At 61.3% G+C, this 57,671-nt stretch carries 50 protein-coding genes (1 of these 50 running past the window's edge); 27 read left to right on the forward strand and 23 right to left on the reverse strand.

Translation table 11 applies throughout. The features are described 5' to 3' along the window. The first annotated feature begins 182 nt into the window (after window positions 1-182). From MTX36_RS22125 to MTX36_RS22140, 4 genes are all read left to right on the forward strand, one after another. A complete protein-coding gene (locus tag MTX36_RS22125) occupies window positions 183-962 on the forward strand; it encodes a DUF916 domain-containing protein (RefSeq protein WP_243621803.1) in 780 nt (259 codons plus the stop codon). Between the two features lie 189 nt (window positions 963-1,151). Continuing rightward, window positions 1,152-1,703, forward strand: a complete 552-nt coding sequence (locus MTX36_RS22130; RefSeq protein WP_243621804.1) for a hypothetical protein — start codon at window positions 1,152-1,154, stop codon at window positions 1,701-1,703. Window positions 1,704-1,808: 105 nt separating this feature from the next. Next, the gene (locus MTX36_RS22135) at window positions 1,809-2,852 is read left to right on the forward strand and encodes a DUF916 domain-containing protein (RefSeq protein ID WP_243621805.1); all 1,044 of its coding nucleotides are present in this window, start codon (window positions 1,809-1,811) and stop codon (window positions 2,850-2,852) included. Beyond that, window positions 2,849-3,559, forward strand: coding sequence for a hypothetical protein (locus tag MTX36_RS22140; protein ID WP_243621806.1), 711 nt, complete (start codon window positions 2,849-2,851; stop codon window positions 3,557-3,559). Before MTX36_RS22135 ends, MTX36_RS22140 begins: the two co-directional genes overlap by 4 nt. Before the next feature lie 18 nt (window positions 3,560-3,577). Here the strand turns inward: MTX36_RS22140 and MTX36_RS22145 are convergent, their stop codons facing one another. From MTX36_RS22145 to tkt, 6 genes are all read right to left on the reverse strand, one after another. Then, window positions 3,578-4,498 carry an SDR family oxidoreductase gene (locus tag MTX36_RS22145; protein ID WP_243621807.1) on the reverse strand — a complete coding sequence of 307 codons (921 nt, stop codon included), beginning with the start codon at window positions 4,496-4,498 and terminating at the stop codon, window positions 3,578-3,580. 304 nt (window positions 4,499-4,802) lie between these two features. After that, on the reverse strand, window positions 4,803-5,543 hold the full coding sequence (gene pgl / locus MTX36_RS22150; RefSeq protein WP_243621808.1) for a 6-phosphogluconolactonase: 741 nt from the start codon (window positions 5,541-5,543) through the stop codon (window positions 4,803-4,805). Further along, window positions 5,536-6,444 carry a glucose-6-phosphate dehydrogenase assembly protein OpcA gene (gene opcA / locus MTX36_RS22155; protein ID WP_243621809.1) on the reverse strand — a complete coding sequence of 303 codons (909 nt, stop codon included), beginning with the start codon at window positions 6,442-6,444 and terminating at the stop codon, window positions 5,536-5,538. The genes pgl and opcA overlap by 8 nt, the downstream gene beginning before the upstream one ends. Further along, entirely contained in the window at window positions 6,444-7,988 is a 1,545-nt protein-coding gene (gene zwf, locus MTX36_RS22160) for a glucose-6-phosphate dehydrogenase (protein WP_243621810.1), read from the reverse strand. Before zwf ends, opcA begins: the two co-directional genes overlap by 1 nt. A gap of 4 nt (window positions 7,989-7,992) precedes the next feature. Further along, on the reverse strand, window positions 7,993-9,117 hold the full coding sequence (tal, locus tag MTX36_RS22165) for a transaldolase (RefSeq protein WP_243621811.1): 1,125 nt from the start codon (window positions 9,115-9,117) through the stop codon (window positions 7,993-7,995). Between the two features lie 5 nt (window positions 9,118-9,122). Then, window positions 9,123-11,225, reverse strand: coding sequence for a transketolase (tkt, locus tag MTX36_RS22170; protein WP_243621812.1), 2,103 nt, complete (start codon window positions 11,223-11,225; stop codon window positions 9,123-9,125). A gap of 218 nt (window positions 11,226-11,443) precedes the next feature. Between tkt and MTX36_RS22175 the strand changes: the two genes are divergently transcribed. Further along, a complete protein-coding gene (locus MTX36_RS22175; RefSeq protein WP_243621813.1) occupies window positions 11,444-12,427 on the forward strand; it encodes a heme o synthase in 984 nt (327 codons plus the stop codon). Window positions 12,428-12,485: 58 nt separating this feature from the next. Here the strand turns inward: MTX36_RS22175 and MTX36_RS22180 are convergent, their stop codons facing one another. Continuing rightward, a complete protein-coding gene (locus tag MTX36_RS22180) occupies window positions 12,486-13,451 on the reverse strand; it encodes a quinone oxidoreductase (protein ID WP_243621814.1) in 966 nt (321 codons plus the stop codon). Window positions 13,452-13,522: 71 nt separating this feature from the next. Here MTX36_RS22180 and MTX36_RS22185 point away from each other — a divergent pair, with 71 nt between their 5' ends. After that, window positions 13,523-13,891 carry a hypothetical protein gene (locus tag MTX36_RS22185; protein ID WP_243621815.1) on the forward strand — a complete coding sequence of 123 codons (369 nt, stop codon included), beginning with the start codon at window positions 13,523-13,525 and terminating at the stop codon, window positions 13,889-13,891. A gap of 67 nt (window positions 13,892-13,958) precedes the next feature. On the opposite strand, the gene MTX36_RS22190 is transcribed toward MTX36_RS22185, so the two are convergent. Next, entirely contained in the window at window positions 13,959-14,945 is a 987-nt protein-coding gene (locus tag MTX36_RS22190) for a heme A synthase (RefSeq protein ID WP_243621816.1), read from the reverse strand. A gap of 204 nt (window positions 14,946-15,149) precedes the next feature. After that, the gene (locus tag MTX36_RS22195) at window positions 15,150-16,265 is read right to left on the reverse strand and encodes a glycosyltransferase (protein WP_243621817.1); all 1,116 of its coding nucleotides are present in this window, start codon (window positions 16,263-16,265) and stop codon (window positions 15,150-15,152) included. 251 nt (window positions 16,266-16,516) lie between these two features. Here MTX36_RS22195 and MTX36_RS22200 point away from each other — a divergent pair, with 251 nt between their 5' ends. After that, on the forward strand, window positions 16,517-17,683 hold the full coding sequence (locus MTX36_RS22200; protein ID WP_243621818.1) for a glycosyltransferase family 1 protein: 1,167 nt from the start codon (window positions 16,517-16,519) through the stop codon (window positions 17,681-17,683). Then, the gene (locus tag MTX36_RS22205; RefSeq protein ID WP_243621819.1) at window positions 17,676-19,298 is read left to right on the forward strand and encodes a glycosyl hydrolase family 28-related protein; all 1,623 of its coding nucleotides are present in this window, start codon (window positions 17,676-17,678) and stop codon (window positions 19,296-19,298) included. The genes MTX36_RS22200 and MTX36_RS22205 overlap by 8 nt, the downstream gene beginning before the upstream one ends. A gap of 26 nt (window positions 19,299-19,324) precedes the next feature. On the opposite strand, the gene MTX36_RS22210 is transcribed toward MTX36_RS22205, so the two are convergent. Together MTX36_RS22210 and MTX36_RS22215 are read right to left on the reverse strand one after the other, a co-directional pair. Beyond that, window positions 19,325-20,788: a polysaccharide biosynthesis tyrosine autokinase gene (locus MTX36_RS22210; protein ID WP_243621820.1), complete on the reverse strand. Its 1,464-nt coding sequence runs from the start codon at window positions 20,786-20,788 to the stop codon at window positions 19,325-19,327. After that, the gene (locus MTX36_RS22215; protein WP_243621821.1) at window positions 20,785-21,921 is read right to left on the reverse strand and encodes a hypothetical protein; all 1,137 of its coding nucleotides are present in this window, start codon (window positions 21,919-21,921) and stop codon (window positions 20,785-20,787) included. Before MTX36_RS22215 ends, MTX36_RS22210 begins: the two co-directional genes overlap by 4 nt. Window positions 21,922-22,486: 565 nt before the next feature. Here MTX36_RS22215 and MTX36_RS22220 point away from each other — a divergent pair. Then, window positions 22,487-23,653, forward strand: coding sequence for a hypothetical protein (locus MTX36_RS22220; protein WP_243621822.1), 1,167 nt, complete (start codon window positions 22,487-22,489; stop codon window positions 23,651-23,653). Between the two features lie 14 nt (window positions 23,654-23,667). Here the strand turns inward: MTX36_RS22220 and MTX36_RS22225 are convergent, their stop codons facing one another. The 6 genes from MTX36_RS22225 to mptB all read right to left on the reverse strand — a co-directional run bounded on the left by MTX36_RS22225 (window position 23,668) and on the right by mptB (window position 30,250). Beyond that, window positions 23,668-25,152, reverse strand: a complete 1,485-nt coding sequence (locus tag MTX36_RS22225) for a sugar transferase (RefSeq protein ID WP_374230517.1) — start codon at window positions 25,150-25,152, stop codon at window positions 23,668-23,670. A 153-nt stretch (window positions 25,153-25,305) separates the two neighbouring features. Beyond that, window positions 25,306-26,004, reverse strand: a complete 699-nt coding sequence (locus MTX36_RS22230; protein WP_243621824.1) for a GAF domain-containing protein — start codon at window positions 26,002-26,004, stop codon at window positions 25,306-25,308. A gap of 479 nt (window positions 26,005-26,483) precedes the next feature. After that, a complete protein-coding gene (locus tag MTX36_RS22235) occupies window positions 26,484-26,690 on the reverse strand; it encodes a hypothetical protein (RefSeq protein WP_243621825.1) in 207 nt (68 codons plus the stop codon). 28 nt (window positions 26,691-26,718) lie between these two features. Next, window positions 26,719-27,561: an ABC transporter permease gene (locus MTX36_RS22240; protein ID WP_243621826.1), complete on the reverse strand. Its 843-nt coding sequence runs from the start codon at window positions 27,559-27,561 to the stop codon at window positions 26,719-26,721. Continuing rightward, window positions 27,558-28,499: an ABC transporter ATP-binding protein gene (locus MTX36_RS22245; protein ID WP_243621827.1), complete on the reverse strand. Its 942-nt coding sequence runs from the start codon at window positions 28,497-28,499 to the stop codon at window positions 27,558-27,560. Before MTX36_RS22245 ends, MTX36_RS22240 begins: the two co-directional genes overlap by 4 nt. Then, complete coding sequence (mptB, locus tag MTX36_RS22250) at window positions 28,496-30,250, reverse strand: polyprenol phosphomannose-dependent alpha 1,6 mannosyltransferase MptB (RefSeq protein ID WP_374230518.1); 1,755 nt, start codon at window positions 30,248-30,250, stop codon at window positions 28,496-28,498. The genes MTX36_RS22245 and mptB overlap by 4 nt, the downstream gene beginning before the upstream one ends. A gap of 222 nt (window positions 30,251-30,472) precedes the next feature. Between mptB and MTX36_RS22255 the strand changes: the two genes are divergently transcribed. The 8 genes from MTX36_RS22255 (at window position 30,473) to MTX36_RS22290 (ending at window position 40,424) form a co-directional block, all read left to right on the forward strand. Next, window positions 30,473-31,126 (forward strand): metalloregulator ArsR/SmtB family transcription factor, encoded by a 654-nt coding sequence (locus MTX36_RS22255; protein ID WP_243621873.1) that lies wholly within the window; start codon window positions 30,473-30,475, stop codon window positions 31,124-31,126. 132 nt (window positions 31,127-31,258) lie between these two features. Beyond that, complete coding sequence (sufB, locus tag MTX36_RS22260; protein ID WP_243621828.1) at window positions 31,259-32,719, forward strand: Fe-S cluster assembly protein SufB; 1,461 nt, start codon at window positions 31,259-31,261, stop codon at window positions 32,717-32,719. Next, the gene (gene sufD / locus MTX36_RS22265; RefSeq protein ID WP_243621829.1) at window positions 32,719-33,939 is read left to right on the forward strand and encodes a Fe-S cluster assembly protein SufD; all 1,221 of its coding nucleotides are present in this window, start codon (window positions 32,719-32,721) and stop codon (window positions 33,937-33,939) included. The genes sufB and sufD overlap by 1 nt, the downstream gene beginning before the upstream one ends. 33 nt (window positions 33,940-33,972) lie before the next feature. Then, window positions 33,973-34,776 carry a Fe-S cluster assembly ATPase SufC gene (gene sufC / locus MTX36_RS22270; RefSeq protein ID WP_243621830.1) on the forward strand — a complete coding sequence of 268 codons (804 nt, stop codon included), beginning with the start codon at window positions 33,973-33,975 and terminating at the stop codon, window positions 34,774-34,776. A 5-nt stretch (window positions 34,777-34,781) separates the two neighbouring features. Next, window positions 34,782-36,047, forward strand: a complete 1,266-nt coding sequence (locus MTX36_RS22275; protein WP_243621831.1) for a cysteine desulfurase — start codon at window positions 34,782-34,784, stop codon at window positions 36,045-36,047. Window positions 36,048-36,050: 3 nt separating this feature from the next. Further along, window positions 36,051-36,527: a Fe-S cluster assembly sulfur transfer protein SufU gene (gene sufU, locus MTX36_RS22280; protein WP_243621832.1), complete on the forward strand. Its 477-nt coding sequence runs from the start codon at window positions 36,051-36,053 to the stop codon at window positions 36,525-36,527. After that, window positions 36,527-36,949, forward strand: coding sequence for a metal-sulfur cluster assembly factor (locus tag MTX36_RS22285; protein ID WP_094272826.1), 423 nt, complete (start codon window positions 36,527-36,529; stop codon window positions 36,947-36,949). Before sufU ends, MTX36_RS22285 begins: the two co-directional genes overlap by 1 nt. A 163-nt stretch (window positions 36,950-37,112) precedes the next feature. Continuing rightward, entirely contained in the window at window positions 37,113-40,424 is a 3,312-nt protein-coding gene (locus MTX36_RS22290; RefSeq protein WP_243621833.1) for a condensation domain-containing protein, read from the forward strand. On the opposite strand, the gene MTX36_RS22295 is transcribed toward MTX36_RS22290, so the two are convergent. Beyond that, window positions 40,393-41,214, reverse strand: coding sequence for a Ku protein (locus MTX36_RS22295; RefSeq protein ID WP_243621874.1), 822 nt, complete (start codon window positions 41,212-41,214; stop codon window positions 40,393-40,395). The two genes, MTX36_RS22290 and MTX36_RS22295, sit on opposite strands and share 32 nt — an antisense overlap. Before the next feature lie 72 nt (window positions 41,215-41,286). Here MTX36_RS22295 and MTX36_RS22300 point away from each other — a divergent pair, with 72 nt between their 5' ends. Continuing rightward, window positions 41,287-42,255, forward strand: a complete 969-nt coding sequence (locus MTX36_RS22300; protein ID WP_243621834.1) for an alpha/beta hydrolase family protein — start codon at window positions 41,287-41,289, stop codon at window positions 42,253-42,255. A gap of 25 nt (window positions 42,256-42,280) precedes the next feature. On the opposite strand, the gene MTX36_RS22305 is transcribed toward MTX36_RS22300, so the two are convergent. Next, the gene (locus tag MTX36_RS22305; RefSeq protein WP_243621835.1) at window positions 42,281-42,628 is read right to left on the reverse strand and encodes a DoxX family protein; all 348 of its coding nucleotides are present in this window, start codon (window positions 42,626-42,628) and stop codon (window positions 42,281-42,283) included. Window positions 42,629-42,719: 91 nt separating this feature from the next. Here MTX36_RS22305 and MTX36_RS22310 point away from each other — a divergent pair, with 91 nt between their 5' ends. Further along, complete coding sequence (locus MTX36_RS22310) at window positions 42,720-43,226, forward strand: MarR family winged helix-turn-helix transcriptional regulator (protein ID WP_243621836.1); 507 nt, start codon at window positions 42,720-42,722, stop codon at window positions 43,224-43,226. Here the strand turns inward: MTX36_RS22310 and MTX36_RS22315 are convergent. Next, window positions 43,129-44,292, reverse strand: coding sequence for a lycopene cyclase family protein (locus MTX36_RS22315; protein ID WP_243621837.1), 1,164 nt, complete (start codon window positions 44,290-44,292; stop codon window positions 43,129-43,131). The genes MTX36_RS22310 and MTX36_RS22315 overlap by 98 nt on opposite strands. Before the next feature lie 156 nt (window positions 44,293-44,448). Here MTX36_RS22315 and MTX36_RS22320 point away from each other — a divergent pair, with 156 nt between their 5' ends. The 3 genes from MTX36_RS22320 (at window position 44,449) to MTX36_RS22330 (ending at window position 47,123) form a co-directional block, all read left to right on the forward strand. Continuing rightward, complete coding sequence (locus MTX36_RS22320; RefSeq protein WP_094272831.1) at window positions 44,449-46,080, forward strand: ABC-F family ATP-binding cassette domain-containing protein; 1,632 nt, start codon at window positions 44,449-44,451, stop codon at window positions 46,078-46,080. 153 nt (window positions 46,081-46,233) lie between these two features. Further along, window positions 46,234-46,374 (forward strand): hypothetical protein, encoded by a 141-nt coding sequence (locus tag MTX36_RS22325; protein ID WP_243621838.1) that lies wholly within the window; start codon window positions 46,234-46,236, stop codon window positions 46,372-46,374. A gap of 26 nt (window positions 46,375-46,400) precedes the next feature. Continuing rightward, window positions 46,401-47,123: a hypothetical protein gene (locus tag MTX36_RS22330; protein ID WP_243621839.1), complete on the forward strand. Its 723-nt coding sequence runs from the start codon at window positions 46,401-46,403 to the stop codon at window positions 47,121-47,123. Window positions 47,124-47,457: 334 nt separating this feature from the next. On the opposite strand, the gene MTX36_RS22335 is transcribed toward MTX36_RS22330, so the two are convergent. Next, window positions 47,458-47,616, reverse strand: coding sequence for a hypothetical protein (locus tag MTX36_RS22335; protein WP_243621840.1), 159 nt, complete (start codon window positions 47,614-47,616; stop codon window positions 47,458-47,460). 633 nt (window positions 47,617-48,249) lie between these two features. Here MTX36_RS22335 and MTX36_RS22340 point away from each other — a divergent pair. Then, window positions 48,250-48,765 (forward strand): putative immunity protein, encoded by a 516-nt coding sequence (locus MTX36_RS22340; RefSeq protein WP_243621841.1) that lies wholly within the window; start codon window positions 48,250-48,252, stop codon window positions 48,763-48,765. A 66-nt stretch (window positions 48,766-48,831) separates the two neighbouring features. On the opposite strand, the gene MTX36_RS22345 is transcribed toward MTX36_RS22340, so the two are convergent. Continuing rightward, window positions 48,832-49,398 carry a TetR/AcrR family transcriptional regulator gene (locus MTX36_RS22345; protein WP_094275002.1) on the reverse strand — a complete coding sequence of 189 codons (567 nt, stop codon included), beginning with the start codon at window positions 49,396-49,398 and terminating at the stop codon, window positions 48,832-48,834. Window positions 49,399-49,553: 155 nt separating this feature from the next. Beyond that, window positions 49,554-52,355, reverse strand: coding sequence for an aconitate hydratase AcnA (gene acnA, locus MTX36_RS22350; protein ID WP_243621842.1), 2,802 nt, complete (start codon window positions 52,353-52,355; stop codon window positions 49,554-49,556). Between the two features lie 478 nt (window positions 52,356-52,833). On the opposite strand from acnA, the gene MTX36_RS22355 reads away from it, so the two are divergent. The 4 genes from MTX36_RS22355 to MTX36_RS22370 all read left to right on the forward strand — a co-directional run. Then, window positions 52,834-53,415 carry a DUF6676 family protein gene (locus MTX36_RS22355; protein WP_243621843.1) on the forward strand — a complete coding sequence of 194 codons (582 nt, stop codon included), beginning with the start codon at window positions 52,834-52,836 and terminating at the stop codon, window positions 53,413-53,415. A 412-nt stretch (window positions 53,416-53,827) separates the two neighbouring features. Then, window positions 53,828-55,414: an NlpC/P60 family protein gene (locus MTX36_RS22360; RefSeq protein WP_374230519.1), complete on the forward strand. Its 1,587-nt coding sequence runs from the start codon at window positions 53,828-53,830 to the stop codon at window positions 55,412-55,414. A 153-nt stretch (window positions 55,415-55,567) separates the two neighbouring features. Further along, on the forward strand, window positions 55,568-56,749 hold the full coding sequence (locus tag MTX36_RS22365; protein ID WP_374230520.1) for an AAA family ATPase: 1,182 nt from the start codon (window positions 55,568-55,570) through the stop codon (window positions 56,747-56,749). Beyond that, window positions 56,746-57,671, forward strand: the 5' portion of a protein-coding gene (locus tag MTX36_RS22370) for a DUF58 domain-containing protein (protein WP_243621844.1). Its footprint extends 49 nt past the window's final position; the window shows 926 of its 975 coding nt (coding positions 1-926); its start codon is at window positions 56,746-56,748; the stop codon falls past the right edge of the window. The genes MTX36_RS22365 and MTX36_RS22370 overlap by 4 nt, the downstream gene beginning before the upstream one ends.

Below are 57,671 nucleotides of genomic sequence, written 5' to 3' on the forward strand. Positions count from 1 at the left end.
CACCAGATTGGTGCTCCTTGTTTCTGGAATTTTTCAACTGTCGCAAGTCGAATTATCCCAGGTAAGGGCACCAATCTTTGTTGGTGACACGGGTTTACCGCGTATTACCGTGAAAGCCCGAGGTTAGCGCGCCCGCTGCGGCAGTTGCGCTGCCGGTGCAGCCAACTGCCGGCATTGCGAACATGTTTAGCATCGGTTTGATCGCCGCGCCCGGACAGCCTTATATCGTTGCGACCCCCAACCCGGGAGATACGGTCACCCGGCAGGTGCGGGTAACTAACAACACAGGTGCAGCCCAGGATATTTCCGTGTACGCCGGTCCCGCCACTATGGACGACGGAAAGTTCAACGTGGAAAACGCGGGAGAGACAAACGCGCTCTCCACCTGGACCAGCGTTGACAAGCCCACTGTCTCCCTGGCGAACGGCGCCGCGAAGGACGTGACGGTCACCATCAAGGTTCCGTCCACAGCGCCGTCCGCAGCTTTGTACGGATCGATCTGGGCGGCGATCGGCAATACTCGGGTGGGCGTGCGCATGGACGTGACGGTGGGAGGCACCAACGGACCGGCGGCCAATTTCCTGGTCACCGACCTCATTCCGCAGCGCCAGTCGGATGGCACTGCCGTGATCGCCGCCTCGGTGACCAATACCGGTAACCATTCCGTAGACATGACGGGCACGCTGCATCTGACCGACGGACCGGGCGGCCAGTGGCTTGACGTGGTGCCGGCTCAGCCGACCACCCTCGCCGCGGGGGGCCGCGGAACTGTGGTGTTCGTGATCCCGAACAGTGCAACGCTGCCCAACGGTCCGTGGACGGCAGATACCCGCTTGAAGAATGGGTATTTCACCCATGGCCTCAAAAAGAACATCACGTTTCCGAATGCGGACTCGCCCGCTACAGGATCGCTCGGATCGCTCGGATCCGGGTCGCTGGGGTCGCTGGGATTTGGTTCGTAACTCCGACTTGACGCCGGGCTTTCCCACGACGTCGCGCGATTCGTTTCGTTGTGAAATTAGTAAGTACTAGTTGCCCGCACATGGCCGCTCGGGTCGGCCGTAGGGGCGCGAAGATGAAGATCATGGCGACCCGAGCGCTCCACATCAGGCCTCCGGAGTTCTCCGGAATCGCCTAAGAGAAGAGGAAACATGCGTAAGACTCTCATCGCCGCGGCGGCCATTGCCGCCACCGCCGGCTTGCTGATCCCGGGCGCCGTCGCGAATGCTGCTACTGACAACCAGGTTGTCGACTTCACCGTGACAGCGGCAGCAGGTGGCGGCCTCTCGGTGAGTATCGGCGGACCGGTGAGCACCCTCGCGCTTCAATCGCTGGGTACCACGGCGAAGGGTAGCCTGACCCTGTTCGGTATCGGAGACTCCCGCGGTGGCGCGACTGGTTGGAACGCTTCCCTCGCACTTGAAGACTTCGTCAATGTGTCGAATCCAGCCATGAAGATCCCGGCCACCAATGCGACCTATACGCCGAACAGCGTGCTCGGGCTGATCGGCGGAGGCTCTGCCCCCGTCGTGAGTACTCAGCTCAAGAACACCCCCACGGTTGTCATCACGCGCTCGAACCGTATTCCGGGAGCGTGGCTGGAAGCGGCGACAGTGCCCAATGTGAATGCTCTGTCCGTCGACATTCCGGCGTCCGTCGCACTGGGACAGTACAAGGCCACCCTGACGCTGTCCGCGGTCTAGTTTCAGGACTGTCGTACTTGCCGTCGCAGTAATAGTCAGCGACGGCCAGAATCAACTGTTCGGGGCGCCGATCGTGGCGCCCCGAACAGCTATGGAAGGTGATTTATGCGTGCATTACTCGCTCTGATGGCCGCCGCCGTGCTGATCGTCGGCGCTCCCGCCGTGGCGCTTGCTGACCCAGGTCAGGGCGACGGTAGCGGTGCGTCATCGGGTTCGGTCACGATTTCCCTTCTCGACGTGGCTAGCAGTCTCAAAGACGACCCGCGCGCGAATATCTACATCACCGACAATGTGCCTCCCGGCAAGACGATCACGCATCAAGTTCGTGTCACCAACAACACCGGAGCGCCGGCCTCCCTGGACGTGTACGCCGGGTCTGCCAAGATCGTCGACAGTGCATTCACTCCGGAGAATCGCGGCGTGGATACGGCGTTGACCTCCTGGATTGCCCTCGACAAGTCGGAACTGCAACTCGATGACGGTCAGTCCGAGGACGTCACGGTTGCCATCGCTGTGCCCGCCGATGCTCCGGAGGTGGAACAGTTCGGTGTGATTTGGGCGTCTACCCAGCCGGCGTCCGCACCTGGTGATCAAGTCCAGGTTGTCTCCCGAGTCGGAGTCCGTGTTTACCTGTCTGTTGGTGAAGGGAACGGCCCACCATCAGATTTCACGATCGCCAGTCTCACCCCGCAGCGTGATGCCGACGGCAACGCAACGGTGGTTGCGAACGTCGAAAACACCGGTGGGCGGGCAATCGATGTGTCCGGCACGCTGGACCTCACCGACGGGCCGGGTGGGCTCACGGCAAACACTGTGAGCGCGAAGACGACAACAATCGTGCCCGGTGATGGCGGCGAGGTTGTCTTTGCCTTGCCGAACAGTGCCTCGCTCCCTGCCGGGCCTTGGCAGGGAGTTGTGAAACTCGAGAGCGGCTTCAACAAGCATGATTCATCAGTAGAAATTACGTTCCCGGACAAGGGAATTGGTGATTCCGTCAGCGAATCCAGCTCGATGCCGTGGGGTGCGATCCTTGGCGTCATTGCGGCACTTGTCCTGGTTGTCGCCGCCGCATTCTTCGTGATCCGTCGCCGCCGCACCGCAGCTCATGCTGCTCACAGCGACAGTTCGCAAGGGGCAGAGCTGCCGTGATGCATTCCCACTCCGCACGCCGTTCCGTTTCACTATTGGTTGGTCTCGCCGCCGCTGGGGCACTGGTACTTGCCAGTGCCCCAGCGGCGGTGGCCGAGCCAACGGCGTCGACCACCACCGCGACATCCACTCCGATCGAATCGGAATCGGAAACGACAACCCCCAGCGCAACATCGGCGACAACAACGCCGAAGGCCACCCGCACTCGCGTGCCGACACCCGATTCCGATGAGCCCACAACGAGCGCCGACGAAGACCCCACGGCCACCGTGTCACCGACCACGAGCGCGACACCAGTCCAAGGCGTCGACAAGCATGAGGTCACCGGCGGACTCACAGTGTCGACGGGTCCGCTGGTGTTGAATGCGGTACCGAAGCCGGGCGGTGTCGTGAGCGGACAGATGACGGTCCAGGTGGAGGACACGCGGCCCCTGTCCACAGGGTGGAATGTCGATGTCAAGACCACGGACGCGCATGGCAGCGGCGGTGGCAGTTTTACGCCCGGCCCAGATTCCTACTATCGCGCGTCCGACACCGCATGCAGTTCCTCGAGTGGAACAATGCCGCTGACAGTGCAGGCCACGACCGTGGCGACGTCCACACAGAGCTGCCCCGATGCACGCTGGACATCGGACGTGGGGGTCGCAATTCCCGCCGATGTGGCACCGGACAACTACTCCATGACCATCACACACTCGGTGTACTGACCGGATTTCCCGGCGATGTCAGGCGGTTCGCCAGAAATCGGGCCGTGTGCCGTCGATATCGGTGAAACCGTATTCGACGCCTAGTTCGCCGGAACTGGCCGAGCACTGGTTCCACCGGGCGCGTTCCGGATCTGCGGCGAGGGCTGCAACCGCTCGACCCACAAACCGAGGGGATTCCGACCGCGCAAAATCTGGGGGAGCTGTGGGTCCTTCGCGCTCTGGATCGAGTGCATTTCGCCAATTCGATTCTGCGACACCGAAGTTGTCGAGCATCATCTCCGACCTCAACCATCCGGGTGTGAGAGCTACTGCGGTACCACCGAATGGTGCGAGTTCGTGACCCTGCGAGTACGCGAGTCGGTTCACCGACACTTTTGCCAAGTCGTAGAACACGGATATTCGATAGTTTGACGCGTTGTATTCGGTAGTGCCGTCGGTCATTTCGACCACCAGGCCGCCTGGTCGGTCGATCATCAGAGGCAAGAGATGGTGCGACGTGATGATGTGGGTGTCCAGGGCCAGGCGCAGGATCTGAAATCCTCGGTCCAGATCGTGCTCCCAGACCGGTGTGTTCCACTCGTCGGGCCCGCCCTTGAGTAGTTCTGCACCCCAGATGTCATTGACGAGAATGTCGATGTGGCCGAAATCGGCGCGTAATCGTTCCGCCAGGTGCGACACCTGAGCGCTCTTGAGGTGATCGACGGCAATCGGGATTCCGACGCCGCCCAACTCGTTGACCAGCGTCGCAGTCTCTTCGATGGTTTCGCTACGTGGATAGTCGGACTGAAGTATGCCCGTGGAACTACTCCGGCCGGTACAGATGACTGTTGCGCCCGCTTCCCCCAAGGCTGCGGCAATTCCGCGGCCCGCGCCTCGGGTTGCTCCGGCTACAACTGCTACGCGCCCGCGCAGGGCATCTGCATTCAGTGACCACGTCATCGGTTGATTCTTCTCGCAGTAGCCGATTCGTTTCAAGGCCTCGTGCGGTTCGAGGAACCGAAAGGGCCGACGGCGCGTCAAAGTTTATGACTACTGAAAGAACGTGGACCGGGGGGAACATGAATCGTTGTGTGGGGCACAGTGCCCACTGGAGAAATGGTGTCTCGTCGATGAGTTCGGTTGTGTCGCGGCGAAACTCGGGGAGACTAGCGGCATTTCGATCAGCTGAAATCTGCCGCGCCGCGGACGTTCCGCCGATCCGGGAGTCGCCCGAGGACGACTCCCAGTCGGTGTGAATCGAAGATCAGGACAACTGCGATGAAGCGTCCGAATCGAGGAACCAGCGAGTGGCTACCAAACCGGTGGCACCGGCGCAGGGCCAGTCCACCGCTGCGGCGCCGCCGACAGCGGCTGCAACAGCCTCGGCTTTTGCTGCGCCCGAGACCAGCAGCCACACCTCTTTTGCGCGCTGAACAGCGGGCAAGGTCAGGGTGACGCGAACCGGCGGGGGCTTGGGGGAGTCTGTGACCGCGACAACAAATCGAGATTGTTCGCGAACGGCATCGGTATCGGGAAACAGTGAGTTGATGTGCCCTTCGCCGCCCATGCCAAGGAGATGGACATCGAACGTCGGAACCTGATTTCCGTGTGCCTGCGCACCCAGCAATTGCTCGTATGCCGTTGCTGCGCCCTGCGGATCGCCCTCGTAGATACCATCTGATGCTGGCATTGGATGAACACGTTCCGGATCGACCGGAACGTGATCGAGGAGAGCTTCCCGGGCCTGAACTTCATTGCGCTCAGGATCGCCGGCGGGAAGGAAACGCTCGTCGCCCCAGTACAGGTCGATCTGCGCCCAGTCGATGTCGCCGGGAGCTTTGCGCAACTTCTCGAGCAATGCGATGCCGGTACCGCCGCCGGTCAGGACGATGGAAGCGAAGCCTCGAGCCTTCTGGGCGTCGACGATCGTTGCCACCAGACGCGCTGCAGCTGCATCGACGAGCTGTCCTGCGTCCGAAAACTTCTCGACGACAACATCACTCATAGGTAACCTTCTCCAAACCGGCCAAAGCCTCTTCGTAGATTTCGTCGGGATCGAGTCGGCGCAATTCCTCGGCCAGGCAATCGCGGGTTTCGCGGCGACCCAACGAGACGAGTGCATCCGGCTGACCTGTGCGGATCAGGGTCGCCGTCGTGCCTTCCTGAGGCCTGCTGATCGAGATGCTTCGTGTTTCGAGCTTCATCTCGACACACAGTTCGCCCGTGCGGCGGTACACCGGACCGTCGATCTTGGCAGCCAACCAGCCGGCCAAGATATCGAGTGCCGGTTCGGTTTTCAGGCCGGATACCACTGCCGAGACGATCTTCTCGTGCGGCGGTTGATCGAGTGCCGACGCCAGAAGTGCACGCCAGTACGTCACGCGACTCCACGCCAGGTCGGTATCACCCGCGGTGTACGACGCGAGTCGAGCCTTGATGGTGGCGGTGGGATCGGGTGCGCCGGTGGCGTCGGTGATACGACGGATCGCAAGCTTGCCCACCGGATCCTTGGCGGGAATCTCGGGAGCCTCGAGAGGCCACCACGCGACGACCGGTGTGTCGGGGAGCAGGAATGGGATGACAACGCTGCTCTCGTGATCCGCGAGCGGACCGTAGAGACGCAACACCACAACTTCCGAGGCACCGGCGTCGCCGCCGACGCGAATCTGCGCGTCGAGACGGGGTTCACTCTGCTCGTCGCCGCGCAGGAGCACGATGACGCGGCACGGGTGCTCGCGGCTTGCTTCGTTGGCGGCTTCGATCGCTTCTTCGGCGTTGCCGGTGTCACGGGTGCAGACGACAAGCGTCAACACACGACCCAACGTGACCGCGCCGCCGGTCTTACGCAGCTCGACCAGTTTTTTGCTGACCTGAACCGTTGTGGTGGACGGCAAATCGAGAATCACTAGGGTCGTCTCCATTCGCGTCCGGTGCGGTTCATCATCTCGTCGGCTGAGGGTGGTCCCCACGTGCCGGCCTCGTAGGGTTCCGGCTTACCGCCGGCGGCCCAATGTTCGAGGACGGGATCGAGGATCTCCCAAGACAATTCGACTTCGGCGTTCACCGGGAACAGTGACGGCTCACCGAGCAGAACATCGAGGATGAGTCGCTCGTACGCCTCCGGAGAGGACTCGGTGAAGGCCTGGCCGTAGGAGAAGTCCATGTTGACGTCGCGGACTTCCATGCTCGATCCCGGAACCTTGGAACCGAACCGCATGGTGACGCCCTCGTCAGGCTGCACGCGGATGACCAGTGCGTTCTGACCGAGATCCTCGGTCATGGTCTTGTCGAACGGCAGGTGCGGCGCACGCTTGAATACCACCGCGATCTCCGTGACACGACGCCCCAAACGCTTACCGGTGCGCAGGTAGAACGGAACACCGGCCCAACGGCGGGTATCCACTTCGAGGGTGATGGCCGCAAACGTCTCCGTGGTGGAATCGGCTGCGAATCCGTCCTCCTCGAGGAGTCCGATGACGGGCAGACCGCCCTGCCAGCCGCCCGCGTACTGACCGCGGGCCGTGGTCTCGTCGAGTGGCTCGGCGAGACGGGTGGCGGAAAGAACCTTAATCTTTTCGGCCTGCAGGTTGAGCGGCTCGAAACTGATCGGCTCTTCCATTGCGGTGAACGCCAACAGTTGAAGCAGATGGTTCTGGATGACGTCGCGAGCAGCGCCGATGCCGTCGTAGTAACCCGCGCGGCCGCCGAGACCGATGTCCTCGGCCATGGTGATCTGCACGTGGTCGACGTAGTGCGCGTTCCAGATCGGATCGAACAATTGGTTTGCGAAACGCAGAGCCAGGATGTTCTGAACGGTTTCCTTACCGAGGTAGTGGTCGATACGGAAGACCGTGTCCTCGGGGAACACTTTGTTCACGACTGCGTTCAGTTCACGAGCACTCTCGAGATCGTGACCGAACGGCTTCTCGATGACGACGCGTCGCCACTGACCCTCTTCGGCCTGGGCGAGCCCGGATGCCGACAACTGCTCGAGAACCTGTGGGAAGTCGTCCGGGGGAATCGCCAGGTAGAAGCCGTGATTGCCGCCGATGCCACGCTCGGAATCGAGCGTCGCCAACGTGTTGGTCAGGTTCGTGAAACCTTCGGCGTCGTCGAAGTTGCCCTTGACGAAACGGATGCCGTCGGCCAGGCGTTCCCACACACTTTGACGGAACTTGGTGCGGGCACCGTCCTTGACTGCGTCCAGCACTACCTGGGCGAAGTCTTCGTCAGTCCAGTCACGCCGGGCGAACCCGACCAGAGCGAATCCGGGCGGCAGCAGTCCTCTGTTGGCAAGGTCGTAAATTGCCGGCATCAGCTTGCGTCTGGCCAAGTCGCCGGTGACCCCGAAAATCACCAGGGCGCAAGGCCCGGCGATATGCGGAAGACGTTTGTCCGTGCTGTCTCTGAGGGGATTGACCCAATCTGCTGCCGCCGCGGAATCGCTCACCGGCTCAGCTCTTCTGGGTTGCTACGCGGAGCTGCTCGGCCGTGGCCTCGAGCAGTTCGTTCCAGGACACCTCGAACTTGTCGACGCCCTCGGTCTCGAGAACGTTGAACACGTCCGTGAGATCGATGCCGACGGCCACAAGCTGATCGAAGATCGCCTGAGAAGCTGCAGCCGTGCCGGAGATGGTGTCGCCCGTGACGTCGCCGTGGTCGGCGAGCGCGTCGAGCGTCTTCTCCGGCATGGTGTTGACCGTGTTGGGTGCAACCAGTTCCGTGACGTAGAGCGTGTCCGGGTAGGCGGTGTTCTTGACGCCGGTGGACGCCCACAGGGGACGCTGCGCCTTGGCACCGTCAGCAAGGAGAGCGTGGAATCGCGGCGCGACCTCGAAAACCTGCTGGTACGCGTTGTACGCCAGACGGGCATTGGCCAGAGCGGCCTTGCCACGAAGCTCGAGAGCGTCCGGCGTGCCGATGGCATTCAGGCGGTTGTCGATCTCGGAATCCACGCGGGAGACGAAGAACGATGCGACAGACTCGATGGACGAGATGTCGCGGCCGGCAGCCTTGGCTGTTTCCAGACCGTCGAGGTATGCGCCCATGACGGCTTCGTAACGCTCGACCGAGAAGATCAAGGTGACGTTGACGCTGATGCCCTCGCCGATCACCTTGGCGATGGCGGGAATGCCGGCCAGCGTCGCGGGAATCTTGATGAGAACGTTCGGACGGTCCACGATCTTGTGCAGTTCGATTGCCTGCGCAACAGTCGCATCGGTGTCGTGTGCCAGACGAGGATCTACCTCGATGGACACACGGCCGTCAACGCCGTTGGAGGCCTCGAACTGCGGTGTCAGGATGTCGCACGCTGCGCGGACGTCGTCAGTGGTGACTGCCGTAATGGTGGCGTCGACATCGGCGCCGCTCTGGGCGAGTTCACGAACCTGAGCGTCGTAATCCGAGCCCTTGGAGAGAGCGGCCTGGAAGATCGACGGGTTGGTGGTGACACCCACGATCGACTTGGTGTCGATGAGGTTCTGCAGGTTTCCGGACTGGATTCGATCTCGCGATAGATCGTCCAGCCAGATGGAAACGCCTGCAGCGGTAAGCTTTTCGGTGTTCACGTTCTGTGTCATCGAGATCATCCCTTCACAGCTGCGAGGGAGCGCTGTGCGGCTTCGACAGTCGCGTCGGCGGTGATGCCGAACTCCCGGTACAAGGTCTTGTAATCGGCAGAAGCGCCGTAATGCTCGATCGAGACGGCCTGGCCGGCGTCGCCGAGAATGCGCCACCACGGCATCGCGATGCCGGCTTCGACAGACACGCGTGCGCGGACAGCGGGCGGAATGACCTCGTCGCGGTACGCCTGATCCTGCTCGAGGAACCAATCGAGGCAAGGAACAGAAACGACGCGAGTGGCGACGCCCTGAGCTTCGAGGGTCTCACGAGCCTCGGTAGCGAGGTGCAGCTCGGAACCGGTGGCCAGCAAGATGACCTCGGGTGCACCGTTGGCGGCATCGGCCAGCACGTACGCGCCGCGCTTGACGCCGGCGGCTGCCTTCTCCCGGGTGCCTTCGAGAACGGGGACGTCCTGGCGGGTGAGTGCTAGAGCCGTAGGACCGGTCTTGTGCTCGAGAGCTGCCTGCCAGGCGAACGAAGTCTCGTTGGCGTCACCCGGACGCACCACGGACAGGTTCGGGATAGCGCGCAGAGCAGCGAGGTGCTCGATCGGCTGATGCGTCGGGCCGTCTTCGCCCAGGCCGATGGAGTCGTGGGTCCAGACGTACGTGACCGGCGTCTTCATCAATGCAGCCAGGCGAACGGCCGGACGCATGTAATCGGAGAACACCATGAATGTTCCGCCGTACGGGCGGGTCGGGCCGTGGAGTGCGATGCCGTTGAGGATCGAGCCCATCGCATGCTCACGGATACCGAAGTGGAGCGTGCGGCCGTAAGGCTTCGCGTTCCAGTCATTGGTGGAGATGGAGTACGGGCCGAACGAATCGGCGCCCTTGATGGTGGTGTTGTTGCTGCCCGCGAGGTCAGCGGAACCGCCCCATAGCTCAGGCAGGATCGGGCCCAGCGCGTTGAGCGCAGATCCGGAAGCCTTACGGGTGGCAACACCCTTGGCGTCGGGCTCGTACGTCGGGAGAGCGTCAGCCCAGCCCGCCGGGAACTCGCCGGCGTGGAGACGATCGAAGAGTGCCTTGGCCTCGGACTCACGCGCTGCCCAGGCGTCGAACTCGACCTGCCAGCTCTTGTGTGCGTCGGCGCCGCGCGCGACAACCTCACGGGCATGAGCCAGAGCGTCGGCGTCGACGTCGAACGACTTGGACGGATCGAAGCCGAGAGCTTCCTTGACTGCCGCAACTTCCTCAGCACCCAGAGCAGAACCGTGAACGTCACCGGTGTTCATCTTCTTCGGTGCCGGGAAACCGATGATGGTGCGCAGCAAAATGATCGACGGACGATCGACGACGGACTTGGCCGCAGCAACTGCGTCGAGAATGCCGGAGACGTTCTCGCCGCCCTCGACACGCTGAACGTGCCAGCCGTATGCCTCGTAGCGCTTGCCGACATCTTCGCCGAGAGCGATGGCGGTGTCGTGCTCGATGGAAATCTTGTTGTCGTCGTAGAAGACGATCAGGTTGCCCAGTTCCTGGACACCCGCCAGCGACGACGCTTCAGACGTGACACCTTCTTCGATGTCACCGTCCGATGCGATCACGTAGATGTGATGGTCGAAAGGCGAGGCGCCGACCGGGGTCTCCGGATCGAACAGTCCACGCTCGCGGCGTGAAGCCATCGCCATGCCCACAGCGGACGCGAGGCCCTGGCCCAGCGGACCCGTCGTCATCTCGACGCCGACGGTGTGACCGAACTCCGGGTGGCCCGGAGTGAGGGCGCCCCACGTACGGAGAGCTTCGAGGTCTGCCAGTTCGAGGCCGTAGCCCGACAGGTAGAGCTGCGTGTACAGCGTCAGAGACGAGTGGCCGCACGAGAGGATGAAGCGGTCGCGCCCGACCCACTCTGCATCCGACGGGTCGTGGCGCATGACGCGCTGAAACAGGGTGTAAGCCAACGGCGCCAAGCTCATTGCGGTTCCGGGATGGCCGTTGCCGACCTTCTGAACCGCGTCAGCGGCGAGCACGCGGGCGGTATCGACAGCCTTGGTGTCCAGGTCGGTCCAGTCCGAAGGATGGACTGGTTGCGTGAGGACGTGGATCTCGTCTGTGATCGACACTGGCAGATGTCTCCTGACATTGTGTACGTGGATTGCGAGGGGTGGGGTGTCCCTCCACTGCGTCACCTAGCCTAATGGTCGCAGCTGTCCGGGTCGATTCGGTTCCACGAAGGCTGCGGTCTACCATCGTGCGTAGTAGAAAATTAGATAGTCCATCAGAAGTGTCAGCAGTGTGTCGTGAAGAGATAGTGCGGTAACGCGTGGTGCAAGGAGAGAACGTGCGGACAGGGCAGCAGCCGAGCGGACATGGCTTCGGCAGCCCCGGAGCAGCCCCGCGGGCGACCAATCAGAACTCGGTTCTAGGTCGTGCATTGGGCAAGGTTCTGGCGTACATCGCGCTTACGAAGCCGCGAGTCATCGAATTGCTGTTGGTAGCAACAATTCCGGCGATGCTCATGGCAGACCGCGGAAATGTCGACCTCTGGCTGGTGCTGAGCACCCTGTTCGGTGGATGGATGGGCGCCGCAAGTGCCAACTCCCTCAACTGCGTCGTCGACGCAGACATCGACAAGGTGATGAAGCGCACCGCCAAGCGTCCGCTGGCACGAGAAGCCGTCCCGACGCGCAATGCGCTGATCTTCGGCCTGGTTCTCGGACTGGCGTCGTTCCTGTGGCTGTGGTGGCGCGCGAACCTGCTGGCGGCCGTGCTTATCGTCATCACCATCGCGTTCTATGTGCTGATCTACACCATGGTGCTCAAGCGTCGTACCTGGCAGAACGTCATTTGGGGTGGCGCTGCGGGTTGTATGCCCGTCATGGTCGGTTGGGCCGCTGTCACCGGTTCGATCAGCTGGGAACCCATTGTTCTGTTCCTGATCATCTTCTTCTGGACGCCGCCGCACACCTGGGCCCTCGCTATGCGCTACAAAGAGGACTACAAGGCTGCCGGCGTTCCCATGCTCCCCGTCATCGCGACCGAAGAGCACGTCACCAAGCAGATCCTGTTCTACAGCTGGGCCATGGTTATCACCAGCTTCCTCTTGGTTCCCGCTGCCGGCCTGGTTTACGCCATCGTTGCTCTGCTGGCCGGTGCCTGGTTCCTGCTCATGGGGCACCAGTTGTACCGCAGCGTTCGCGGCGGCGCCGAGGTCAAGCCGTTGAAGCTGTTCCTGCAGTCCAACAACTACTTGTCCGTGCTGTTCGTCGGCCTGGCCATCGACTCGGTACTCGGGCTGCAGACGATCGGCAGCATGTTCAGCTGAATTTGCTGTGCGCCTCAATTGACCGCCCGCGGTTAATAAAGGCGCACAGCACACATGGCTAAGGGATCAGCACGATCGATCCCGTAGTCGCTCTGCTTTCCAGATCACGATGCGCCTGCGCGGCTTCGGCCAGCGGATACTCTGCGCCGACGCGAATACTCAAAGTTCCCGCTGCAATGGCGTCGAACACCTCACCGGCTCGCCATAGCATTTCTTCGCGAGTCCGGATGTAATGAGCCAATGTCGGACGCGTCAGGAACAGTGATCCCGACGCATTGAGCCGTTGCGAATCGAGCGGCGGAACAGCGCCACTGGCAGCGCCGAATAGCGCTACTGTTCCTCGAATTCGCACTGACGCCAGGCTGGCATCGAACGTTGTGGCGCCCACTCCGTCGTAGGCCACGGCCACACCCTCGCCATCCGTGAGTTCACGAACGCGGGCTGCGATGTCGTCGTCGTACCGCAGAACTTCCGACGCCCCGGCATCGCGTGAGAGTTGTTCTTTTGCATCCGAAGACACCGTCGTGATGACCCGTGCGCCGAGGGCTACTGCCATCTGCGTCAGGATCAGACCCACTCCGCCGGCACCGGCATGAACGAGGATGGTGTCGCCTGCCTGGATCGGGTACGTCGACTTCGCGAGGTAGTGCGCAGTCATCCCTTGCAAGAGTGCCGACGCGGCAACCGGGGCCGGAACACCATCCGGAACTTTGACTGCGACAGCGGACGAAACAACCACCTTTTCGGCGTAACTTCCGGTGGCCGCCGCCCACGCAACCCTGTCGCCGACGGAGAATTCGGTCACATCTGTGCCGATTGCTTCGACTACGCCGGAGCCCTCGTCGCCCGGAATGTAGGGGAGATTCCTCGGATACATGCCCATCCGGAAATAGGTGTCGATGAAATTGATGCCGATTGCTTCGGTGCGAACGAGCAGATCGATTGCACCGGGCGTGGGGTCGGGTTGTTCGGACACGGTGAGAACGTCTGGTCTGCCGGTTTCGGAAACGTAGATGGCTTGCATCTTTTCTGTTCTACACCGGTTGGGTCGATGCCTCGTGTTGCGACTCTTCTACTGCCCAGTATTGTCGAGCTATGAGCACCGATACCGAGAAGTCGGACGCCACACCGTCCGCTGCTGCGCCGGAACTTCCGAAGTCCACGGTCAAGGCAATCACCAAGTTTGTCGCTGAGCACGGTGGCTCCGCCAGCGCCGTCCTTCAGCCTGTCGGCCTTGCCGGCGTTCGCATCACGCTCGTGGGTGCCGACGGCAGCCTGGGCGACCAGGTAGTCGAGGACCTTGCCACGGCAAACGCCGTCGTCGCGTCGTTCGACACTGTCACTGTTGCCGAGTGGGAGCGTGAACTCACCAGCATCGTCACTCCGGTGGACGGTCATTTCAAGAAGATGGCCGGATGGGTCGCCAACCAGACCCGCTTCCCGAAGGCGCGCAACGAATCCTGAAAACAGAAGTGGGGCGGTCAGAAACACCTTGTCGGTGTTCTGACCGCCCCTCTCGTCTCGGTAGGTATCAGGCCGGTACAGCCGCGGGTTCGTACTGCCTCGTCTTGCCCGCTGCCCAGACAGCTGCTGTTGCAGCCGTGCACAATCCGGCGCCCGCAACGTGGAAGATGACCAGGATCGCCGGGACATCGGTGAAGTACTGAACAAGACCGATCAAACCCTGCGCAACGATCAGAACCAGTAGAACCTGCAGACGTTTCTTCACTGCACTGGACGCACCGACGGCGTAGACGCCGAACGCCAAACCAACCGAGAGTGCGAGGTAGGCGACCAACATCTGTGCGTGTAGATGGACGAGGGTGACGATCTCGATCTGGAGTCGCGGCACAATCCGGTCCAGGTTCTTGTCTCCCGCGTGGGGACCAGCGCCCGTCACGAGGGTGCCGGCCACCAACACGCCGGCCAGGGCGACACCGGACAGTGCGGCGAGCCAGCGCAGCGGCTTCGGCATGACGATCAAGGTTGTTGCGTCGTCGGGTTCCGCGATCTTGGCGTACATGACGGTGGCAATCCAGACCATCAGCATCGATGCGACCAGGTGAATGGCAACCGTCCACCAGAGCAGCCCCGTCAGGACGGTGATGCCACCCATGATTGCCTGCAGAACCGTGCCGAGTGGGATCATCCACGCATACACAAGAACCTCACGGCGACGACGCGCACGAGTCACAGCCAGCACGATTGCGGCAGCAACGATGACTACGACAAACGTGAGCAGGCGGTTGCCGAACTCGACGATTTGGTGAACAACCGCAACCTCGCCGTGGCCGACCGGAACAAAGCTGCCCGGGAAGCATTGCGGCCAGGTGGGGCAGCCCAATCCGGATGCTGTCACGCGCACAACCGCACCGGTGACAGCGATGCCGCCTTGGGTCAAGATCACGATGAACGCGATGATCTTCTGCGTCTTCAGCGAGGGGAGAGGTAGTCGATCCACCAAGCTCAAAAATCCGGAATATGCACGATTCACCACGCCACGATGGTAGTTGGCCATCAACTACAGCGTGTCGTTGGGGCCGCTCGCTTCGCGTACGGCGTGGAAGTGATCGCCAGTGCACGCAACCCGTCGCGCGATGGCTGGACCGACCCTCGCAGGCCGAGTTGCGTGCAACCGCGCCCAGTAGTCGATTGACCTCGTCATCGATAGTTTTGACGTCGCGTGCAGAACGCCGGCATGGCGTGCCCGCTCGTCCAGCTGTCAGCGGTTCCCGATCACGTCGTCGACAACTCTTGTCATGTTCTCTCCGAAGGCCTTCCGTGAGAATCGTTCGGCCCACGAACGGATCTTTCTCGAATCGAAGTCGCTCGGGTCGAAGTTCTCCATTGCTTCGGCGAGACCGCTGACCACTTTGCTGTCGTCGCCAGGAGAGACGAGTACGCCGGTCTCGCCTGGGATGACAGTGTCGAGCGCACCCCCTTCGCCCAAAGCGATCACGGGGGTCCCGGTTGCCATCGCCTCGACCGGAACGATGCCGAAGTCTTCGACACCGGGCATCACCAAGGCGCGTGCACGCCGGTAAAGGTCCAGGAGTTCATCGTGGGGGACTCGCCCGACGAAGAGAGTGTCCTCGGCAGCCAACTCCCGGCAGACGTCCATCCATCGACCATCGCCTACGACGACGAGTCGCTTACCGGCCTGCCGCGCAGCCCGTATCGCAAGGTCTGGTCGTTTGTAAGGCACCAAGCGACCGGCGAGCAGAAAGAAGTCTGCCCGATCGATTGAAAAATCAGGTGTGAAACCTTCGGTATCCACGGGTGGATGCACCACTATCGCTTCCCGGCCCCACCAGCGGTGAATTCTGTCCGCGACTTCGGTCGAGTTTGCGACGATCTGGTCGAGCCGACTTACAGCTTTCAACTCGCCCCGGCGCGCTACCCTCGCCAGTCCTGCCAGTACGGCCGCGCCGACTGCGCCGCCTGCCTCCTGTGCTCGAAAAGCGGGATCCCACGCCCAGCGAGCCGGGCTGTGAACATACGCGATAACCGGAGCGTCGGTGGCGAAGGCGGCTTGCGTGGCGAATGCGTGGTGGCTGACTACGACCGCTTCTACGTTCCCCAGTTTCATCCCGCGAAAGGCCCTGGGCAGCAGAGGCATCAGAGGAGCGTAAGACGACCTCCCCAGCAATCGGTAGGCACCGTCGGCCCACGTCGTCAGCGGCGGCGATGACAGCCCCGCCGGTATGCCGGCCTGTCGCGCAAGCGGCACGTGGACGGCGGCATTCGGCCACGTCAAGGACAGTTGTTCCACTACGTGTTCGGAACCTGCGATCTCCGTGAATCTCTCGTGCACTATCGCTACTCTGGGTTCGTTCATATCTTCTTCGACCGTCCGCGAAATGTGGCTATTATCGAGCGTTCGCCAATTTTATCCGGCGAGCCGGTAAATTGAGCATTGTGGATACTCACCTAAGGTCGCCCCTCGCTGTCAAGAATGTGAGTGGAAATTGCCGATGATCCGGCAATTTCGGTACGTTCATGCCGAAGGTACCATTTAGAATTCGAGGTTTACATTTGGCCGGAGCACCATTGTTTTCATCGAATTGACGGACCTGCGAGAATGCATTTATGCATACCACCCGTGCTGATCAGGCGAGTCACGACGACGCGTCGGTTGATCTGTTGTTCGATGCCCGGCATATTCGTCAGAGCGGCATCGGAACTTACATCAGGACCCAAATCCCGGTTCTCGAACGGGTTCTCAATGATCACCGTTTCAGTCTGGCGATACTCGCCGACCGGAATGCGATACCCGACGTCAGCGCCGAAACCCGCGTCATCTTCTCGGAACCCGCCGATGCCCGGATGTACTCAATGCAGGAACAACGTGCCTGGAAGCGTGCACTGTCTCTCACACGACCACGGGCATTATGGGTTCCGCACTACCCATTTCCTTTGGCGCTTTTGTCTCCTCGGCGTCGCAACCTCCAATTCTTCGTCACGGTGCACGACACTCTCCATATCGAAGACAACAAGCTGAGCGATCAGAATCGCGCCAAGAACGCGTACGCACGAACCATGCTGCAACTCAGCGCACGGCGAGCCAGAACGGTATTCACTCCGTCCCAAGCCACTGCCCGTTCCATGACTGCGGTTGCCCCTTCCGCCGAAGTGCTGGTGACTCCCATTCCAGTCGACGACGTGTGGTTTTCCGAACCGGTCACGGCGTTGTCCCCGATTTCGGGCCCCTACCTTCTGTATGTGGGAAACATCAAGCGGCACAAGAACTTGCCGCTGCTTCTCGACGCGTTCGCAGCGATTTCGAGTTCCGTCCCACACACGCTCGTGATAGCCGGCGGCGACGAGTCGCTCAGGACGCTCGACGATCGTGTCAACCGACTCGTGGACAGCCTCGGTGACCGCGTGCAGCTCACGGGCCGCCTTCCCTTCGACCAGTTGCGCGCCCTAGTTGCACAAGCGGATCTGCTGATCATGCCGTCGCTGTACGAAGGCGCTGGCCTCCCGCCTCTGGAGGCAATGGCATCGCACACTGCTGTGCTGTCGTCGAACATCCCTGTCTTGGTGGAAACGTGTGGTGATGGCGCAGAGTATTTCGACCCCCATGATTCAGGTGCACTGGCGGTGCTCATGAAGAAGTATTGCGGCGATGAACAAGCCAGGGCAGCATTGAGTGATCGTGGGAGCTCGCATGTCCAGCGACGCCAGTCTGAGATCTCGTCAACCGCAACTGCAGAGTCGATCTGTTCTGCACTCAGGAGCGCATCCCTTGACTGACAACGTACCTGCGCTACCGCGTCGCAGCTTCCTCACCATGCTCCCGGCAGCATTGGCGCTCACCGCCTGCGCGGTTCCTTTGCAGGAATCCACGCGCGACGTCCGCTTGCTCAGCGACGTCGGCGAAGTCCTCGACGTCCGCGATTTCGGTGCAGTGGGAGATGGGATACATGATGATTCCGTTGCCATCGGCAACGCCGTCTCCGAGTTGGAATCCGGAGGCGTCCTACGTTTTCCGTTGGGTATCTACCGCTTCGCTCAGCGTCACCCGACAGGCGATGCTGCGATTTCGATAGTGGGTATCTCAGACGTATCCATCGACTTCGACGCCGGTGCCGAGCTACTGATGGACAACCTGGACGCCGATGGTGCCGGTACGAGCCATGGCATCGTGCTGCGCGGTCCGTTGGAGCGCATATCTCTGCGCAATGTCACGGTGCGATGGGCAACTCAGCCGGCCTTGCGGTCGATGGGCGACGGTATCCGTGTTGTGGGGTACCCATCGGAAACGTCGACGGTGGCCGCTGGTTGGAGCGGCTCGCAAGGTCCAGCTGCTGGGGTGATGTTGCTCAATTGCCGAGTGGAGTCGAGCCCGCAGGCAGGCGTGATCATGATGGGCGTTTCCGACGTCACCGTCGACGGCCTGCACGTCGCGAAGACCATGGCCGACGGACTCCATTTCAACGCGTGTCGACGCGGAACCATCGCACGCTTCTCAGCACGGAATACCGGCGACGACGCTCTGGCGCTCGTGACCTATTATTCCGCGGCCGCCGGGTACGACAACGCTTCCGAGACTTTCTCTTTCCCCGCTTTGGGTGAGTGGTCGAACACCGACTTCGACGTGACCGACGTCCAGGTGTCGGGCGGCGCCGCAAACGGAGTGCGTCTTGCCGGACTGAACAGGTCGACGCTAGCTGGAGTAGCGGTCAATGGAGTGTCGAACGGCGCAGGTGTCATGGTCGACTCGGCATCGCCCAACTCGGGAGCTGGATGGCATTATGTGGCATCTCGCGGAGTGCTCCTGAATGGGCTAACGGCCACGGACTCGCGGACCGGACTGCACGTGCTCGCAAGACCGAACGGGTCGACCGGCGATACTTTCAGTCGGTTCGACCTCGATGTAATGGGGGTGTCCGTAAGTGACAGTCTCAGTTGGTCCGTTCTCGTGGAATCCATTGCGAACCCTCCGGTTGCTGGTGTTCGGCTGGGGGATTGCACAGTGACTGACACCGAAATAGCTCAAGGCGTCGGAGCTGTCGGGCTGCAGCGGACCCAGGATGTCTCACTGGGAACCGTCTCCGTCACGAGCGCTAAGTCTGGGCTCGCGTTTTCGGCAGACAACTCGGAACAGTTCGCGGTCGATCAGCTCAGCGTGCAAGTGACGGGTCCACAGCTCGGTTCGGAAGATGGACCATTCGCCGTGATTCAGGGCTCGTCCGGCACAGTGGTTGCTGCGGATTTGGTGTGGCTGCAAGCGCCCTCGTCGTGGCTACCTATTCTGATCTTCAGCGACAGCTGTGTTGATGGCTCTCCGGGGAACGCAGAGGTGAACGTAGGCACCGTGACCACCGAACCGCCGAAGGCAGAGCCGATTTACGTAGCTTGCCGATGACGAACTCGATGCCGAGCAGCGTTCTGTCAGACGTGTGTTCTGACGGAGCTGGCCTCGCGTGCTAGTAGGGGAGTAGCTGACAAGCGTGAGCGGAGCTTGCGCGCACTGCGTACCAGCGGCCTCGGAAAGTCATTGAGCACAACGCCGCAGATTCGTACATCGGCCAACGACAAACGCTCGATGGCAGCACCCAGTTCGGCGTACCTTGTGTGGTCGGATCGCGCCACCAGCAGGACACCGTCGGCCCAGCGTCCCAGCACAAGCGCGTCAGATCGGTCAGCCAACGCTGCGGTGTCGACGATGACATAGTTTGCGCGAGCAGCAAGTTCCGCGAGTCCGGTGCGCATCCGACTGCTCCCGAGTAGCTCGGACTGGCCGGCGACAGCGTGTCCGCCTGGAATGAGTGAGAGCTTCGGATGCCAACTCGCAGAGATGTATTGGTCGATTTCGCCATCGCCCAGTAGGTAATCGGTCAGTCCGGCCGGTGTACGGCCTTCCTTGTCGACACCATGGCGTCCGGAACGTGCATTCGCATCCCCGCTCACGGCAGCATCGACGAATATGACGTCGTTGCCGATCTCGGCGAGCGCGACTGCCAGGTTCACCGCGACCGCTGTCTTGCCGTCACCGCCGACTGCGCTCGACACGATGATGGTTCGGCATTCGGCTCGGCCGGGTTCGTGGTCGGCGATCAAGGTGCGAAGCCGACGGAACGCCTCGGCGGCAGGACTGTCTCGCGGGAAATCGACGACACCGGTTTCCAATGCCTTGTCGGCAGGAATGCCGGTCAGTACGGGCCCTGACAGAAATTTGCCGAGCGCAGCGGCACCCTGAACTTTTCGGCTTACCTGGGTTCGCAGGTAGGCATAGAGCAGCCCCACCAAGAGCCCTGCGATCACACCGAGTGCGATGTTGCGTACATACATCGGTCCGCCCTCAGCATCACCGGCCACAGCAGGGCTGATTACCGCCAACCGCACTGGGTCGGCGATTGCCACGTCGGACTCGTCGGGCGCAGGTATGGTGCCGTCCAGAGCTGCGACGGTGCCGGGAAGTGCCTGCGCCAGAGCGTTGGCGAGCTCCGCTGACGTATCGGCGTCGTCCGCACGCACAGTCACCGTCAGGATTGCGCTTCCGACAGTTGCGCTGGCTGTAGTCATCTTGCGCACGTCGGAGGTCGACATCTCCAATCCGGTGTTTCCAAGCGCGGTTTCGATGAGGAGGTCAGAGCTCAGCAACTTCGTGTATGCCTCAGTACGTTGACGACTTGTGCCATCGGTGTCCCCGAAATGAGGTGTCTGGTAAATCATCGCTGACGACTCATAGCTTGGCGACTGCACACTGGTCAGGATCACTCCGAGGAAACCTCCGACCAGTGCACCGGCGAGCAAAACCATCCATCGATTACGGATTGCGGCAACCGCTGAACGGAGCCATTCGTTGCCCACAGTGCCCGGCCGATATGCGGTATCGGCGAAGTTGTTGGTCAATTGATTTCACATTTCCTCTCGAAACTATGTTCTCCAGTTTTCCGGGGGAACTGCCCTCGCGCCGCAACGAACATGCAGACAAGCGTCAGGAGGACAAGGAAAACGGTAATTCCTTGGGTCAGTAGCTGAATACGCCAAACCTCGGCAAAGCAGTAAGCGACGACTCCCGCCGATCCGGCGACCACTGGACCGTATGTCTGGAACCGGCCGTAAACGTAGCCGGCAAGCGGAAACAAGAGGAGCGTGTATAGCCAACCCCAAGCTCCGAAATCTGCGTACATGTCAGCGAACGCAGAGTTGGTCGTGAAATTTGGTGCAAATGACACCGAAAACTCATAGGAGTCGGCGCCAAGTGACTCCTTGGCTCTGACCTCGTGCGCCGGGACCAGGAAGGTGGGGAGGGCGGCCGCCGCGGAGGTGACGACGCCCCCTGGCCTGTCGAAGGTTCCGCGCATGACTGCGTCCGACACTCCCATTGACACCTGAGCCGGCACGGCGAGGTAGGCGCCCGATTGATAAAGGTTCATCGCGATGGGGTTCGAGACGCCCGCGTCGCGGTAGTAGTTGCCGTTCCGGACGTAGTTGAGCGCCGTGAGCAGCGTGAACATGATCGCGATCGCGGTGATTATCTGCCAGGGACGTACCGATTTGCGGTCCGGACTCTCCGTTTGGCGGGGTACCACCGCTTGTATGACCACGTACACCACGACGGCCATCAGCAGCGACAGGCGAGATGCGACCATCGAGTTCGCCACCAGGAGGAAGCCAGCGAACAGCATGAATCCGAGGTGGAGCACCTTTTTTCGCCAGAGGTAAATGCTGATGGGCGCCGCCAGGATGGTCGCGTACCGAAGCGTCGCTATTCCGGCGGAGTCGGGGAGCGCCTCGGTGAACGCATTCCCGGTCTGGGTAGTCAGGGCGTCGACGATGGATGTCGCGGAGGTGATTCGGTAATACGCATACCCAACGCCGACAGTGGCGACAGCGAGGATGAGGAAAAAGTAACGTCGCTCGAATTTCGTGCTGGTGGTTCGCTCGATGACTTCGGGTGTCGGCGTCGTTCCAAGTCCCAATCGCCAACCGATGGTTGCCAGTACGACCACAGCGATGTACCAGACCGCAAGCAACGTCACGCCTGCAACTGTGAAAGGTGCGGGTTGAAGGAATCCGCGTAGATCCAGCCATGAGCCGGCCGGGCACCCCCCGGCCGAACACCAACCGATCAAGGAGGCCCAGGCAGTAAACGACCCCAAAACCGGCAACAGAATAATGACGGCCGGTGCGAGCCACCGTGTCGGCGTGCTGTTGTGTGGCGAATCTTCGCCGGCCACTTTCGGCACGAAATCAGAATGCATGTTTGTCTTGGTGCGTCATTGCGCAACCATTCTGCGGCGGGCTGTACTGAGTTTGCGATCGGTACTGAGACTTTGCTCGGCGCAGAACGACCTCGAATCATTCATCGCCGAGTTCCCTCCGTCATAAAAGTGGCTCGATCTCAGCGAGCACGGCAGCCGATCCGTCGCATACACTACTACAGGTGTCACCAGGAATTGTCTTGAGCAAATTGGATGCCCACTCGAGAAATATTGGGTTGGTGCGTCACGAAGTAGCCATTTCCATTTGTTCCGGAAAATTGGCTCTGCCTATCGTGCCTGCCGAGGCAGGGGAGTGCTGACGCGGGTTCGGTCAGTGGTAAACGTGAAGAGCGTTGAGCCATTGGTACAGATTGTCGCGGGATTGGCGCTCAATGCATTCCCGGCAATTTTTATCGCAGTGTTCGCGCGAGTGGCGCCCATCGAGCAACAGGGGCGTCTTGCTGTTTCGCTGGCGATCGGAACCTATGTGGCGCAACTGCTTTCAGCGTTCGTCGTAGAGTCCCGCCTGGCCACTCCAGAAGCTGATCACAAGATATCGATGCCCTGGTGGATTGCTTTGCTGAGCACAGTATCCGGGACCCTTCTCATCGTGAGTCCGACGGTTCCGCCAACTCCCGTCACGCTGATCGGAGTTTTGGGACTCTCGTCGGGCTTGTTGATGGCCCGAACTATCGGGGTGGTGCGGGGCAGATGGAAGCTGGAATCGGTGGCAGCGTCAATCCTCATGGTGGGCTGCTTGAGTGCTTTGGTCCTTGCCGTTCACGACAACTCCAATTGCGTCAGGGTTTTGGCGGCGGGTGCTCTATTGGCCATTCTCATCAGATGTTGGCCGTTGCCCGCCCACCGCGACCTGGGTTTTCCACCTGACTTGACCAAAGCTGCGTGGGTTACCGGAGAAACCGCGACTGTCGGGATGGTGCAGCCGGCATTGTCGACTTTCATCCTTGCAGTTCTCGGACCGTCAGCTGCTGTTGGCTTCCGAGTTGTCTCCACCATTTCGGGGATTCTCGAACCGATCCTCGCCTACGGCCGAGTCCGTCAACTCGCCCACGGGCACAAGGGAGAAGTAGCTCAAGTCGCGATGCTCCTGGTGGCCGGTACGATGGCAATTTTTATCGGCGCCTACCTGGGTATATGGAGTTTGATTTTCGGTCCGGCCTGGAACAGTTCACTGTATGTCGCTCTGGCAATCGCATGCGTGTGGAAGTTGTGCTTGCTCGTGACAACCATCCCCTTTGCAGCCCTGCGCCGGGCAGGGCGAACAAAGACGGTTTTCTGGCTGCGGGCGGCGAACACCGCTCTTTACGTGGTGTTCGGACTGACCTTCTTGTTCAGTTTCAACTCCAGCGCGGCGGTATTTCTCTCGTTTGTCATCACCGAAGTGCTCATGTTCGTTCCGTATCACTTGGTAGCAACGAGGTCGGCGCCGGAATACAACTCGGTCTTCGTCAGCGGAAAGCTAGCTCGACCCGCGTCCGAGAAGGCTTGACGGCTGCACTCCCGTCATTCCGCTCGTTTGAAGACTGCCAGCACGGTCAGCATCAAGATCTTGACATCCAGCCACAGGGACCAGTTCTCGATGTAATAGTTGTCCCATTCGGCGCGGTCGGCAATGGATGTCTGTCCGCGCAAGCCGTTGACCTGAGCCCAACCCGTGACGCCGGCCTTGACGCGGTGTCGCTCGCCGTAGCGCCGGATCTGCGCCTCGAAAAGGGCTACGAACTCGGGGCGTTCGGGCCGGGGACCGACCAGACTCATTTCGCCCCGCAGGACGTTGAGTAGTTGTGGGAGTTCGTCCATCGATGTCGATCGCATGAGTTTACCGATCCGGGTTCGTCGATCAGTTCCCTCGACGCCGCCCGGCGCGCTACCGATTTTCGGAACAAACGTCACGTCGTCTGGATCGGGTAGCCGCATTGAACGGAATTTAAGGCAGCCGAAGACCTGACCGTTACGCCCCACACGATCTTGAGCGAAGAAGATCGGTCCGGGTGAACTCCAGCGCACCAACAGCATGAGTGTGAGGAAGAGCGGGGAGATCGTGAGAAGGATGCAGCCGGCGACGACTCTGTCGCTGATGTGCTTGGCCCGGAACTGCCAGCCGCGGGGATTGGTGTGAGGCACTGACAGCAAGGGCATACCGCCGATGTGGTCGATGAAGCTCTTCGAACCGATCACCTCATACATGCGAGGCACAACCCACACCCGGAGTCCATGCCGGTGGGCGACGCGGACTGCTCTAGCCAGTAGCTCCCCGTGAACTGTTGTAAATGCGATGACGAGACGCTCGGCCTGGGTCTTCGCGATAGCGTTTTCCAGTTGGTCGACTGCGCCCAGGTAGGGAACCTGATCGGACTTTGTCTTTTGGTCGCCGAGTGCGGGGGTTTCGTCCGACAACACCCCGACGGGGTTCATGCCGTGTTCAGGAGCCGCGAGCATACGAGCGATCACGTGCTGGGTGATCTGTCCGGATCCGATGATCAACGTGGGGGACACGAGATGAGAGTGTCGTTGCAGGCGCCGTTGGACCACCATACGAACCAGGCGGCCGAACGGGATGAGGATGCTCGCGCACACCCACAGTTTCGTGACGGCGGCACCGGGACGATCGGTAATCCCCACAAGGGCCAGGGTGGACAGCAGAAGCATGGCCGCGATCGAACCAGAGGAGAGGACCCCGAAGGCCTCGTCGAGGAATCGGCGGTTGAGTGATCGACGATACAACGAGCGCGCGCCAATGACGATCACGAAAATAGGCACAAAGAGCGCGAGCCACCACAGGGGTGGATGCGGTGTACTTGACGTGGTCGCCCACCACCCTGCGAGTGCCACCGCAACCGACGCGGACAGCACGTCTATGGAAACAGTGATGACGGTGCTCAGTGGATCAGTGCGAATGAGTTGCTCGAATGTTTTTCGAGAATCCGAAGGCGTGGATGGGGGGCCGCCGGGGGTGGTCGAAAGATCGACCTCCAACAATTGTGGCAATTTCCCACTCCATTCACGACACTTAAACAATTGTGTGCACTCACAATTAATCACACTCATATGGGCGCAACAACATGGACCATAACAACCGCGCATGCTCGAGCGCGATGTGCTGTCTCAGTCGCCGAACAAAAGGAGTTCGGCGGCGGGTTTTTACTGGTCGAAGATTACGTTTTGGACGACGTCGGCAAGGTCGGTCATGATCTGAATCTCACCGCTCGACCAATGACGCGGTTTGGTGTCCCAGGCGCATAGCGTCCCCACCGGGTGACCTGCGTCGTCGACGATCGGGATACCGATGTAGGCCCCCACCACGCCGCTTTGGGCGGCCGAATGATCCCGGAGTACCGGATGGTCGACAATATCGTCGATTATGAGGGGGGATCCAGTCACCACCGTGTATACACAAAGTGAGTCGGGGAGGGCATGAGTCCGTTGTTTCCCGTGGTCGCCGGAGCGGGACGCGATCCCCGCAGTGACCTGCTCGACGGTGATCATGTTCAGGGCGGCGTTCGGAATCCCGACCGCTTCGATGGTCAATCCGACTACCTGATCGACATCGGGATGGGGTCCAGGCTCGATTAGTCCGGTGGCGTAAACCGCGCGTAACCGTGCACTGTCGTTGATCACCGACCACACGGGGGACTGCCCCTGGCTGACGGTCGCACGCAACCCTTCCAGAATTGCGACTAGAGCGGGATCCTGAGACGTCCCGGTCATCGCAGCAAGGTGCTCACGAGATGTGGTGCCGGTTGGCGCTGGGGTATCCGCGGTCGGCTTTTCGGGTTCGTCTGCGCTGTCACCATTTGAATTGTCAGGACTCGTTGCGTCGGTGGGGCTCGGTGGTTTCATTGCTCTTCTCTCGTGAATCGGTAGCAACTATATTTACCACCATGATTGGTCCGCTGGCACCGTATTACGAACGCCCATGCCTTTATCAAACTATTTCGTGTATCGCCGCGGGACTGAAATAGATGGGCAAACCCTCGGCATCAGAAATGGAAGTTGCGACACAACCGTTCTCGACCGAAGAGCCCGACTCCGTGAGTCACTGTAATGCCCCGCTCATCGTCCCGAGAAGGCGACGCCTGACTCAGTGTTGCCAAATCTGGACGATCGCCCATGCTCCCGCCGAAACCGGAATCTGGCGGCAATCCGCTACCAATGGGAAACTGATTCAGGAATTTTGTTGACGTGGGAGTCATTGCGCGTCGGGGCGGATAGCTGCAAGTTCCCTAGATCGGACTGATCGCACACGGCTAGTGAGCCGACACCGCAGGCGTCTGCCACTTTCAGTTAGCGCGAACGCGCTCGATCACCGAGACAGCGCCCTAGAAGTATTCAACTGTCGCGGTGCTGCGCGCCGACGTCAGCAAGGTGTCGTGAACGATGTTCGCCGGCATCTTCGTCGAACGGGCTTGCGTGCCGTCCGTCGAATCGTTCATCGAGAAGGAGCAGTCGCCGAGTGCAGTGGCGTCGACGGCTCCGTCGCATTTGATAGTGCGACCGCCAACAGCATCGGTGCGCCGACCGCGCAAACGATTCGGGCTACTGTCCGCGCAGGGCCTATGTGAATTTGAACCAACGAACTGCGCCGACCGTTCCGAGGGCAGCCCAGACGACGAGGACCAGGATCGCGAACCAGTCCATGGATGTGGCGAGGGCGGCGTCGAGTGCGTAGGCCAACGCTCCGGACGGAACCAACCGCACCAAGGTCTGTACAGCGTCGGGAATGTCGCCGCTGACAAAGACCATGCTGCCGATGCCTGCCATTGCGAACCACAGGATGTTGGCAAGTGCGAGAACGATTTCCGCGCGCAAGGTGCCACCGAGAAGAAGTCCGAGTGATGCGAATGTGATGGTGCCCAAAGCGATGACTACTGCGCCGAGCAAGAGTTCCGTAAACGTCGGACGCCAACCCAATGCCAACCCGATCGCGCCTAGCAGTAGCGACTGCAGCGCGACGACGATGATGACGGATGCACTCTTGCCCGCGATGATTCCCCAACGTGGAAGTGGCGTCGCGCCAAGGCGTTTGAGGGCGCCGTATCGGCGGTCGAAGCCCACGGCGATGGCTTGGCCGGTGAAAGCCGTCGACATCACAGCGACCATCATGACGCCGGGAAGTACGGTGCTGACCCGGGAATCGCCGAGATCGCCGATCGGTAGTAGCGACAATCCGATGAGCAACGTGATGGGGATGAACATGGTGAGCAGCAATTGCTCCCCGTTGCGCAGTAACAACGTCAGCTCGAGTTTGGTCTGTGCCGCCATCATTTTCGACGCGGAATTAGCGCGAGGATTGGGGGAGAAGGTCCCGGACTCGAAGCGGTTTTCGGCCAACCGTCGGTCCCGGGCGCTGTTCTGACTGTTCGACACTGTTTCGTTCACGATCTTGATTCCCGTCATCCCCTCAGATCACGACCCGTCAACTCGAGGAAGACGTCTTCCAAACTACGTTGATCGACGCGAATGTCGTTGATCAGTACATTCTGCTCAGCGCACCATGTCGCCACCGTCGCGACTGTCGACGGCTCGATCGCGCCCTCGATCAAATAAGTTCCGGGGTTGGATTCGGCGACGCGGAATCCCGCCAGGGACGTTGCCAAGGAGTCGACGCTCAACCCGGCGGTCGTGGTCAACCGCAATTGCCCTTCGGCGCCCTTGCTGGTCACCTCGGCCGGAGTTCCCGACGCGACGATGCGGCCGTGGTCGATGATGACCAACTCGTCGGCAAGCGCTTCGGCTTCGTCCATGAGGTGAGTGGTGAGGAGGACGCTGACGCCGTCACGGCGCAGTGCGTCGATCAATTCCCACACCAACAGGCGAGCCTGGGCGTCGAGGCCCGCCGTCGGCTCGTCGAGGAAGACGAGCTCCGGGCGTCCGACGAGAGCGCAGGCCAGCGACAGTCGCTGTTGCTGGCCACCGGAGAGGCGCCGGTACGGGGTCTTCCGGGCGTCGGTCAGCCCGAGCTTGGACAGGAGCCAGGTGGGATCGAGTGGATCAGCGGAGTAGGCCGCGACGAGGTCGAGCATCTCGCCGGCCTTGGATCCGGGATACGCGCCGCCGCCTTGGAGCATCACGCCGATCCGGGAACGAACTTCTCCGGAGTCTGCGATGGGATCGAGGCCGAGAACGCGCACCGTGCCTGAATCGGGTGTGACAAAACCTTCACACATCTCGACTGTGGTGGTTTTTCCGGCACCGTTCGGACCGAGCAGGGCAACGACCTGCGCGGATTCAACGGTGAGATCGATACCGTCGACGGCGCGCACACCGTCGAACGATTTGACGACACCTTCGATGCGCACGGCCGGCGTCGACGATCTTGAAGCTCTCGAGGTCACGGGGAATCAGCGTAAGCCCCCGGGGAGCCGACTTGGTCCGCTGGCCCGGATTTCGTGATTTCCGCTACTGGTTTGTCGATGCGCCAGGGAAGCGATTTACGGGTGATGTAGATCAACAATCCTGCGGTGATGATGGTGGCGACAACTGCTTGCACGATCATGAACGGCAGGTACTCGGCGCCGTTCGACATCAGCATGACACTGACTATCGACGTGAAAACCACGGCCGGTACTCGGAAGATCGGTGCGGTTGCCCAGGCTGCGAGGGGGAGTATCGCCCACAGGAGATACCACGGCTGGACAACCGGGAAGAGTAGAACGATGGCGCCCAGCGCAATGCCGAGTCCGCCGACCGCGTGGATGCGACCCATGTAGACGGCCATCATCATTCGGGCCGTGATCAGTACTGCGACCAGATAAGCGATGGGTCGGGTGATAGTGAGAATCGCCGTCGTGTGGTCGCCGAGTCCGAGGAGCACTCCGACCAAACCGGTGCCGACGCCCAGGATCGTGGGTATCGACATCCAGCTTCGAACGACCGTCGCAGTATTGAGCGTGTTGACCCAACCCATGCCCAGACCGCTGGCAACACTGATGAAGCCGATCACCACGACGGTGACCGCAGCCAACAACGCCGCGGCTGAGAAGAACGACTTCCAGTTCCCGCCCCAGCGGCGGGCCAATGCCATTCCGACAAATCCGAGCGCAAGGAGGGACGGAATCTTGACGGTCGCTGACAATGCGATTAATCCGGAACCGGCGATCAGCAACGCAAGTGAGCGTCCACGGATGGGGCCCGCACCTTCGACGGCTCGAAGCGCCACCTCGATTCCGGCGAGCATGAGTCCGAGCATGAGGGCTTCGTTATGGATTCCGGCAACAAGATGGAACAGCAGAAGCGGGTTTGCTGCACCGAGCCACAGCGAGCTGACTGCGGAGACCCCACATCGTTTGGCCAACCGAGGCAGGGCCCACACGATCAGTGCGACGCCGAAGAGGACGAGGAGGCGATGAAGGAAAATGCCGGCGACGATGTTGTCACCGGTCAGTGAGCTGATTCCGCGTCCGAGCCACAGGAAGAACGGCCCGTACGGAGCTGGTGTGTCTCGCCAGATCGTGGGAACAGTGCGAGTGAGAACGTGGTCGACACCGAGAGCAGCCTTGGGGCCGATCAAGTAGGGATCGAGTCCACGCGCCGCGATCTCGCTCTGCGCGAGGTACGAGTACACGTCCCGACTGAACATCGGCGGTGCGACGGACAGCGGAAGGATCCACAGCAGGAGCGTCCGGTCGAGCTGGGATCGGCTCATTCTCCGCGGCGCACCCTTGCGGCTGCGCAGATCGCCGACGGCAAAACGGCCCATCATCAACCACGCGAGTACGACGAGAACTGTGCCGGTCATCGTCATCGTGAGAGAAACGGTCGGCATGCGGCCCGGAAGGCTCAACACCCGCAGTCCGGCCGTCGGATTCTGGAGGACTGGCTGTGCGCCGGCGCCCAGGGCGCCGATTGCCATCAGTACCGAACCGGTGGCTCCGAATCGCCGAATCCCACGCAGCTGCGCGGTTTCTTTTTCGTTGAGCCCGGGTCGCTCGTCTTCGTCGCCGTGAAGAGCGGCCGTCATCGACTGTCGCGGCTTCGAACCGAAGGGGCGGACGCCGAGAACCGAAAGGGCTAGATGCTTGGGTTTGTCCAGCAGGATCGCGCGGGTGGACTGCGCGGTCGTCTTCTGCGTGGGGGTCTGTGGCACCCAGGAAGCGTAGCGGCTCCCTCTTTGTACGTAGACAGCTGCGAACAATGCGGGCAGTCCGACTATTCCGGAATGTAATGCAGGTTGCCCTTAGTGGACCTGCGCGGGTAATTCCGTCACACTTGTGTTGTGAAAAGAAATGCGACAGGTACTCGAAGTAAGGAAGATGCAGGTCAGAATGCTGCAGCCTCCTCGCAGAGTGCTGTCGCAACGCCGGTAACGGTGAGCGTCGAGGGGCAGACCCGTGCTGCAGTAGTCAAGTTGCTGCTCGAAGAGGGCCCCATCACAGCTTCCGAAATCGGCACTCGACTCGGCCTCAGCGCTGCAGGTGTCCGACGTCACATCGACGCGTTGATCGAATCCGGTGAGGCTCGCGCTGCATCGGCGTCGTCGCTCCGTCAGCGTGGACGTGGACGCCCGGCCAAGCAGTTTCAGATCACTGCCACCGGACGCGGCCGTCTCGGCCATGCCTACGACGATCTTGCGGGAGCCGCAATGCGTCAGCTCCGCGAAATCGGCGGAGATGCAGCAATCGAGGAGTTTGCGAAGCGTCGTGTCCAGGCAATCGTGGGAGACGTCGAACCGGCCGATCCCAGCGACGTGGCAAATGTCGAGGCGACGGCAGACGCTATCGCCGAAGCATTCAACTCCGTCGGATTTGCCGCCTCGACCAGGCCGGTGGGCAACGGCGTTCAGATCTGCCAGCACCACTGCCCCGTTTCACATGTGGCAGAGGAATTTCCGGAACTGTGCGACGCCGAACAGGAAGCGTTCCGTCAACTTCTCGGCACTCACGTTCAACGTCTCGCGACCATCGCGAACGGTGACTGTGCTTGCACGACACACGTTCCCCTCGTATCGAACGGGAGCAAATGAAACCTCCCGACCCTGTAGCCCCCAAATTTTCCCGTTAGTTCTTCACAGTCAGAATTGCTTGCCTCGCTTCGAACTCAGCCCTCGTAGCGAAGTAAGCAGCCGTCAAGAAACAAGACTCCGGAAGGAGCTCGCATGACCGTCACATCAGACCAGGCGACTACCACTGCAACTGCAGGCACCGAGCCGCTCACGCAGGACGAGGCCATTGCTTCCCTCGGTCATTACGGCTACGGCTGGTCCGATTCCGACGTAGCCGGAGCCAGCGCCCAGCGCGGTCTCTCCGAGGCTGTCGTGCGGGACATCTCTGCGAAGAAGAGCGAGCCGGAGTGGATGCTCGACATCCGTCTCAAGGCTCTGCGCACCTTCGAGAAGAAGCCGATGCCGAACTGGGGCTCCGACCTCGAAGGCATCCACTTCGACAACATCAAGTACTTCGTGCGCTCGAGCGAGAAGCAGGCCGAGTCCTGGGAAGACCTGCCCGAGGACATCAAGAACACGTACGACAGGCTCGGCATCCCCGAGGCCGAGAAGCAGCGCCTGGTTGCCGGCGTCGCAGCTCAGTACGAGTCCGAGGTCGTCTACCACTCGATCCGTGAGGATCTCGAGCAGCAGGGTGTCATCTTCCTCGACACCGACACCGGGCTCAAGACGCACCCGGAACTGTTCCGCGAGTACTTCGGTTCGGTAATCCCGGCCGGCGACAACAAGTTCTCCGCGCTCAACACCGCTGTGTGGTCCGGTGGCTCGTTCATCTACGTCCCCCCGGGCGTGCATGTCGACATCCCGCTGCAGGCGTACTTCCGTATCAACACCGAGAACATGGGGCAGTTCGAGCGCACCCTGATCATCGTCGACGAGAACGCATCCGTGCACTACGTCGAAGGTTGCACCGCGCCGATCTACAAGTCCGATTCACTGCACTCGGCGGTTGTCGAGATCATCGTGAAGAAGGGCGGCCATTGCCGCTACACGACCATCCAGAACTGGTCCAACAACGTCTACAACCTGGTCACCAAGCGCACCAAGGTCGAAGCCGGTGGATCGATGGAGTGGATCGACGGCAACATCGGTTCCAAGGTCACCATGAAGTACCCGGCCGTCTGGCTGATGGGCGAGTACGCCCGCGGTGAAGTTCTCTCCGTTGCATTCTCGGGCGAGGGACAGCACCAGGACACCGGCGCCAAGATGCTCCACCTCGCGCCGCATACCTCGTCGACCATCATCAGCAAGTCCGTCGCCCGCGGCGGTGGACGCGCGTCGTACCGCGGCTTGGTGCAGATCAACAAGGGTGCTCACGGTTCTAAGTCGACCGTCAAGTGTGACGCTCTGCTGGTCGACCAGATCAGCCGCAGCGACACCTACCCGTACGTCGACATCCGCGAGGACGACGTCACGATGGGCCACGAGGCCACAGTGTCCAAGGTCAGCGACGATCAACTCTTCTACCTGATGAGCCGCGGCCTGACCGAGGACGAGGCGATGGCCACCATCGTCCGTGGATTCGTCGAGCCCATCGCGAAGGAACTCCCCATGGAGTACGCGCTCGAGCTCAACCGCCTTATCGAACTTCAGATGGAAGGGGCTGTGGGTTAGTGACCACGCCAGAAACCGGTGTAATCGGGGCAGTCGCAGGGGAAAACCCGGCCGCTCCAGTCAAGCGAGCATCTACAGGCTCACCCATCACCAACAAGGGTGAAGCATTCGCGTCGTACGACGTCAATGCATTCGAGGTCCCCGGCGGACGCGACGAGATCTGGCGGTTCACCCCGCTGCGTCGTCTGCGCGGCCTGCACGACGGCAGTGCTGTTGCCAACGCAGCAGTCACCGTCGACGTCGAGGCTGGTGCCGACGTCACCGTCGAGACCGTCGGTCGCGACGACGAGCGTCTGGGCAAGGCCGGCGTTCCCGCCGATCGCATTGCGGCACAGGCATACTCGAGCTTCGAAGCGGCAACGGTCATCTCCGTTGGTGCCGAGATCGAGGTCGAGAACCCCGTTGTCGTCACCATGACGGGCCCCGGCATCGACAAGGTCGCCTACGGACACACGCAGATTCGTCTGGCTCAGTTTGCCAAGGCGACGGTCATCATCGATCAGCGTGGCAGTGGAACCTTCGCGGAGAACGTCGAATTCGTTCTCGGTGACAGTGCTCATCTGACCGTCGTCGCAGTTCAGGACTGGGCCGAAGACACCGTTCACGTGACGTCGCATCACGCTCGACTGAGCCGTGACGCCGTTCTTCGCCACACCTCGATCAGCCTCGGCGGCGACCTCGTTCGCCTGTCGGCCACGGTCAAGTACGACGGCCCCGGCGGCGACGCCGAACTGCTCGGCGTGTACTTCGCCGACGACGGTCAACATCTGGAACAGCGTCTGCTCGTGGATCATTCGCAGCCCAACTGCAAGTCCAACGTGGTCTACAAGGGTGCACTGCAGGGCGATCCCAACTCGAGCAAGCCCGATGCGCACACAGTGTGGATCGGCGACGTCCTGATTCGCGCGGCAGCCGAAGGCACCGACACCTTCGAGCTCAACCGCAATCTGGTTCTCACCGACGGCGCTCGCGCAGACTCGGTGCCGAACCTCGAAATCGAGACCGGTGAAATCGTCGGAGCCGGGCACGCCAGTGCTACGGGCCGTTTCGACGACGAGCAGCTGTTCTACTTGCGTGCTCGCGGTATCCCGGAGGATCAGGCGCGTCGTCTGGTCGTGCGTGGGTTCTTCCACGAAATCATCAACAAGATCGCTGTTCCCGAGGTGCGCGATCGCCTCGAAGCTGCGGTCGAAGCCGAACTCGCAGCTGTCGGCTCCTGACCGCCCAACTGCTTCTCATCTTGAAGGAATTTCATGACAACCAGTGAAAACACCAACTCTGTCCTCGAGGTTCGTGACCTGCACGTCCAGGTTGCCAACTCCGACGCCAACGCTGAGCCGATCCAGATCCTCACGGGCGTGAACCTGACGGTTCGCTCCGGCGAGACCCACGCAATCATGGGCCCCAACGGTTCCGGCAAGTCGACGCTGTCCTATGCCATCGCCGGCCACCCCAAGTATCAGGTGACCTCCGGTTCCATCACCCTCAACGGTGAAGACGTCCTCGCGATGAGCGTCGACGAGCGTGCACGCGCCGGCCTGTTCCTGGCAATGCAGTACCCCGTCGAGGTTCCCGGCGTCTCCATGTCCAACTTCCTGCGCACCGCTGCTACTGCAGTGCGCGGCGAGGCTCCCAAGCTTCGCCACTGGGTCAAGGAAGTCAAGGAATCGCTGGCCGAGCTCGAAATCGATCCTTCGTTCATCGAGCGTTCCGTCAACGAAGGCTTCTCCGGCGGCGAGAAGAAGCGCCACGAGATCCTGCAGCTGGGCATGCTCAAGCCGAAGATCGCGATCCTCGACGAGACCGACTCCGGCCTCGACGTCGACGCGCTGCGTACCGTCTCCGAGGGCGTCAACCGCTACAAGGAGCGCGAGAACGGCGGCGTTCTGCTGATCACGCACTACACGCGCATCCTGCGTTACATCGCTCCCGACTTCGTCCACGTGTTTGTCGGCGGCCGCATCGTCGAGTCCGGTGGACCGGAACTCGCTGACGAGCTCGAGACCAACGGCTACGTTCGTTTCACCGCGGACGCTTCAGCAACTCAGGGAGCATAAGCGCGATGACCACCTCGGTGCGTGCGCTCGACGTCACCAGGATTCGGAAAGACTTCCCGATCCTGGGGCGTACCGTGCGCGACGGAAAACCCTTGGTGTACTTGGATTCCGGTGCGACTTCGCAGCGGCCTCTCCAGGTACTCGATGCCGAGCGGGAATTCCTCACCACGTGTAATGCGGCCGTCCACCGAGGTGCTCATCAGCTGGCCGAAGAAGCCACCGATGCGTACGAAGACGCACGGACTCTGATCGCAGAGTTCGTCGGTGCAGAATCCGATGAACTGGCTTTCACGAAGAACGCCACCGAAGCACTGAACCTGGTGACGTACGTTCTCGGTGACGACCGGTTCGACCGGCATGTCGGACCCGGCGACGAAATCGTCATCACCGAACTCGAACATCACGCCAATCTTGTTCCGTGGCAGGAACTTGCGCGGCGTACCGGTGCGACGCTGAAGTGGTACGGCATCACCGACGACGGACGGATCGATCTCGATTCGCTCGAGCTCACCTCGGCCGTCAAGGTCGTGGCGTTCACCCATCAGTCCAACGTGACCGGTGCGGTCGCTCCGGTGGAAGAGTTGGTCCGTCGGGCGCGTGCTGTGGGTGCGCTGGTAGTTCTCGATGCGTGCCAGTCCGTGCCGCACATGGCAGTCGACTTCCATGCTCTGGATGTTGACTTCGCGGCGTTCTCGGGCCATAAGATGCTCGGCCCCACCGGGATCGGTGTTCTGTACGGCAAAGCTTCGTTGCTGTCCGAGATCCCTCCGTTCATCACGGGGGGATCGATGATCGAAACCGTCACGATGGAAGCCAGCACGTATGCGCCGGCGCCGCAGCGGTTCGAAGCCGGAACGCAGATGACTTCCCAGGTTGTCGGTCTCGGTGCCGCAGTGCGCTACTTGAACGACGTCGGAATGGACGCTGTTGCGGCACACGAACATATGCTGGTCGAAGCGGCATTGGAGAAGCTGTCGACCATCGCGGGTCTCCAGATCGTGGGTCCGAAGACCGCTGAGAATCGCGGCGGCGCAATCTCGTTCGTCGTCGACGGCATTCATGCCCACGATCTCGGTCAGATCCTCGACGACGACGGCGTTGCTATCCGCGTCGGACACCATTGCGCGTGGCCGCTGCATCGCCGCCTCGGTGTGCAGGCAACCGCCCGCGCGTCGTTCGCTCTGTACAACACCGTTGGAGAAATCGACGTGTTGGTTGCGGCGATCAAGCGCGCGCAGGAATTTTTCGGTGTCACAGGGGAGTTGAGCTGAAGTATGCGTATGGAGCAGATGTACCAGGAAGTGATCCTCGATCACTACAAACATCCCCACGGCCGCGGTTTGCGTGAACCGTTCGGTGCCGAAGTTCATCACGTCAACCCCACCTGCGGCGACGAGGTAACCCTTCGGGTCCAGATCGCGGACGACGGAAGTGTCGCCGACGTGTCCTACGACGGCCAGGGTTGTTCGATCAGCCAGGCGTCGACGTCGGTGCTCAACGATCTCGTGATCGGCATGCAGGTTACCGACGCGCTCGATACCGTCACTGCGTTCAGCGAGATGGTCAGCAGTCGCGGCAAGGTAGAGGGCGACGAGGATGTACTCGGCGACGGTATTGCCTTTGCCGGAGTTTCGAAGTACCCGGCACGCGTGAAGTGCGCGTTGCTCGGATGGATGGCGTTCAAGGATGCAGTCGTTCAGATAGTGGACGGCAAAACTGAATTGGTCGACACGACTAAAGGACAGGGATAATGACCGAGACACAATCAGAGCAGGCGTCCGAGGTGACTGCACCGGTCAACCCGAACCCCGATTCCACGGCGGAGTTCGGTGGCGCCCAGGGCACGGGTACCGTCCCGTCGCCGGAGCGCCTCGACGAACTCGAAGAAGCGATGCGCGACGTCGTGGACCCAGAATTGGGTATCAACGTCGTTGATCTCGGTCTGGTCTACGGACTGTACGAGGACGACGGAATTGTCACCGTCGACATGACTTTGACGTCGGCAGCATGTCCTTTGACGGATGTCATCGAGGACCAGGCGCGCGGCGCATTGGTGCGTAGCGACCTGTGCACTGACATGAAGATCAACTGGGTGTGGCTGCCGCCGTGGGGACCGGACAAGATCACCGAAGACGGCCGCGAACAGCTCCGCGCTTTAGGTTTCACTGTCTGACGGAAGCTCTTTCCTGCACGGACATCTTTGACGGCGAACGCCGGTACCCGATCAAGGTGCCGGCGTTTGTCGTTATGTCTGGTAACGCCGTTATGTGCTCGCGCGATGTCTACCATTGAAGCGCTATGCCCGTCTAGTGACATACGTCCCGAGGGAGATTTGTGTGAAACGCAGTCCCGGTCGAAGAAGCGGATTCGGAACATCACCCGATCGCCAGATACTTCGATCGAGCGAATTGTGTGCGCTCACTCCGCTTCAGCAGGCAATCTTCGATTCACAGCAACGCCGACCGGATGTTCCGCTGTGTGTCAGTCACTACGTTGATGTAGCTGGAACGCTCGACCTCGTGATCCTCCGGGCATCAATCGCGCAGTCCGCACGCGAATTCGGTTCCGCAGGCCTGACCTTGGAAATATCGCACGGCGTTGTAATGAATCGGATCGGCAGAAACGTGCCCGACCGCATCGACGTCGTTGATCTGCGCGCCGAAACCGATCCGGAATCGGCTGCCCAGAACTGGATGGGCAACGAATCCGTCCGACCACTTGATCTACTGTCCGATCCGCTAACCGGCAGCGCAGTTCTGGTGCTCGGCGACGCACGATGGTTGTGGTACACCCGAATCCACCAGATCGTGCTCGATGGGGCCGGATCGCGTTCGATGACTGCCCGCGCCGCCGAGGTCTACACAGCCCTGGTTCGCAGTACACCGGTTCCATTGACTTCGGCACAGTCGGTGCACTCGATGACCGATACCGAACAGGCGTATCGCGGGTCGACGCGATGGGACGCCGACCGGCAGTACTGGGATGCCAAACTCGCGGGCGCTCCGGTGCGAACGTCGTTGGCTGAGCCTGGTGCGGCGACTGGCGCGAAGCCGCTGGTCAGATCTGCGACTGTGCCGCCTGGTGTGACCGCGTCGCTGGTGCATCTCGCGGAATCGCAGAATGTCACCTTGTCGACCGTCGTGACTGCGTCGTTCGCAATGTATCTTGCGCGGATGACGGGTTCCGACGACCTCATTCTCCGTCTTCCGGTCCCCGTGAGGACGACGCACATCGTCCGGCGGTCGGGCGGAACGATGTCGAACGTTGTTCCCCTACGGCTGATTGTCGATCCTCGCGTCGGTGTCGACGAATTGTTGAGGGCAGTCAAGTTCGAATTGGTGGGTGCGCTGCGTCATCAGAAGTATCGGGACCAGCGGCTACATCATGGGCCGGTACTCACTCTGAATCTGTTTCCAGTTGTACTCACCATCGGTGATGCTCAGGGTGTCCTGCACGGGTTATCGGCCGGACCCGTCGAAGATCTGGACGTCGCGGTGAGCCAGGTTTCGCGGGACGCGGAACTTCAGATCAGTTTTGCGGCCAACCCTGATATGTATACGGGCGAAGTGCTGACTGTCCATCATCGACGGTTCCTCGAATTCGTTGCACACTTCAGTGCCGCAGAACCGCGGACCCAGTTGGTGGATGTGGACCCCCGTACCGGAACGGTCTGGGGTTCCGCAGTTCGGCACTCGCGGAATCTGGCCTACTGGAGCACCGTGCTAGCGACACCGGCGCCGGAACTGGGACTGCTCGCCGCGCCTGTCGGTGAGCGTTCGTCAGCAGAGATCGTGATCGGCCCGGAGTTGTACCGAGGGCTCGAAGCCTTGGCAGATTCGATGTGTACCAGCGTGTTCGTGCTGCTCCAGACCGCAGTGGCGGGTCTCTTGCGGCGGATGGGTTCGGCGTCGGAAATTTCGATCGGGATCTCGGTTCGAGGCTACGGAGCAACGACTGCAGACGAATTTGTGTCGATGTTTGCGAACCAACTTGTGCTCCGATCGGCGGTGGACACGAATGTGAGCCTGGCCCGATTGATCGAGCAGATGGATGATGTCATCGTCGACGCCTTGATCCACGCGGATATTCGCTTGTCTGCAGTGATGGCAAATGTGGGGGACGGGCATTCGGTCGACGCCGGTCCACCGTTCCGGGTTCTGGTGTCTGCCCAAGATCCCATCGATGCGCACCCGCAGTTTCCCGAAGTCATGGTCGGAATTCCGGTCGGATTCGACCTCGCCGCCATGCCGGAAGTATATGTGGCGCTGCCAATTCCTCAGCGAAATTCCGATCGACATCTGCAACCGATCGTCGGATTCTTCGATTGCCTTGCGTCGCCGCAGCAGGTCGACGGCCTCGCATTTCGATTTGTTCGCATCCTTCGAGCGATGGTCGACAACTCACATACTTCGCTCGGCTCCGTCGATCTCCTGCGTCCGGACGAGCGGAAAGAATTGATGGCTGTGACGCAACCGAACGCGGTGATCGGGGACCTCTCGGAAGGATTTGTACAGGTCGCGCTGGAGAATCCGGACTCAATCGCGGTGACCTCGGATGCCGATCGGATCACCTACGGAGATCTGTTCGAGAGGTCGAACAGGCTGGCGCACAAGCTGATCGACATGGGGGTCGAGGCTGAGACTCCGGTTGGTATTCACCTTTCGGGGTCGGTGAACACGGTTGTCGCGATCATTGCTGTGCTCGAAGCCGGGGGAGCTTACTTTCTTCTCGAGGGCAGTGGACCCGCACTGCGACAGGCTTTCATCCTGTACGACGCGCAACCGCATTGCGTCATAGCTGATTCCGAGATTTCTGGCCAGGTGGTCGTGAGTACCGACGTGGACGGCTATTCGTCGGAGCGTCCTCAACGCATGGATCGGGGCGGTGCGAATGCTCTTGCGCACATCCAGTACTCGGGTCGCTCGTACGGATTGAGCGTGACACACGGCGCCGCGATTGCGTCAGGGGACGCCGGAATCTGGGGCGCTCTGTTGCACGGCCGAACTCTGATCCCCAGCAACGACTTCCATTATCCTGACGGATTTCCGCCGGTTCGGGGTCACTCCGTCTATGTTCTGGACAACCACTTGTCTCCGGTGCCGATCGGAGTCCCAGGGGAGATCTACGTTATCGACGGCCACCTGCCGCGCGGATATCTCCGAAGACCAGGAAAAACGGCGGTGGATTTTGTGGCAGATCCGTTCAATCGTGACGGGCGCCGCCTGTACCGCACCGGCGAACGCGGTCGTTGGACTGCGACGGGGCAACTCGAGCATCTGGAATATGGCGTGCGGACAGCATCAGTGCGAGGCGTCCGGGTCGACCTCGACGAGATCGACGCCGTCATGACTGCGCTACACGGGATCGAAGATTCCGTCACCGTCGTGGCCGCCACACCGGCCGGTGGCGCCGTGATCACCTATGTCCGAAGCGCACACGCCGCTAGTTCGCAGTCCGTCGTCGCCCTCGACGTGCTAGCGGCACACGCAATGGATCATCTGCCGTCGTACATGGTTCCTGACAGCTTCCACATCGTGGATTCGTTTCCCATCGGCGCCGATGGACACATCGACATTGCTGCCCTTCCATCGCCGATCCTTGCGCCCACACCGGCGATCAGGCGCGTTTTCGGCTCTTCTCAGCGTTAGATTTGGCCTCGTCGACGCTGCGCTGCAAGGCAGCCACGAGGTCGACGACGTCCGCGTCCTCACCACCTTGATCGACTTCGGCCGCAGGTATGACCTTCTTGCCGCCATTCTCGATCATCTCGTCGAGCAGTCCGCGAAGTTGAAGTTGGTAGTCGTCGGTGAATTCGGTCGGATCAAAATCGCCCGCCATGCTCTCCACCAGGGTCTGGGCCATCTTCAATTCTTTGTCCTTCGGCTTTTCCACGCCGTCGAGTGACGGGAACTCCGCGGCGCGCACCTCGTCGGGCCACAGCAACGTCTGGATAACCAATACCCCGTCGCGAGCGCGCATCGCGGCGAGTCGAGTTTTCTGCCGCAAAGTGAAGTGAACGAGGGCAGTACGGTCGCTCTCCGCCAGTACCGTCGAGAGAAGTACATAGGCTTTCGGTGACGCCGAATCTGGTTCGAGGAAGTAACTCTTCTCGAAGAGGACAGGATCGATTTGATCGTTCGGAACAAATTCGAGCACGGGGATTTCATGCTTTTCAGCGGCCGGTAGCTTGGTGAAATCCTCGTCGGTGAGGATTACCCGTGAGCCGTCTTCCGCGTCGTACGCCTTGTCGATATCAGCGAATTGCACGGTGTTTCCACACTCCGAGCACACACGGTTGTATTTGATCCGGCCACCATCCTTGGCGTGGACCTGGTGAAACTTGATGTCGTGGTCTTCGGTCGCGGAATACACCTTGACCGGAACATTGACCAGACCGAACGCTATCGAGCCTTTCCAAATCGAGCGCATGGTTTCCATGATGGTCGCTGGCGGCCGATTGCGCGAGAGAAACCTCAGGTTTGCCGTATCGATTTCGGGTACTTGCATTGGATGAGGAATTTCACCGGTGCTCGAGTTTTCGCACTAGCGGCAGCGGTGTGCTGCGTTCCGGCGCTACTTGCTCCGGGGCCTGCCGTCGCTGAGAACGCGCGCACACTCACCATCACGGTGCACTCCGACGCGATGAATCGCGACATCTCCCTTGAAGTAATCCTCCCGGCTGATACGAGCTCACCGCGGCCGACGCTCTATCTGCTCAACGGCGCCGGCGGCGGGGAAGACAATGCGACGTGGGAAGCGCGCACCGATGTGCTCAGCTTCTTCGCTGACAAGAACGTCAATGTCGTGACCCCGATGGAAGGCGCGTTCAGCTATTACACCGACTGGCAGAAGGACGATCCGGTGCTGGGCCGAAATAAGTGGCAGACCTTCCTCACCCAGGAACTTCCGCCCGCGATCGATGCACGATTCGGCACTACCGGAGTCAATGCCATCGCCGCGATTTCGATGACGGCGACATCTGTTCTCAATCTAGCGATCGCTGCACCCGGGTTGTATCTGAGCGTCGGCGCGTACAGCGGATGCGCCGAGACGAGTACACAGCCCGGGCAGGATTACGTCAGGCTTGTTGTCGGAGCGCGGGGTGGCGCCGACCCCACCAATATGTGGGGTCCCTTTGACGGACCGGGCTGGCGTGAAAACGATCCCGTGGTCAATGCCGAGAAACTCCGTGGCACGGACCTCTACGTTTCCAGCGGAACCGGCCTGCCCGGTCCGTACGAGAATCTCGCCGGACCGGGCATCGACGGCAATGTCGGAACGCTGGCGAGCCAGGTGGCTATCGGCGGTGTGATCGAGGCAGCTGTCGACGGTTGTACCCATACATTGGCTGATCGACTCAATTCCCTGGGCATTCCGGCCACCTTCGACTTTCGGCCCACCGGCACACACTCATGGGGCTACTGGCAGGACGATCTGCACAATTCATGGACGATGATTGCGCGTTCGATCGGTGCCTGATCGCCAGGGCGGTCTTGCCGCGGAGCTACATCGAGACGATGCGAAGCACCAACGCGGCGGCCGAGAGAAGGCCGAGCATTGCCGGCGGCGCGATCTGGTGGTCGCCTGCCTTGAGGTGCGCGACGACTGCGCCGACGAAGTACAGGGTCAGCCCGATCGCGGCGGCGATTCCAATGGCGGGGATCCACAACCCGACCAGCAGTCCGATGATTCCGGCCAACTTGATCAGTCCGAGTTGCGGGATCCGATCTTCAGGCACGCCGAGCCCGGTCAAGCTCGCGACCAGCTTCTCTTCTCGTGTGAGATCGAGGTAGGCGGAACCTGCGAGGGTTGCGGTCAAGATCGCTGCGATAACGACATAGGCGATGAACATGGTCTGGCTCCAACGGTAGATGCGGGATGATCGTTGAGAACTATAAACGATTTATCCGAATCTACAATTTTGTCGCTGATACGGTAGGAGCATGTCAGCAGTATCTGAATCCGCGAACCTCACCGATCGACTCGGGTTCCTTCTGGCTACGCGCGGTGATGCCACCAAGGCGCGGATACAACTTGCGATGGGCGCTGTGAACCTGCCGCCGCGCCACGCCATGACGTTGATGCACTTGCGTGCCGGACCGAGGAGTCAGCGCGAGATCGCGGATATTCTCGAGATCGACCCGAGCCAGCTCGTCGCGATCCTCAACGACCTCGAGTGCAGCGGACAACTCGAGCGTCGCCGCGATCCGATCGATCGCCGTCGTCACATCGTGGAACTGGCCGAGGCCGGCGCGGCAACGCTGGAAGCCATGCAGTCAGCTCTCGACGAAGCTGAGCGCGAGCTGTTCTCCGGACTGTCTGAAGCTGATCGGGCGTTGCTTCGTGACTTGCTCAATCGGGTGTCCGTGACCGTCGAGCATGGCGACTGCGCCGGTGAAACGGTGCCGTCATCAGAGTCTTCTGCACCCGCCGCGGCGAGGAAGCCATGATCGACATCATCACATTTGCGGTGGCGGCCGCGTCGCGGCGATCGGACAGATAGGCGCGTTGCTGATCGACAGGTAGTGCAAAGAACCTCGCGAAGAAGGCTTCGACGTCCTCGGGATCGAGGGTGAGAAGAGCGTTCAGGCCGACTCGGCGCAGCGCGGCGACGCCCCTCGCAGAATGCGGCCAGAGTTCACGTAGTGGATCGTCCCCGCGCGCAATCGCCGACGCAACGATATCGGCTTCATTCAAGGCGGCCGCGACGCTGTAACCGGTGCCCGGATGCATCAGGCCGCCGCGCGCACCGAACCGGAAAATCGGTCCGCGTAGTCCTGGTGGTGGTTCGACACCGAATCGGACGCGTTCGACAGGGGGGCCTTCCGGTGCGACTACTCCGCGATTGTCGAGTCGGATATGCAATCGACGTTTCAGCTCGGTTAGCGGTATCGGCGGCCGACCCACCAGACAGGTTTCCTCGAGCAGCATCCGCTCGGAGTCGAGTGGAACGGCGTAGAGGAACGACGGTTGACCGCCGGCGCGAGTTCCGTTGTCTTGGCGCCAGTCCATGAACCAGGCGTCGTTGCCGTCGAGCGCCGGCTCGGCGCTGGCACGGTTGACGACAATTCCGAACGCGGTCTGTTGTGCCGATCGGGGAGTGATCGTGGTGCCACGGGCATCGACAACCACTGAGCCGACGGCGTGTGTGCCGTCGGCGCAGAAAACCGAAGCACGGGTCAGGCGAATGGCTTTGGTGGCGATGACCTGCATCGATGAGTTTGACAGTAATGATTGCAGCAATGGTGTATTCAATACGCAATATGTGCGATCGAGGGTTGTGACACATTCGGCCCACACTGACGGCCGTTCGATACGGGTAGACGCGACCTCGGCCGGCAACCAGGCCGGGAGTTCGTCCTCCCACGCCGCATAGGTCGCAGCCCATCGTCGCGACGGGTGCGGATCAACGAGAATCACCGACAGATCGTGAGCGATGCATCGCGTCGCCAAAGCCCGGCCAGCCGGCCCGCCGCCCACGATCACGACGTCAGCGGTCTGGATTCGAGGTGCCATCTGTCCACAATTGCATCTATTGCCTGCAACTCTCACTGTTAGCGGATTCACACGCTGCTGGTCGGCAGAGGCGATTCCTCACGGTAAAATTGGAAGTTCTTGTGTCTGCCGTCAGGCATCTTTCACCCGTAGTAGCCATTTTCTGAGGAGTTCTGCTTGATTACCGCCACTGACCTCGAAGTTCGTGCCGGTGTCCGCACCCTTCTCACGGCGCCCGGCCCGTCCCTGCGCATTCAGCCCGGTGACCGCATCGGTTTGGTCGGCCGCAACGGCGCCGGCAAGACCACGACGCTGCGCCTCCTCGCCGGCGAAGGTGAGCCCTACGCGGGCAAGGTTGTTCGCACCGGTGACCTCGGATACCTCCCGCAGGACCCCAAAGAGGGCGACCTGAGCATCCTCGCCAAGGATCGTGTCCTGTCCGCGCGCGGCCTCGACACGATGCTTCGCGACATGGAAAAGCAGCAGATCCTCATGGGTGAGGTCATGGACCAGGCCGAGCAGGACAAGGCCGTCAAGAAGTATGGACAGCTCGAAGATCGTTTCTCCGCACTCGGCGGCTACGAAGCCGAAAGTGAAGCTGCCCGCATCACCAACAGCCTCGGACTCGAAGACCGTATCCTCGACCAGCCGCTCAGTACCCTGTCAGGCGGTCAACGTCGACGCGTCGAGTTGGCACGCATTCTCTTCGCCGCATCCGACGGCAGCGGTGCGCGCTCCGATACGACCCTGCTCCTCGACGAGCCCACCAACCACCTCGACGCCGACTCCATCACGTGGCTTCGCGGGTTCCTCCAGAACCACGAGGGTGGCCTCGTGGTCATCAGTCACGACGTGGACTTGCTCAACGATGTCGTCAACCGCGTCTGGTTCCTCGATGCCGTCCGTAGTGAGGCCGACATCTACAACATGAACTGGAAGAAGTACCTCGACGCCCGTGCGACGGACGAGCAGCGTCGACGCCGTGAGCGCGCCAACGCCGAGAAGAAGGCCGGCGTTCTGCGGATCCAGGCAGCCAAGATGGGTGCCAAGGCAACCAAGGCTGTTGCCGCGCAGAACATGGCGAAGCGTGCCGACAAGCTGATGGCCAACCTCGACGCGGAACGTGTGTCCGACAAGGTTGCGCGGATTCGTTTCCCCGAGCCTGCGCCGTGTGGCAAGACCCCGCTCATGGGTAAGAACCTGACCAAGGTTTACGGCTCACTCGAAATCTTCACCGGAGTCGACCTCGCCATCGACCGTGGATCACGCGTCGTCATCCTCGGTCTCAACGGTGCGGGTAAGACCACGCTACTGCGCATCCTCGCCGAAGCTGAGAAGGCTGACGCGGGTGAGCTCATCGCGGGTCACGGTTTGAAGGTCGGCTACTTCGCTCAGGAGCACGACACCCTCGACGACGACGCTTCGGTGTGGGAGAACATCCGCCATGCTGCGCCGGATACGGGGGAGCAGGAGCTGCGTTCCCTCCTCGGCGCCTTCATGTTCACGGGCCCGCAGCTCGAGCAGCCCGCCGGCACGCTCTCCGGTGGTGAGAAGACCCGTCTGGCTCTGGCCGGACTCGTGTCATCTGCCGCCAACGTCCTGCTGCTCGATGAGCCCACTAACAACCTCGACCCGATCTCACGCGAGCAGGTCCTCGACGCACTCCGCAGCTACACCGGCGCAGTCGTCTTGGTGACTCACGATCCGGGTGCGGCGGAGGCCCTTAACCCCGAGCGCGTCATCCTCCTGCCCGACGGCAATGAGGATCATTGGTCGCAGGAGTACCTGGAGCTCATTCAGCTCGCCTGATCACACCTACGACAATGCCGGCCAACTCGATCAGAGTTGGCCGGCATTGTCGTATCGGTAGAAAGTTCGATGACGATTCAATCGCGATCAGCCGGTCGGGGAAGCAGCTCCAATCGCACTCGATCAGGAGTCGCTGGTAGGCAAGTTTTGCGTGTGCCTACTCGTCGAGAAACATCGGTAACAGTGTTCCGCGATCAACTCACCGCCCGAACCGATATCGCGACCGCGCCACAGTCTGCCCGTCCGAGCCAGTTCGCCGACGGTGTCAGCGACCGTGATCGGGTACACGTCTAGGGGGCACATTCGGAAAGGACTCGAGGGTGACTGACAATCCACGATCGATTGCTGAGCAGACCAGGGCTGTTCCTCCGGGCGACGGACAGGAGCGGTTCGCCGGTTACGGGGTAATGGGCGAGCCGTTCGCGAGTGGTCACTACTTGGCGATGCGGCACTTTCCTGCCAGCTCCGTCGGTAGCGGGTACGACTCGGTGTGGCATCGGGACCCAGCCGGAAGCTGGTTCATTTACAGCAGTAGTTCGCCCGAGGCTAGTTGCGCCCGATATTTCGGCTCGGCCGTCGAGGAAGCACGAACTGCAGAGATCGCGGTGACGTGGAGCGGTCCGTCCACGTTTACGGTGAGGGTGGACAAGTGGCTTGTGTGGGATCTCGAATTGGGCCGATCAGCTGCCACTGTCGCGATGACGACCCTGGGTGAACTCATGCCGGGCGCGTTGTGGCGGAGCAATGCCGTCCTGTCTGCGATGGGACGCGCCGCCGGGCCCGCGTTGGGCGTAGGTCGGGTGCGGCTGACCGGCACGACCCCGAACGGCCAGCGATTCCGTGCCAACCCGCGGATGCTGTGGACCGTTGACGGTAGCCGGGCGACAATCGATGGGGTGGACGTCGGACCGGCCGGGCCATTGTCCGTTCAGGCGCGCCTCGGAGACTTCTGGCTGCCGCAGCGGGGAATGTTCGTCGTGGGTGAGTCGTATTTCGACGCCTACGACGCCACTCGGCACCAGTCGGCCAGTCCCCGCGGCTGAGTTACCCCACCTGAGGTCCCTCCTGTGATTGAGGATTTCCTGTGCGAGCCGTGAAAATGCCTGGCCAAGGCCATCATTCGGCGGAGTCGACTGGGATGATCTATCTGACATTTGATGGAACGTGCCCCGAATTTGCGTGGTGGTGTAGCTTTTGGAGACCGTCGACCTGGCTCTCTCAAAGTTGGCATTCCAAAGGGCTCTGTGCCGTGGATGGGCGAGCTCAAGGTGCTCGAACGTGGCATTGGTCAGTCCGATGCTCGACTTCCTTCTACCTCGACCGGGATGCCCGCCCAACTGCGCGCTTTGTGCCTCTCGGCCTCGGGGTATTGGGCAATTAGGACGCTTGCGGATTCTGGCTCCGCGACGGGTGGTACTGCTGACGCAGAGTGTTTTCGTATTCTGTCAATCGGCGAACTGCATCGTAGTTGCCCATACGTTCTGCTCGGGCGATGAGGACCTCACAGTCGTACACCTGGTATTCGAGGGACATCATTTCCTTGCTCCTTCCGGTCGGTTCGAGTGACTCACGACCACCACTCGAACCATGACATCGAAACGGATGATGCACACCGGTCTACATACCTGGATGTATACCTGCATTCCGACGGACGGACTCGAACTGAAGTTTCAGCCAATGTCGAAGGCGGCGCACGTTGATACACATGTGATCGTCGCGCCCTGGGGATAAGCCCTCCTGTGGAGTCCGTGAGGTACACAGCAGGAGGGTATTCAACGTCGTGATGGGTTTGTCATGTCGCTCGATTCGTGTTGCGGCGGGTGTTGGAACGTCAGGACACCGAGGTCAGGACCTGAAGATCGTGCCGAGAATCGAGGGACCCAGTCGATGGCGGTGTCATCAGGGTGGTGTCGGCGGTTCCATCGCACCCCAGTTTCAGGTTAGGTAAACCCTCTCGCGGATCGAAACGCTATGCAAGAAGGCAGGTTTGCAGCCTTCAGTGCGCTTCGTGGATATTGATTTGGCACCCGCCGAGTGGGACGTTGGGATGCTCCCGGCGTTCGGGACCTAATCCGAAGCCAGGCCGTCAAGGCTAGGATCGATGGATTTGTTGTATCCTCCACGCCAAGCAATTCGGAGAGTGACACTGCAAGCAGAGGATTCCAATCGATGATTCTCCCCAAGATTCGGGACCCTCGCTTCGTGACGATCCGCCGCGGTGGCAGCCTCACTGATTCGGATCACCATCTCCTCGCACTGTGGGCGGCATCGTGCGCCGAGCACGTCCTCGACCTCTTCGAGTCGACTCGGCCTGATGACCCACGGCCGCGTCAGGCGATTGAGCATGCCCGCGCCTGGGTGCGTGGCGAGGTCAAGATGATGGAGGCTCGCGCGGCAGGTGGTCATGCAATGGGTGCGGCCAGAGACCTGCGTGGGGCGCCGCGGCATGCTGCGTACGCTGCCGGCCAGGCCGGAGCCGTCGGACACGTCGCCGCGCATGAACTCGGTGCGGCTGCCTATGCGATCAAGGCTGTACGGGCTGCTGCGACGGACGGCGAGGGTGAAGCTGCTGGGAGGCTCGAGTGCCAGTGGCAGCGTGACCAACTTCCGGAGGCAATTCGTGAGCTGGTCCTCGATGATCAACGGTTGCGAAACGATATCTGCTGGTCGGTGTTCAAATTCTAGGACCTTCGGCCCTGTGCGCCCTTTTGGTAGTCAGCACTACGAAAAAGGCGCACAGGGGCGAAGCCCCTAGTCCCGTCGCCGCACGGATTCTTCGACCAGATCGAGCACGGCTGACAGATTGTCTCCGGCATGGCCGGACGCGATGCGCGCGACGAGTCCGTCCAACACCAGATCGAGGTATCCGATCAGGACGTCGGTGGGGACGTCGTCACGCAGTCGGCCAGCTGATTTTTGGCGAGCGAGACGTGCGCTGGTCGCTTCGGTGAGCTCAGCTGACCGCTGAGACCACTTCGCGCGGAAGTCCGCATCATTCCGAAGTCGCCTGGCTATCTCCAGTCGTGTTCCCAGCCAATCGAATTGATCGGGCTGCGCGAGCATGTCGCGCATCACCTGAACAAGACCTTCTTCGGCGACGACGTCCGCCATGCGGCTTGCGTCCTCACTGGCCAGGGCGAGGAACAGGCCGTCTTTGTCCTTGAAGTGATGGAAGATCGCCCCACGGGACAACCCGGTCACTTCTTCGAGTCGGCGGACGGTGGCGCCGTCGTAGCCGTATTCCGCAAAGCAGCGGCGGGCGCCGTCAAGGATCTGACTGCGCCGTGCCGCGAGATGGTCTTCACTGACCTTGGGCACGTTCTTGTCCTCGTCTCGCGCTTCTCGGATCGCGCTTGTCGGATCATCCGATTCGGCTCCCGCAGAATCGTTTTCACCCATGAACCGGTACCTAACGCACACGGCGGACTCAGCAAGATCGCTGAGTCCGCCGCGCGGTAGAGCAGGCTGGCGAACTAGCCGCGGATCATGTTGCGGAGCACGTACTGCAGGATGCCACCGTTGCGGTAGTAATCCGCTTCACCGGGGGTATCGATGCGCACGACTGCGTCGAACTCGACCTTGTCGCCGTTCTCGCGAGTGGCGATGACCTTCATGGTCTTCGGAGTAACGCCCTCGTTGAGCTTCTCGACGCCGACGATGTCGAACGTCTCGATGCCGGTGAGTCCGAGCGAGCCGGCGGACTCGCCGACCGGGAACTGAAGCGGGACAACGCCCATACCGATGAGGTTGGAGCGGTGAATACGCTCGAACGACTCGGTGATGACGGCCTTGACGCCGAGGAGGCTGGTGCCCTTGGCTGCCCAGTCACGCGAGGATCCGGAGCCGTACTCCTTGCCACCCAGGACGACCAGCGGGATGCCGGCTGCCTGGTAGTTCTGCGACGCGTCGTAGATGAACGCCTGCGGCGCACCTTCCTGCGTGAAGTCGCGCGTGTATCCACCCGAGACATCATCAAGAAGCTGGTTGCGCAGACGGATGTTCGCGAACGTTCCGCGAATCATGACCTCATGGTTGCCGCGACGTGAACCGAGCGAGTTGTAGTCCGCACGCGCCACGCCATGGGAATCGAGGTACTGGGCGGCGGGGGTGCCGGCCTTGATCGGACCTGCCGGGCTGATGTGGTCGGTGGTGACCGAGTCGCCGAGCAGTGCCAGGACGCGAGCGCCCTTGATGTCCTTGACCGGAGCCGGATCCATCGTCATGCCGTCGAAGTAGGGTGGCTTCCGCACGTAGGTGGAGTTCTCGTCCCACTCGAAGGTGTCACCCTTCGGGGTTTCGAGATTCTGCCAGCGGCTGTCGCCCGCGAAGATGGTCGCGTAGGACTTGCGGAACATGTCCTGATCGATCGACGACTTGATCGTCTCTTCGATTTCCTGCGTGGACGGCCAGATGTCCTTGAGGAAGACCGGGTTGCCCTCGGTGTCGTTGCCGAGCGAGTCGGTCTCGAAGTCGAAGTCCATGGTTCCGGCGAGCCCGTAAGCAATCACGAGCGGCGGCGAAGCCAAGTAGTTCATCTTCACGTCGGGGGAGATGCGACCCTCGAAGTTGCGGTTACCGGAGAGCACGGCGGTGACCGAAAGGTCGTTGTCGTTGATCGCCTTGGAGACTGCCTCGGGCAGCGGCCCGGTGTTACCGATGCACGTGGTGCAGCCGTATCCGCCGAGGTAGTAGCCGAGCTTCTCGAGGTACGGCCACAGGCCGGCCTTCTCGTAGTAGTCGGTGACAACCTGCGAGCCGGGAGCCATGTTCGTCTTGACCCAAGGCTTGGTCGAGAGACCCTTTTCGACGGCGTTGCGTGCGAGAAGTGCGGCACCGAGCATGACCGACGGGTTGGACGTGTTGGTGCAGGACGTGATGCCGGCAACGACGACGGCGCCGTGATCGAGGACGAACTCGCCGGCCTCGGACTTGACGACTACCGGCTTGCTCGGACGGCCCTGTGCGCCGTTTGCCGCCGAGAGAACGTTGACCGCTCCGTCGTCAGCGAACGAGAGCGCAGCGGGATCGGAGGCCGGGAAGGACTCTTCGACAGCCTCGTCGAGCTGAGTGTGCTCGGCCGGGGCGTTGTCATCCACGTAGGTGTGGATGTCCTTGCGGAACGCAGGCTTGGACTCCGACAACAGAATTCGGTCCTGCGGGCGCTTCGGGCCGGCGATCGAGGGAACAACTGTTCCCAGATCGAGCTCGATGTACTCGGAGAAGACGGGCTCCTGATCGGGGTTGTGCCACAGACCCTGTTCCTTCGCGTACGCCTCGACGAGAGCGAGCTGCTCGTCGCTGCGGCCGGTGAGGCGCAGGTAATCGATGGTTTCGCTGTCGATCGGGAAAATCGCTGCGGTGGAACCGAATTCGGGGCTCATGTTGCCCAGGGTTGCGCGGTTCGCCAGCGGAACCTCGGCGACACCCTTGCCGTAGAACTCGACGAACTTGCCGACGACGCCGTGCTTACGGAGCATCTGGGTAGCGGTCAGAACGACGTCGGTTGCGGTGACGCCGGGCTTGATCTCACCGGAGAGCTTGAAGCCGACAACGCGCGGGATGAGCATGGAGACAGGCTGGCCGAGCATTGCTGCCTCGGCCTCGATGCCGCCGACGCCCCAGCCGAGCACGCCGAGGCCGTTGACCATCGTGGTGTGCGAGTCGGTGCCGACGCAGGTGTCGGGGTAGGCCTGTCCGTTACGGGACATGACGGTAGGCGCCAGGTACTCGATGTTGACCTGGTGAACGATGCCCATTCCCGGGGGGACGACCTTGAAGTCGTCGAATGCGCCCTGGCCCCAACGGAGGAACTGGTAACGCTCGCCGTTGCGCTGGTATTCGAGGTCGACGTTGCGCTCGAGTGCGTCGGCCTGGCCGAAGACGTCGAGAATCACCGAGTGGTCGATGACCATGTCGGCGGGGGAGAGGGGGTTGACCTTGTTCGGGTCGCCACCGAGGGTGGTGACAGCCTCACGCATGGTGGCGAGGTCGACGATGCAAGGAACGCCGGTGAAGTCCTGCATGATCACGCGGGCCGGCGTGAACTGGATTTCGATGCTCGGCTCCGCGGCGGGATCCCAGCTTGCGATTGCGCGGATGTGATCCGCGGTGATGTTGGCACCGTCTTCGGTGCGGAGAAGGTTCTCAGCGAGAACCTTCAAGGAATAAGGCAATTTTTCGGTACCGGGGACTGCCGAGAGGCGGAAGATCTCGTAAGAGTTCTCACCGACCTCGAGGTTTCCCTTGGCTCCGAACGAATCAATACTGGTGCTCACGTCTGCTCCACTCGTCTATGAGGGTCGCCACCGACGGGGCTGTGTCGGCAGCTGAAGCGAGGTACTTCTACTCGGCGTATCCATTGCCAGCTCACGCCAATCGCACAGTTCATCTTCGGAACTGTCTGAACATCGGAGCTGAATCGGACTCGGCCGAACCGAGGTACCTCTCGGTCTGAAGTCTAACAGTACGCTTGTCCTGTGAGACTTTGGGGCAACTCGACCGACACAATCTTCACGTAGTCTGCGAGGCTGCGCAACGCAGGGCGGACTGGGTGACCGGGCGCACAATCGATCAGAGTCGGGATGTGCCATGCGTCGATGTGACGCGGAGTTGCAGTCAACCTCAAGTAGTGTTCTTTCAGGCCCGCCACGGCTGTGTCACCGAATACCTCGGCGGCCGAGCCACCGACCATGACCTCGGATGAATTTCACACAGTTACGTTCTGGGTGAATCCGAACAGCACCCGGATGAGAGATGTCTGCTCCTACACACTTGGTCTTCACGCCCCTACAGTCGAGCCCGCCGCAGCATGTCGAGGTCCCGTCGAACGTCGATCTCGACGACGTTCTCGCGGACGTTACGCAGAGCGGAGTTTCCGCGCCGGTAGGCGATGTCGCCGCTCTGACCGCGGTAGTCGCCGATGCCCGTGAGCGTGGAATCGACTTGAGCGTGGTCGTGCTCGACGAGAACCCGGGCCGGGATACCGATCTGCGGGATCTCGCCACCACAGTCGGTGAAACCGAGGGTGGCACGGTCCTGGTCCTGAGCCCGAACTGGATGGGCAGCTACAGCGATTCCATCAGCCGAGTCCAGCTCGAGACTGCGCAGGATAGTGCGTTCGGCGACAGCGCAGCCAGCACTGCCGATCGTTTCTCTCACGAGATCGTCGAACCCGGGCCTCCGTGGGCGCTGTACACGGTGCTTTTGGTGGCAATCGTGGCGATCATTGCAGCTGTCACCTTTGTAGCGAAGTGGCGTCGGGAACCCGAAACCGAACAAACCGGGCGCGTCGAGAGTTCGGTGCAACGAACCGGCGGACCCGGGGGATCGGCGTAAGCGTCGCGCGACACGCAAAACTTCCACACACAATTCGTGAAAACAGGTACTCACCCGCATTTGGGGTGAGTACCTGCACTTTTTGGTAGATACGGCCATTCACCTGGCGAAATACTCTCTGTGTTATTTGTGGCTAAAGTTTCCAAAGTTCTCTCAAGTGTCGTACGGTGCAACTGGCACTTTTTGGGGAAGAAGTGTCGCAGAAAGACTGTTGTTGTTCGATGGACATTGCGTGACGCCGCTATTTTCGGGTGCCGGGCGTCGAAGTCGAACCGCATCAAGGAGAGCGGAACCGATTCGGCTCATGCTCACCGATGACGCCCCAGCGGCGTCATAGCTTCCTGCGCATTCCCTCCCCGCACGGATCGGCGACCCAGCGGGCCCGTGGCGAACACGCGAGGGAGAGTTATTTGTGAGGCAAGTAACACGTGGCGGACTCAGCCGTCGTGGCCCTTCCCGAGCGTCGGCCCGTCTGACACAGCTTGTAGTCGGTATCGGCATAGTCAGCGCACTGGTCGTCGGAACACCCGGCGTCGGTGCCGCAGTACCTCCGCCACCGCACAACCCCAGTGATTCCGAAATCGCTTCCGCAGATTCTCAGGTTTCGTCGAACGTCGGCACTGTCAGCGCACTGATCAACCAAGTTGCTGCAGCAAACGAACAATTGACGTCGCTTGACAACGAAGTTGCAATCAAACGCGAAGATGTCAACAAGACCCTGGTAGATCTGCAGAATGCACGAGGTGCCGCTGATACCGCGGCCCAGGCCGTCGGCGTCACCAAGCAAGCACTCAAGGACGCCGGGGCGCAGATCGACGTCGCGCAGACCGATTTCGACAAATACGCGCGATCGAGTTACGTCAAGGGCACCAACACGGCCTCGATCTCTTCCTTCCTCGACGCCAAGGGCCCGGGTGACGTCCTGGACCGCGCTCAGGTCCTCAAATTGCTCTCCAACACGCAGCGTGCCGTGCTCGACGGCTTGCAGCGTGCACGGACCGAGCAGGCCAACAAGGATTCCGAGACCCGTCAGGCCAAGCAGCAAGCCGATGCAGCCGCCGAGGTTGCCGCAAATTTGAAGGCCTTGGCCGAGCAGGCCATCGAGATTGCCCGCAACGCACTTGATCAGCAGGTTGCGAAGAAGGCTTCCATCGAAGCGAACCGCAACTCTGCACAAGCTCAGCTGGACGCCGCGCGCAATGCTGTTGTCGGGCTTCAAGGTCAGCGTCAGGCGTACGCAACGTGGGACGAGCAGCGTCGCGCCGAAGAAGCACACCAGGCCGCATTGGAAGCCGCAGCGAAGGAAGCTGCGGCGCAAGCTGCTGCCCGCGCTGCCGCCGATCAGGCCGCAAAGGACCGCGCTGCCGCTCTGGCCGCTGCTCAGCGTCCACACACCGCCGTCGAAGATCCGACTCCGACGGTCATCCCCGGCGACGATGACGAGGACACCACAACCGACACAGACACGTCGACTGACGAGGACACTCCGGTCGCCACGCCGAAACCCACCACCCCGAAGCCCACGCCGCCCACAACGACACCGAAGCCCAAGCCGACGCCGCCGGCTGTCGGTGGCAGTTCTGGAATCGAATCGGTCATCGACCGCGGAATGTCGCAGCTCGGTATTCAGTACGCGTGGGGCGGCGGCGACGAGAACGGGCCGACACGCGGAATCCGTGACGGCGGAGTGGCCGACAGTTACGGCGACTTCAACAAGATCGGGTTCGACTGCTCGGGTCTGATGATCTATGCCTTCGCGGGTGTCGGAATCTCATTGCCGCACTACACCGGCTACCAGTACACCGCGGGTACCCAGGTTCCGGCGTCGGAGATGAAACGCGGCGACATGATCTTCTACGGCCCCAACGCAAGTCAGCACGTGGCGCTCTACCTCGGTAACGGGCAGATGCTCGAAGCTCCGCAGTCCGGTTCCAGTGTCATGGTCTCGCCTGTTCGCTGGGGCGGTATGACGCCATATGCCGTGCGGTTGGTGTCGTGATCGCGACCAACAGCTGAGTCCTCGACGCCCCTGTTGTCTGGTTCGGTTGCCCGTGTCGACGTGGGGTTACGGCATCGCGGGCAACTACCTGGAATAGTTGGCGGGGAACGCGTTACTGTCGGAACTTTTCTAGGTGAAAGCGATGGATTCTTGGTGACCTCACGTGAAGATTCGATCGGATCGGTCGACGTAGACAAAGCGAGTGGAACTACTGGCGGGGTAGCGCCGTCTCTCGCTGCCGACGTGCAGACTTTGGAACGAGCGATCTACGAGGTCAAACGTGTCATCGTCGGTCAGGATCGTCTGGTCGAGCGGATACTCGTCGGCCTGTTGGCCAAGGGGCATGTGCTTCTCGAAGGTGTGCCCGGCGTGGCCAAGACGCTGGCCGTCGAAACCTTCGCGAAGGTGGTCGGCGGTTCCTTCTCTCGCGTGCAGTTCACTCCGGACCTCGTGCCTACCGACTTGATCGGTACTCGCATTTACCGTCAGGGACGTGAAGAGTTCGATACCGAACTCGGCCCCGTCGTCGCGAACTTCGTCCTTGCCGACGAAATCAACCGTGCGCCCGCCAAGGTGCAGTCGGCTTTGCTCGAGGTCATGGCTGAGCGCCACGTCTCCATCGGCGGCAAGCGTTACCACATGCCGGACCCATTTCTGGTGATGGCAACGCAAAACCCCATCGAGAACGAGGGCGTCTACCCGCTTCCCGAAGCGCAGCGTGACCGCTTCCTGTTCAAAATCCTGGTCGATTACCCGACGATCGAGGAAGAACGCGAAATCGTCTATCGGATGGGCGTCGCGGCACCGGAACCGCACCAGATCCTCGGACCCGAAGAATTGGTTCGCCTCCAACGCGTCGCGAGTAGCGTTTTTGTCCATCACGCGTTGGTCGACTACGTGGTTCGTGTCATCGCTGCCACCCGTACGCCCCGCGAGTTCGGTTTGGACGACGTCGCCGGTTGGATCGCGTACGGAGCATCGCCGCGTGCGACACTCGGCATCATCGCCGCCTCACGTGCACTCGCATTTGTTCGGGGCCGTGATTACGTTGTGCCCCAGGACGTCGTCGAGGTCATCCCGGACGTTTTGCGTCACCGCCTTGTGCTGTCCTACGACGCTTTGGCTGACGAAGTCACTCCCGACGCCGTCATCGCGCGGGTATTGCAGACTGTCGGTTTGCCACAGATCGCTGCACGCCCAGTGCCGACGGTGGCAGGACCGCAGCAACCCCAGCAGGGCGTGCCTGCACCGCAATTCACTCCGCCGGTCAGCGTCAACGGTCAGGGGAACGGCGCACCGGTCATGAGTCCTGATCCGATGAGTCGCCCGCAGTGACCGAAAGTCACCTTCCCGGACATGCGGGCGCACCGCCGTCGTTCGAGTCCGGTGAACTTCGTGATCCACGATTGACCGCAGCTTTGCGGACGCTCGAGTTGACGGTTCGTCGACGTCTTGACGGCGTATTGCACGGCGATCATCTCGGTCTGATCCCGGGGCCTGGTTCCGAACCTGGTGAGGCTCGCGAGTATCAGCCCGGTGACGATGTGCGGCAAATGGATTGGTCCGTCACGGCTCGTACGACGCATCCGCATGTGCGGCAGTCGGTGGCGGACCGGGAACTCGAGACATGGCTGGTGATCGACTTGTCCGCGAGCCTCGATTTCGGTACCGCGGGCTGTGAGAAGCGCGATTTGGTTGTTGCTGCCGCTGCTGCGGTGACCCATCTGACGAGTTCGGGTGGCAATCGCGTCGGAGCGATCATTTCCACGGGTGAACAGATGACGCGGATTCCGGCTCGTGGTGGTCGTGTTCATGCTCAGGCGATGCTTCGCAAGATCGCCACGACACCGCATGCTCCGGACGGGGTGCGCGGAGATTTGGTGGGCGCGATCGAGGCATTGCGTCGCCCACAGCGTCGTCGCGGGTTGGCAGTGGTGATCAGCGACTTCCTCGGACCCACGGATTGGGAACGACCGTTGCGCGCAATCTCCGGTCGCCACGACGTGCTCGGCGTCGAGGTTGTCGATCCGCGCGATCTCGAGTTGCCCGATGTCGGTGATGTGGTTTTGCATGATCCGGAGTCCGGCCGGACACGCGAGTTTTCGACTACTCCGCAGTTGCGTGCAGATTTTGCGCGCGCTGCGGCGGAGCATCGCGTCGAGGTTCAGCAGGCATTGCGCCGGTGTGGGGCACCGCTGATGTCGCTACATACCGATCGTGACTGGATCGCCGACGTTGTTCGATTCATCTCGGCTCG

The sequence above is a fragment of the Rhodococcus sp. ARC_M6 genome, assembly GCF_022810305.1.
Classification (GTDB): domain Bacteria; phylum Actinomycetota; class Actinomycetes; order Mycobacteriales; family Mycobacteriaceae; genus Rhodococcus_F.

Bases quoted from the DNA above. Each gene is read 5' to 3' on its own strand.
- MTX36_RS22125 (WP_243621803.1), top strand. From the start codon at position 183: ATGTTTAGCATCGGTTTGATCGCCGCGCCCGGACAGCCTTATATCGTT.
- MTX36_RS22130 (WP_243621804.1), top strand. From the start codon at position 1,152: ATGCGTAAGACTCTCATCGCCGCGGCGGCCATTGCCGCCACCGCCGGC.
- MTX36_RS22135 (WP_243621805.1), top strand. From the start codon at position 1,809: ATGCGTGCATTACTCGCTCTGATGGCCGCCGCCGTGCTGATCGTCGGC.
- MTX36_RS22145 (WP_243621807.1), bottom strand. From the start codon at position 4,498: ATGACGTGGTCACTGAATGCAGATGCCCTGCGCGGGCGCGTAGCAGTT.
- pgl (WP_243621808.1), bottom strand. From the start codon at position 5,543: ATGAGTGATGTTGTCGTCGAGAAGTTTTCGGACGCAGGACAGCTCGTC.
- tal (WP_243621811.1), bottom strand. From the start codon at position 9,117: ATGACACAGAACGTGAACACCGAAAAGCTTACCGCTGCAGGCGTTTCC.
- MTX36_RS22180 (WP_243621814.1), bottom strand. From the start codon at position 13,451: ATGCAAGCCATCTACGTTTCCGAAACCGGCAGACCAGACGTTCTCACC.
- MTX36_RS22185 (WP_243621815.1), top strand. From the start codon at position 13,523: ATGAGCACCGATACCGAGAAGTCGGACGCCACACCGTCCGCTGCTGCG.
- MTX36_RS22190 (WP_243621816.1), bottom strand. From the start codon at position 14,945: ATGGCCAACTACCATCGTGGCGTGGTGAATCGTGCATATTCCGGATTT.
- MTX36_RS22195 (WP_243621817.1), bottom strand. From the start codon at position 16,265: ATGAACGAACCCAGAGTAGCGATAGTGCACGAGAGATTCACGGAGATC.
- MTX36_RS22200 (WP_243621818.1), top strand. From the start codon at position 16,517: ATGCATACCACCCGTGCTGATCAGGCGAGTCACGACGACGCGTCGGTT.
- MTX36_RS22230 (WP_243621824.1), bottom strand. From the start codon at position 26,004: ATGAAACCACCGAGCCCCACCGACGCAACGAGTCCTGACAATTCAAAT.
- MTX36_RS22240 (WP_243621826.1), bottom strand. From the start codon at position 27,561: ATGACGGGAATCAAGATCGTGAACGAAACAGTGTCGAACAGTCAGAAC.
- sufB (WP_243621828.1), top strand. From the start codon at position 31,259: ATGACCGTCACATCAGACCAGGCGACTACCACTGCAACTGCAGGCACC.
- sufC (WP_243621830.1), top strand. From the start codon at position 33,973: ATGACAACCAGTGAAAACACCAACTCTGTCCTCGAGGTTCGTGACCTG.
- MTX36_RS22275 (WP_243621831.1), top strand. From the start codon at position 34,782: ATGACCACCTCGGTGCGTGCGCTCGACGTCACCAGGATTCGGAAAGAC.
- sufU (WP_243621832.1), top strand. From the start codon at position 36,051: ATGCGTATGGAGCAGATGTACCAGGAAGTGATCCTCGATCACTACAAA.
- MTX36_RS22285 (WP_094272826.1), top strand. From the start codon at position 36,527: ATGACCGAGACACAATCAGAGCAGGCGTCCGAGGTGACTGCACCGGTC.
- MTX36_RS22295 (WP_243621874.1), bottom strand. From the start codon at position 41,214: ATGGAAACCATGCGCTCGATTTGGAAAGGCTCGATAGCGTTCGGTCTG.
- MTX36_RS22300 (WP_243621834.1), top strand. From the start codon at position 41,287: ATGAGGAATTTCACCGGTGCTCGAGTTTTCGCACTAGCGGCAGCGGTG.
- MTX36_RS22305 (WP_243621835.1), bottom strand. From the start codon at position 42,628: ATGTTCATCGCCTATGTCGTTATCGCAGCGATCTTGACCGCAACCCTC.
- MTX36_RS22310 (WP_243621836.1), top strand. From the start codon at position 42,720: ATGTCAGCAGTATCTGAATCCGCGAACCTCACCGATCGACTCGGGTTC.
- MTX36_RS22315 (WP_243621837.1), bottom strand. From the start codon at position 44,292: ATGGCACCTCGAATCCAGACCGCTGACGTCGTGATCGTGGGCGGCGGG.
- MTX36_RS22335 (WP_243621840.1), bottom strand. From the start codon at position 47,616: ATGATGTCCCTCGAATACCAGGTGTACGACTGTGAGGTCCTCATCGCC.
- MTX36_RS22340 (WP_243621841.1), top strand. From the start codon at position 48,250: ATGATTCTCCCCAAGATTCGGGACCCTCGCTTCGTGACGATCCGCCGC.
- MTX36_RS22355 (WP_243621843.1), top strand. From the start codon at position 52,834: ATGTCTGCTCCTACACACTTGGTCTTCACGCCCCTACAGTCGAGCCCG.